At 71.6% G+C, this 54,256-nt stretch carries 58 protein-coding genes, 4 tRNA genes and 1 pseudogene (1 of these 63 running past the window's edge); 34 read left to right on the top strand and 29 right to left on the bottom strand.

Translation table 11 applies throughout. The annotated features are described in order from the left end of the window. Positions 1–275, bottom strand: partial view of a sensor histidine kinase gene (locus tag ACGF5U_RS10960; protein WP_392716021.1) — the 5' end (the start) only. It extends 940 nt beyond the left edge of the window; the window shows 275 of its 1,215 coding nt (coding positions 1–275); its start codon is at positions 273–275; its stop codon lies off the left edge, out of view. A 188-nt stretch (positions 276–463) separates the two neighbouring features. On the opposite strand from ACGF5U_RS10960, the gene ACGF5U_RS10955 reads away from it, so the two are divergent. The 13 genes from ACGF5U_RS10955 (at position 464) to ACGF5U_RS10895 (ending at position 12,012) form a co-directional block, all read left to right on the top strand. After that, positions 464–865, top strand: a complete 402-nt coding sequence (locus tag ACGF5U_RS10955) for an NADH-quinone oxidoreductase subunit A (RefSeq protein ID WP_392716255.1) — start codon at positions 464–466, stop codon at positions 863–865. Then, complete coding sequence (locus tag ACGF5U_RS10950; RefSeq protein ID WP_392716019.1) at positions 856–1,470, top strand: NADH-quinone oxidoreductase subunit B; 615 nt, start codon at positions 856–858, stop codon at positions 1,468–1,470. The genes ACGF5U_RS10955 and ACGF5U_RS10950 overlap by 10 nt, the downstream gene beginning before the upstream one ends. Further along, a complete protein-coding gene (locus ACGF5U_RS10945; RefSeq protein WP_392716017.1) occupies positions 1,467–2,447 on the top strand; it encodes an NADH-quinone oxidoreductase subunit C in 981 nt (326 codons plus the stop codon). Before ACGF5U_RS10950 ends, ACGF5U_RS10945 begins: the two co-directional genes overlap by 4 nt. After that, complete coding sequence (locus ACGF5U_RS10940; RefSeq protein ID WP_392716015.1) at positions 2,444–3,409, top strand: NADH-quinone oxidoreductase subunit H; 966 nt, start codon at positions 2,444–2,446, stop codon at positions 3,407–3,409. The genes ACGF5U_RS10945 and ACGF5U_RS10940 overlap by 4 nt, the downstream gene beginning before the upstream one ends. A gap of 3 nt (positions 3,410–3,412) precedes the next feature. Beyond that, entirely contained in the window at positions 3,413–3,994 is a 582-nt protein-coding gene (locus tag ACGF5U_RS10935; protein WP_392716013.1) for a NuoI/complex I 23 kDa subunit family protein, read from the top strand. Continuing rightward, the gene (locus tag ACGF5U_RS10930; RefSeq protein ID WP_392716011.1) at positions 3,991–4,560 is read left to right on the top strand and encodes an NADH-quinone oxidoreductase subunit J; all 570 of its coding nucleotides are present in this window, start codon (positions 3,991–3,993) and stop codon (positions 4,558–4,560) included. Before ACGF5U_RS10935 ends, ACGF5U_RS10930 begins: the two co-directional genes overlap by 4 nt. Next, on the top strand, positions 4,560–4,931 hold the full coding sequence (nuoK, locus tag ACGF5U_RS10925) for an NADH-quinone oxidoreductase subunit NuoK (protein WP_392716009.1): 372 nt from the start codon (positions 4,560–4,562) through the stop codon (positions 4,929–4,931). Before ACGF5U_RS10930 ends, nuoK begins: the two co-directional genes overlap by 1 nt. Continuing rightward, entirely contained in the window at positions 4,928–6,928 is a 2,001-nt protein-coding gene (locus ACGF5U_RS10920; protein ID WP_392716007.1) for an NADH-quinone oxidoreductase subunit L, read from the top strand. Before nuoK ends, ACGF5U_RS10920 begins: the two co-directional genes overlap by 4 nt. A 27-nt stretch (positions 6,929–6,955) precedes the next feature. Beyond that, complete coding sequence (locus tag ACGF5U_RS10915) at positions 6,956–8,509, top strand: NADH-quinone oxidoreductase subunit M (protein WP_392716253.1); 1,554 nt, start codon at positions 6,956–6,958, stop codon at positions 8,507–8,509. Positions 8,510–8,556: 47 nt separating this feature from the next. Continuing rightward, positions 8,557–10,137 carry an NADH-quinone oxidoreductase subunit N gene (locus tag ACGF5U_RS10910; protein WP_392716251.1) on the top strand — a complete coding sequence of 527 codons (1,581 nt, stop codon included), beginning with the start codon at positions 8,557–8,559 and terminating at the stop codon, positions 10,135–10,137. 21 nt (positions 10,138–10,158) lie between these two features. Next, entirely contained in the window at positions 10,159–10,614 is a 456-nt protein-coding gene (locus ACGF5U_RS10905) for an MscL family protein (RefSeq protein WP_392716005.1), read from the top strand. A gap of 145 nt (positions 10,615–10,759) precedes the next feature. Further along, on the top strand, positions 10,760–11,623 hold the full coding sequence (gene htpX / locus ACGF5U_RS10900; protein WP_392716003.1) for a zinc metalloprotease HtpX: 864 nt from the start codon (positions 10,760–10,762) through the stop codon (positions 11,621–11,623). Further along, on the top strand, positions 11,620–12,012 hold the full coding sequence (locus ACGF5U_RS10895; protein WP_392716000.1) for a YccF domain-containing protein: 393 nt from the start codon (positions 11,620–11,622) through the stop codon (positions 12,010–12,012). The genes htpX and ACGF5U_RS10895 overlap by 4 nt, the downstream gene beginning before the upstream one ends. 109 nt (positions 12,013–12,121) lie before the next feature. Here the strand turns inward: ACGF5U_RS10895 and ACGF5U_RS10890 are convergent, their stop codons facing one another. Continuing rightward, positions 12,122–13,354, bottom strand: coding sequence for an APC family permease (locus tag ACGF5U_RS10890; RefSeq protein WP_392715998.1), 1,233 nt, complete (start codon positions 13,352–13,354; stop codon positions 12,122–12,124). Between the two features lie 96 nt (positions 13,355–13,450). Here ACGF5U_RS10890 and ACGF5U_RS10885 point away from each other — a divergent pair, with 96 nt between their 5' ends. Further along, positions 13,451–13,720, top strand: a complete 270-nt coding sequence (locus ACGF5U_RS10885) for a GlsB/YeaQ/YmgE family stress response membrane protein (RefSeq protein WP_392715996.1) — start codon at positions 13,451–13,453, stop codon at positions 13,718–13,720. A 7-nt stretch (positions 13,721–13,727) separates the two neighbouring features. Here the strand turns inward: ACGF5U_RS10885 and ACGF5U_RS10880 are convergent, their stop codons facing one another. From ACGF5U_RS10880 to ACGF5U_RS10870, 3 genes are all read right to left on the bottom strand, one after another. Next, positions 13,728–14,423: an alpha-ketoglutarate-dependent dioxygenase AlkB family protein gene (locus ACGF5U_RS10880; protein ID WP_392716249.1), complete on the bottom strand. Its 696-nt coding sequence runs from the start codon at positions 14,421–14,423 to the stop codon at positions 13,728–13,730. Between the two features lie 146 nt (positions 14,424–14,569). Continuing rightward, a complete protein-coding gene (locus ACGF5U_RS10875) occupies positions 14,570–15,076 on the bottom strand; it encodes a methylated-DNA--[protein]-cysteine S-methyltransferase (protein WP_392715994.1) in 507 nt (168 codons plus the stop codon). A gap of 154 nt (positions 15,077–15,230) precedes the next feature. Next, positions 15,231–15,719: a YajQ family cyclic di-GMP-binding protein gene (locus ACGF5U_RS10870; protein ID WP_392715992.1), complete on the bottom strand. Its 489-nt coding sequence runs from the start codon at positions 15,717–15,719 to the stop codon at positions 15,231–15,233. Positions 15,720–15,910: 191 nt separating this feature from the next. On the opposite strand from ACGF5U_RS10870, the gene ACGF5U_RS10865 reads away from it, so the two are divergent. Continuing rightward, positions 15,911–15,992, top strand: a tRNA-Tyr gene (locus ACGF5U_RS10865). 175 nt (positions 15,993–16,167) lie between these two features. Here ACGF5U_RS10865 and ACGF5U_RS10860 read toward each other — a convergent pair. Genes ACGF5U_RS10860 through ACGF5U_RS10850 form a run of 3 tightly spaced genes read right to left on the bottom strand, consistent with a single transcriptional unit; the run spans position 16,168 to position 18,941 of the window. Next, positions 16,168–16,941, bottom strand: a complete 774-nt coding sequence (locus tag ACGF5U_RS10860) for a hypothetical protein (protein ID WP_392818361.1) — start codon at positions 16,939–16,941, stop codon at positions 16,168–16,170. A gap of 52 nt (positions 16,942–16,993) precedes the next feature. Beyond that, the gene (locus tag ACGF5U_RS10855; RefSeq protein WP_392715988.1) at positions 16,994–17,650 is read right to left on the bottom strand and encodes an SDR family oxidoreductase; all 657 of its coding nucleotides are present in this window, start codon (positions 17,648–17,650) and stop codon (positions 16,994–16,996) included. 34 nt (positions 17,651–17,684) lie between these two features. Further along, entirely contained in the window at positions 17,685–18,941 is a 1,257-nt protein-coding gene (locus ACGF5U_RS10850) for an amidohydrolase family protein (protein ID WP_392715986.1), read from the bottom strand. A gap of 345 nt (positions 18,942–19,286) precedes the next feature. On the opposite strand from ACGF5U_RS10850, the gene ACGF5U_RS10845 reads away from it, so the two are divergent. The 6 genes from ACGF5U_RS10845 (at position 19,287) to ACGF5U_RS10820 (ending at position 21,956) form a co-directional block, all read left to right on the top strand. Continuing rightward, positions 19,287–19,359 (top strand) — tRNA-Thr (locus ACGF5U_RS10845). A gap of 47 nt (positions 19,360–19,406) precedes the next feature. Next, positions 19,407–19,479 (top strand) — tRNA-Met (locus tag ACGF5U_RS10840). 88 nt (positions 19,480–19,567) lie between these two features. Next, positions 19,568–19,732: a 50S ribosomal protein L33 gene (rpmG, locus tag ACGF5U_RS10835; RefSeq protein WP_003956487.1), complete on the top strand. Its 165-nt coding sequence runs from the start codon at positions 19,568–19,570 to the stop codon at positions 19,730–19,732. Positions 19,733–19,834: 102 nt separating this feature from the next. Then, positions 19,835–20,287 (top strand): MaoC family dehydratase N-terminal domain-containing protein, encoded by a 453-nt coding sequence (locus tag ACGF5U_RS10830; protein WP_392715984.1) that lies wholly within the window; start codon positions 19,835–19,837, stop codon positions 20,285–20,287. Positions 20,288–20,292: 5 nt separating this feature from the next. Continuing rightward, complete coding sequence (locus ACGF5U_RS10825) at positions 20,293–20,721, top strand: MaoC family dehydratase (RefSeq protein WP_392715982.1); 429 nt, start codon at positions 20,293–20,295, stop codon at positions 20,719–20,721. 179 nt (positions 20,722–20,900) lie between these two features. After that, positions 20,901–21,956: a UDP-N-acetylmuramate dehydrogenase gene (locus tag ACGF5U_RS10820; RefSeq protein ID WP_392715980.1), complete on the top strand. Its 1,056-nt coding sequence runs from the start codon at positions 20,901–20,903 to the stop codon at positions 21,954–21,956. 56 nt (positions 21,957–22,012) lie between these two features. Here ACGF5U_RS10820 and ACGF5U_RS10815 read toward each other — a convergent pair whose 3' ends face one another. Further along, positions 22,013–23,056: an adenosine deaminase gene (locus tag ACGF5U_RS10815; RefSeq protein ID WP_392715978.1), complete on the bottom strand. Its 1,044-nt coding sequence runs from the start codon at positions 23,054–23,056 to the stop codon at positions 22,013–22,015. A gap of 141 nt (positions 23,057–23,197) precedes the next feature. Next, the gene (locus tag ACGF5U_RS10810; RefSeq protein ID WP_392715976.1) at positions 23,198–24,424 is read right to left on the bottom strand and encodes a pyridoxal phosphate-dependent aminotransferase; all 1,227 of its coding nucleotides are present in this window, start codon (positions 24,422–24,424) and stop codon (positions 23,198–23,200) included. Between the two features lie 237 nt (positions 24,425–24,661). On the opposite strand from ACGF5U_RS10810, the gene ACGF5U_RS10805 reads away from it, so the two are divergent. From ACGF5U_RS10805 to ACGF5U_RS10765, 9 genes are all read left to right on the top strand, one after another. After that, positions 24,662–24,734, top strand: a tRNA-Trp gene (locus ACGF5U_RS10805). 102 nt (positions 24,735–24,836) lie between these two features. Beyond that, the gene (gene secE / locus ACGF5U_RS10800; RefSeq protein ID WP_392715974.1) at positions 24,837–25,124 is read left to right on the top strand and encodes a preprotein translocase subunit SecE; all 288 of its coding nucleotides are present in this window, start codon (positions 24,837–24,839) and stop codon (positions 25,122–25,124) included. A 78-nt stretch (positions 25,125–25,202) separates the two neighbouring features. After that, positions 25,203–26,075, top strand: a complete 873-nt coding sequence (nusG, locus tag ACGF5U_RS10795; RefSeq protein WP_392715972.1) for a transcription termination/antitermination protein NusG — start codon at positions 25,203–25,205, stop codon at positions 26,073–26,075. A gap of 177 nt (positions 26,076–26,252) precedes the next feature. After that, the gene (gene rplK, locus ACGF5U_RS10790; RefSeq protein WP_392715970.1) at positions 26,253–26,687 is read left to right on the top strand and encodes a 50S ribosomal protein L11; all 435 of its coding nucleotides are present in this window, start codon (positions 26,253–26,255) and stop codon (positions 26,685–26,687) included. A 78-nt stretch (positions 26,688–26,765) separates the two neighbouring features. Then, the gene (gene rplA, locus ACGF5U_RS10785; protein WP_168439436.1) at positions 26,766–27,488 is read left to right on the top strand and encodes a 50S ribosomal protein L1; all 723 of its coding nucleotides are present in this window, start codon (positions 26,766–26,768) and stop codon (positions 27,486–27,488) included. Between the two features lie 604 nt (positions 27,489–28,092). Beyond that, complete coding sequence (rplJ, locus tag ACGF5U_RS10780) at positions 28,093–28,623, top strand: 50S ribosomal protein L10 (RefSeq protein ID WP_392715968.1); 531 nt, start codon at positions 28,093–28,095, stop codon at positions 28,621–28,623. 114 nt (positions 28,624–28,737) lie between these two features. After that, a complete protein-coding gene (rplL, locus tag ACGF5U_RS10775) occupies positions 28,738–29,118 on the top strand; it encodes a 50S ribosomal protein L7/L12 (protein ID WP_392715966.1) in 381 nt (126 codons plus the stop codon). Between the two features lie 533 nt (positions 29,119–29,651). Continuing rightward, positions 29,652–33,137: a DNA-directed RNA polymerase subunit beta gene (gene rpoB, locus ACGF5U_RS10770; protein ID WP_392715964.1), complete on the top strand. Its 3,486-nt coding sequence runs from the start codon at positions 29,652–29,654 to the stop codon at positions 33,135–33,137. A 104-nt stretch (positions 33,138–33,241) separates the two neighbouring features. After that, positions 33,242–37,144: a DNA-directed RNA polymerase subunit beta' gene (locus ACGF5U_RS10765; RefSeq protein WP_392715961.1), complete on the top strand. Its 3,903-nt coding sequence runs from the start codon at positions 33,242–33,244 to the stop codon at positions 37,142–37,144. Between the two features lie 88 nt (positions 37,145–37,232). On the opposite strand, the gene ACGF5U_RS10760 is transcribed toward ACGF5U_RS10765, so the two are convergent. The 12 genes from ACGF5U_RS10760 to ACGF5U_RS10705 all read right to left on the bottom strand — a co-directional run bounded on the left by ACGF5U_RS10760 (position 37,233) and on the right by ACGF5U_RS10705 (position 48,272). Further along, positions 37,233–37,499 carry a hypothetical protein gene (locus ACGF5U_RS10760; protein WP_392715959.1) on the bottom strand — a complete coding sequence of 89 codons (267 nt, stop codon included), beginning with the start codon at positions 37,497–37,499 and terminating at the stop codon, positions 37,233–37,235. A gap of 142 nt (positions 37,500–37,641) precedes the next feature. Then, positions 37,642–37,905: a hypothetical protein gene (locus ACGF5U_RS10755; protein ID WP_392715957.1), complete on the bottom strand. Its 264-nt coding sequence runs from the start codon at positions 37,903–37,905 to the stop codon at positions 37,642–37,644. Further along, the gene (locus ACGF5U_RS10750; RefSeq protein ID WP_392715955.1) at positions 37,892–38,128 is read right to left on the bottom strand and encodes a hypothetical protein; all 237 of its coding nucleotides are present in this window, start codon (positions 38,126–38,128) and stop codon (positions 37,892–37,894) included. Before ACGF5U_RS10750 ends, ACGF5U_RS10755 begins: the two co-directional genes overlap by 14 nt. 74 nt (positions 38,129–38,202) lie before the next feature. Next, on the bottom strand, positions 38,203–39,156 hold the full coding sequence (locus ACGF5U_RS10745) for a peptidoglycan-binding protein (RefSeq protein ID WP_392715952.1): 954 nt from the start codon (positions 39,154–39,156) through the stop codon (positions 38,203–38,205). Positions 39,157–39,262: 106 nt separating this feature from the next. Then, positions 39,263–40,717: a phage tail protein gene (locus tag ACGF5U_RS10740; RefSeq protein ID WP_392715950.1), complete on the bottom strand. Its 1,455-nt coding sequence runs from the start codon at positions 40,715–40,717 to the stop codon at positions 39,263–39,265. Positions 40,718–41,016: 299 nt separating this feature from the next. Next, positions 41,017–41,733, bottom strand: a complete 717-nt coding sequence (locus tag ACGF5U_RS10735; protein ID WP_392715948.1) for a hypothetical protein — start codon at positions 41,731–41,733, stop codon at positions 41,017–41,019. Positions 41,734–41,736: 3 nt separating this feature from the next. Continuing rightward, a complete protein-coding gene (locus tag ACGF5U_RS10730) occupies positions 41,737–42,843 on the bottom strand; it encodes a hypothetical protein (protein ID WP_392715946.1) in 1,107 nt (368 codons plus the stop codon). Positions 42,844–42,853: 10 nt separating this feature from the next. After that, positions 42,854–44,053 (bottom strand): hypothetical protein, encoded by a 1,200-nt coding sequence (locus tag ACGF5U_RS10725; protein WP_392715944.1) that lies wholly within the window; start codon positions 44,051–44,053, stop codon positions 42,854–42,856. Between the two features lie 102 nt (positions 44,054–44,155). Then, positions 44,156–45,091, bottom strand: a complete 936-nt coding sequence (locus ACGF5U_RS10720; protein WP_392715942.1) for a phage distal tail protein — start codon at positions 45,089–45,091, stop codon at positions 44,156–44,158. Positions 45,092–45,153: 62 nt separating this feature from the next. After that, positions 45,154–46,437 (bottom strand): tape-measure protein, encoded by a 1,284-nt coding sequence (locus ACGF5U_RS10715; protein ID WP_392715940.1) that lies wholly within the window; start codon positions 46,435–46,437, stop codon positions 45,154–45,156. Continuing rightward, positions 46,434–47,636 (bottom strand): phage tail protein, encoded by a 1,203-nt coding sequence (locus tag ACGF5U_RS10710; protein WP_392715938.1) that lies wholly within the window; start codon positions 47,634–47,636, stop codon positions 46,434–46,436. Before ACGF5U_RS10710 ends, ACGF5U_RS10715 begins: the two co-directional genes overlap by 4 nt. A 27-nt stretch (positions 47,637–47,663) precedes the next feature. Continuing rightward, positions 47,664–48,272: a hypothetical protein gene (locus ACGF5U_RS10705; RefSeq protein WP_392715936.1), complete on the bottom strand. Its 609-nt coding sequence runs from the start codon at positions 48,270–48,272 to the stop codon at positions 47,664–47,666. Between the two features lie 40 nt (positions 48,273–48,312). Between ACGF5U_RS10705 and ACGF5U_RS10700 the strand changes: the two genes are divergently transcribed. Next, positions 48,313–48,723, top strand: a complete 411-nt coding sequence (locus ACGF5U_RS10700; RefSeq protein WP_392715934.1) for a DUF3592 domain-containing protein — start codon at positions 48,313–48,315, stop codon at positions 48,721–48,723. Between the two features lie 34 nt (positions 48,724–48,757). Here the strand turns inward: ACGF5U_RS10700 and ACGF5U_RS10695 are convergent, their stop codons facing one another. From ACGF5U_RS10695 to ACGF5U_RS10680, 4 genes are all read right to left on the bottom strand, one after another. Next, positions 48,758–49,135, bottom strand: a complete 378-nt coding sequence (locus ACGF5U_RS10695) for a hypothetical protein (RefSeq protein ID WP_392716247.1) — start codon at positions 49,133–49,135, stop codon at positions 48,758–48,760. A gap of 65 nt (positions 49,136–49,200) precedes the next feature. Beyond that, entirely contained in the window at positions 49,201–49,491 is a 291-nt protein-coding gene (locus ACGF5U_RS10690; protein WP_392715932.1) for a hypothetical protein, read from the bottom strand. Between the two features lie 99 nt (positions 49,492–49,590). Continuing rightward, a complete protein-coding gene (locus ACGF5U_RS10685) occupies positions 49,591–50,202 on the bottom strand; it encodes a phage tail protein (RefSeq protein ID WP_392715930.1) in 612 nt (203 codons plus the stop codon). Positions 50,203–50,395: 193 nt separating this feature from the next. Beyond that, a complete protein-coding gene (locus tag ACGF5U_RS10680; RefSeq protein ID WP_392715928.1) occupies positions 50,396–50,803 on the bottom strand; it encodes a hypothetical protein in 408 nt (135 codons plus the stop codon). 235 nt (positions 50,804–51,038) lie between these two features. Here ACGF5U_RS10680 and ACGF5U_RS10675 point away from each other — a divergent pair, with 235 nt between their 5' ends. Next, positions 51,039–51,353 (top strand): hypothetical protein, encoded by a 315-nt coding sequence (locus tag ACGF5U_RS10675; RefSeq protein ID WP_392715926.1) that lies wholly within the window; start codon positions 51,039–51,041, stop codon positions 51,351–51,353. Between the two features lie 172 nt (positions 51,354–51,525). On the opposite strand, the gene ACGF5U_RS10670 is transcribed toward ACGF5U_RS10675, so the two are convergent. Genes ACGF5U_RS10670 through ACGF5U_RS10660 form a run of 3 tightly spaced genes read right to left on the bottom strand, consistent with a single transcriptional unit; the run spans position 51,526 to position 52,849 of the window. Continuing rightward, positions 51,526–51,729 carry a hypothetical protein gene (locus ACGF5U_RS10670; RefSeq protein ID WP_392715924.1) on the bottom strand — a complete coding sequence of 68 codons (204 nt, stop codon included), beginning with the start codon at positions 51,727–51,729 and terminating at the stop codon, positions 51,526–51,528. Further along, positions 51,726–52,433 (bottom strand): hypothetical protein, encoded by a 708-nt coding sequence (locus ACGF5U_RS10665; RefSeq protein ID WP_392715922.1) that lies wholly within the window; start codon positions 52,431–52,433, stop codon positions 51,726–51,728. The genes ACGF5U_RS10670 and ACGF5U_RS10665 overlap by 4 nt, the downstream gene beginning before the upstream one ends. Continuing rightward, positions 52,430–52,849, bottom strand: coding sequence for a WhiB family transcriptional regulator (locus tag ACGF5U_RS10660; protein ID WP_392715920.1), 420 nt, complete (start codon positions 52,847–52,849; stop codon positions 52,430–52,432). Before ACGF5U_RS10660 ends, ACGF5U_RS10665 begins: the two co-directional genes overlap by 4 nt. Positions 52,850–53,065: 216 nt before the next feature. Between ACGF5U_RS10660 and ACGF5U_RS10655 the strand changes: the two genes are divergently transcribed. Both ACGF5U_RS10655 and ACGF5U_RS10650 read left to right on the top strand, forming a co-directional pair. Further along, positions 53,066–53,512, top strand: a complete 447-nt coding sequence (locus ACGF5U_RS10655) for a helix-turn-helix domain-containing protein (protein ID WP_392715918.1) — start codon at positions 53,066–53,068, stop codon at positions 53,510–53,512. Positions 53,513–53,709: 197 nt separating this feature from the next. Next, positions 53,710–54,256: pseudogene (locus ACGF5U_RS10650) on the top strand (hypothetical protein); the annotation flags it as partial.

Raw genomic sequence — 54,256 nt, 5'->3', positions numbered from 1 at the left:
CGCGCCCGCGCCCGCTCCGCCCGGCCGAGCAGCCGTGCCCCGGCCAGCCCAGCGCCGAGCAGCGGCAGCCCGATCACGGTCACCGACAGCCCCGTACCGACGGCGGTCGCCGCGACGACGTAGACGAACCCGACGAGGGCGACCGGCAGGCTGGACAGCAGATACGCGACCTCCTTCCAGGCCGGCCTGCCGAACGCGATACGGGCGGGGGCGGGGCCGTGGCCGGGGCCTCCGTCGTGCGGCCGGGGGTCGGTGGTGTCGATGCTCGCGGTCATACGGGCCAGCCTGCCGGGCGGAAGACGCGCACGCCATGGGGTTCGTGGGTGAGGGACAGTAGGGGTAACCCCACCTGAAGTGCGGCACGGCTGATTACCGGGCCTTTGCCAGGGCCTAGACTCCCGTGCGTACAGATCGCCGAATCGGCGCCCGAGGGGGCAGGAAGCGAGGGACGGACGTGACGGACGTGACCGACGTGCCGGAACCGACCTGGCTCGCGGCCGGTTACTTCCAGAGCTACTCGGTCGTCGGCCTGCTGGCCGTCGTCGGCGTGCTCTTCGTCGCGGTCGCGTTCGCGGCGGGGCGCCTGCTGCGGCCCGTCGTACCGACGCCGGAGAAGCTCCTGACGTACGAGTGCGGGGTCGACCCCGTGGGGGAGGGCTGGGCGCACACCCAGGTCCGCTACTACGTGTACGCCTTCCTCTATGTGATCTTCGCGGTCGACTCGATCTTCCTCTTCCCGTGGGCGACCGTCTTCGCGGCCGCCGGATACGGCGCCACGACGCTGGTCGAGATGTTCATCTTCCTCGGCTTCCTCGCCGTGGGCCTGCTCTACGCGTACAAGAAGGGCGTCCTGACATGGACGTGACTCCAGGCACCACTCACGAGCCGGTTCCGCTGCCCGAGCCGAAGAGACTCGGTGTGCTGTCCCGGCTGGCGCCCGAGCCCATGAAGGTGGTCCTGAACTGGGGCCGCCGCTACAGCCTCTGGGTCTTCAACTTCGGTCTCGCCTGCTGCGCCATCGAGTTCATCGCGGCCTCCATGGCCCGGCACGACTTCATCCGGCTCGGCGTGATCCCGTTCGCGCCCGGACCGCGCCAGGCCGACCTGATGATCGTCTCCGGCACGGTCACCGACAAGATGGCGCCCGCCGTGAAGCGGCTGTACGAGCAGATGCCCGAGCCGAAGTACGTCATCTCCTTCGGCGCCTGCTCCAACTGCGGCGGCCCGTACTGGGACTCGTACTCGGTCACCAAGGGCGTCGACCAGATCATCCCCGTCGACGTGTACGTACCGGGCTGCCCGCCCCGCCCCGAGGCGCTGCTGCAGGGCATCCTCAAGCTCCAGGAGAAGATCGCCCGCGAGTCGCTCGGCGAGCGCTACGGGCACGGCCGCCGCACCCCGGCCGCCGCGCTGAGCAGCCCGCTCGTCGCCCCGCCGGCGCCGCCCGCCGGAGGAGGCGCCGCCGAATGAACGCCTACGACTCCCTGCCCGACGCCGTCACCGCCGTCTTCGGCGACGAGGCCACCGCCGAGCGGACGTACGACCTGCTGACCGTCGACGTCCCCGCCGGCTCGTGGATCCCCGCGCTGGAAACCGCCCGCGAAAAGCTCGGCTGCACCTACTTCGACTGGCTGAGCGCCGTCGACGAGCCCGGCACCGGCTTCCACGTCTGCGCCCATGTCGTCGCCCTGGAGGGCGGCCGGGTCCGCCGTCTGCTCGTGCGGACGACCGTCCCGCACAGCGCCCCCGTGCTCCCCACGGCCGTCCCCGTCTACGCGGGCGCCGCCTGGCACGAGCGCGAGACGCACGAGATGTTCGGCGTGGACTTCCGGGACCACCCGCACCTGGTCCCGCTGCTCCTCCCCGACACCTTCGAGGGCCACCCGCTGCGCAAGGACTTCGTCCTCGCCTCCCGCGTCGCCAAGGCGTGGCCCGGCGCCAAGGAACCTGGCGAGTCCGACCACGGCGGCCCGAAGCGGCGCCAGATGCTGCCGCCCGGCGTACCCGACCCCAACGAGTGGGGCCCGCTCAAGGGCCAGCTCCCGCCCGCCCCGGCCCGCACTCCCCGAGCCGCCGGCGACCGCCCCGCCCGTACGCCCCGCGCCGCCGGCGACCGCCCGGTCCGCCGCACGCGCACCGCGAGCGAGGGCTCGGCAAGCCAGGCGCCCGACACCCCGGCGGCGACCCCGCCGAGCCGCCCGCGCGGCACGGACGCGCCCTGGAACAACCCGCGCCCGGCCTTCGAAGAGCCCCCGGCCCCCGCGCCGGACACGACCCCGGCCCCCGCCCCGAAGCCGGACGCGACCCCCGCGCCTGAGCCCGAGCCGACCCCGGCCCCGGCTCCCGCACCGGACGCGACCACCGCCCCGACCCCCGAGCCGGAGGCGACCCCCGCCCCTGAGGCCGAGCCCGGGGACACCGACCGACGCCCTGAAGGAGACGCGTGAACGACGCACTCGACGTCGCCCTCCGCCTGGTCGTCGTCTTCGCCGTGTTCCTGACCTTCCCGCTACTGATCGGCCAGACCGAGCACAAGGTGATGGCCCATATGCAGGGCCGCCTCGGCCCCATGTACGCCGGAGGCTTCCACGGCTGGGCGCAGCTCGTCGCCGACGGGGTGAAGTTCGCGCAGAAGGAGGACGTGGTCCCGGCCAACGCCGACCGCCGCATCTTCCAGCTCGCGCCCGCCATAGCGCTGCTGCCGTACCTCCTCGTCCTCGTCGCCATCCCGATCGGCCCGAGCGAGGGCGCGGTCGGCGTGGTGGTCGACGCGGGCATCTTCTTCGTCCTCGCCGTCATGGGCGTCGGCGTGCTCGGCTCGCTCATGGCGGGCTGGGCGTCCGCCAACAAGTTCTCCCTCCTCGGCGGTCTGCGGACCGCCGCGCAGCTGCTGGCCTACGAGCTGCCCATGCTGCTGGCCGCCGCGTCCGTCGCGATGGCGGCCGGCACGGTGTCCCTCCCCGGCATCCTGAACGCCTTCGAGTGGTGGTGGCTGCCGTGGCAGATCGTCGGCGCCCTGGTGTTCTTCGTGGCCGGCCTCGCGGAGCTCCAGCGACCGCCCTTCGACATGCCGGTCGCCGACTCGGAGATCATCTTCGGTGCGTACACCGAGTACACCGGCCTGCGGTTCGCGCTGTTCCTGCTCGCCGAGTACGCGGGCATCGTCGTGCTGTGCGGTCTGACCACCGTCCTGTTCCTGGGCGGCTGGCACGGCCCGTTCGGGGCCGACGGCCTCGGCTGGGTGTGGACCCTGCTCAAGACGGCCGTGCTCGCCTTCATCGTGATCTGGCTGCGCGTCAGCTTCCCGCGACTGCGTGAGGACCAGCTCCAGAAGCTGGCCTGGACCACGCTTGTCCCGCTCGCCCTCGCCCAGATCGCCCTCACCGGCATCGTCAAGGTGGTGATCTAACAGATGTCGCCCATCCCCGGATCCGGCCTTGCCAAGGGCCTCGCCGTCACCCTGCGCACGATGACGAAGCGGTCCCACACCGCGCAGTACCCGGACGTCCAGCCCGAACTCCCGCCGCGCACCCGCGGCGTGATCGGTCTGTTCGAGGAGAACTGCACGGTCTGCATGCTGTGCGCCCGCGAGTGCCCCGACTGGTGCATCTACATCGACTCCCACAAGGAGACGGTGCCCGCCGCCACGCCGGGCGGCCGCGAGCGCAGCCGTAACGTCCTCGACCGGTTCGCCATCGACTTCGCGCTCTGCATGTACTGCGGTATCTGCATCGAGGTGTGTCCTTTCGACGCGCTGTTCTGGTCGCCCGAGTTCGAGTACGCGGAGACCGACATCCACGACCTCACCCACGAGCGGGACAAGCTCCGCGAGTGGATGTGGACGGTGCCGGAACCGCCCGCCCTGGACCCCGGCGCGGAGGAGCCGAAGGAGGTCGCGGCGGCGCGCAAGGCCGCCGAGAAGCAGGCCGCGGCCCAACAGGAGGCCACCGCCCAGCACGACGCTCCCACCGACACAGAGGGAGGCACCGCGTGACGCTCGCCGCCGCCGCCAACGGCTTCCTGTCGCCGACGGGCGTGGAGATCGCCTTCGTCCTCGTCGGCCTCGTCACCCTCGGCGCGGCCGTCGTCGCCGTCACCAGCCGGCAGCTCGTGCACGCCGCCCTGTGGCTGGTCGCGGCGCTCGGCGGGCTCGCCGTCGAGTACCTCCTCCTCACCGCCGAGTTCATCGCCTGGGTACAGGTGCTGATCTACGTGGGGTCCGTCGTCGTCCTCCTCCTCTTCGGGCTGATGCTCACCAAGGCGCCCATCGGCCGCTCCCCTGACGCCGACTCGGGCAACCGCCCCGCCGCGCTCGTCGTGGCGGGCGCCGCCGCGGCCGCCCTCCTCTGGGTCGTCCTGGACGCGTTCCGCACCACCTGGATCGACCTGGACGGGCCCGCCCAGGGCTCCACCAGGGTCACCGGCGAGATGCTCTTCCGGCACTGGGTGCTGCCGTTCGAGGCGCTCTCCGTGCTGCTCCTCGCGGCGCTCGTCGGCGCGATCGTCATCTCCCGCAGGAACGCCGCGGCGACGGCCACCGACCAGGAGGGCACGCGCTGATGCACCTCGCCTACCCCGCCGTCCTCGCCGTCCTGCTGTTCTGCACCGGCCTGTACGGAGTGCTCGCCCGCCGCAACGCGATCCTGGTCCTGATGTCCGTCGAGCTGATGCTCAACGCCGTCAACCTCAACCTGGTCGCGTTCGACGTCTGGCTCCGCGACACCCTGCACGCCGGCCAGGCGCTGACCCTGTTCATCATCGCCATCGCCGCCGCCGAGATCGGCATCGGTCTGGCGATCGTCCTGATGGTGTACCGCAACGGGGGCACCTCGGACATCGACAAGCTCCGCGACACCGCCGAGACCACCGAGACCGCCGAGCACGCGGACTCCGACGTACCGGCCGGCGAGAAGGCTGAGGCCACCGCGTGACCACCACGACCCTCGCCGTCCTCGTCCCCCTCCTTCCGTTCCTCGGCGCCGCCGCCGGTCTCCTGCTGGGCCGTACCGCGCCCGGTTTCGTCCGCCCCCTGGCGGTCCTGCCGACGCTCGCCGCGTTCGCCCTGGCCGTACTGGTCGCCGTCCGCCAAGGCGGCGGCGCGGCGGTCGACGCCGCCACCCGGCTCACCCCGACCGGCTCGGTCCCCGTCGAACTCGCCCTGCACCTCGACGGCTTCGCGGCGCTGACGGCCGTCCTCGTCTGCCTCGTCGCGTCCTGCGTGCAGATCTACTCGACCGGCTACCTGCGCGACGACCCGCGCTACCCCTCGTACGCCGCGCTCGTCTCCCTCTTCACCTCCGCGATGCTGCTCGTCGTCTACTCGGGCGACCTGATGGTGCTGCTGGTCGGCTGGGAGATCATGGGCATCTGCTCGTACTTCCTGGTCGGCCACTACTGGGAGACCCCCGAGGCACGGGCCGCCTCCCTCAAGGCGTTCCTGGTCACCAAGCTCGGCGACGTCCCCTTTCTGATCGGCCTGTTCGCGCTGGCCACCGACGCCGGCACGTTCCGGATCACCGGGATCCTCGGCGCGGTCGGCGCCGGAGCCATCGACCACCCCACGCTGGTGGCGCTGCTGCTCCTCGCCGGTGTCGCGGGCAAGTCGGCGCAGTTCCCGCTGCACACCTGGCTCCCCGACGCGATGGCCGGTCCCACGCCGGTCTCCGCGCTGATCCACGCCGCGACGATGGTCGCCGCCGGTATCTACTTCATCGCCCGTCTCCTCCCGGTGTTCGCGGCATCCGCGGCCGCCATGACCGTGCTCGCCGTGATGGCCGCGATCACGATGGTCGGCTCGGCCCTCGCCGCGCTCGCCCAGGACGACATCAAGCGCGTCCTCGCCTACTCGACCATCGGCCAGCTCGGCTACATGTCGGGTGCCCTGGCCGTCGGCGACCGGGGCGCCGCCGTCTTCCACCTCCTGTCGCACGGCGCGTTCAAGGCCCTGCTGTTCCTCGCCGCCGGCGTGATCATCCACGCCGCCGGCACCAACTCGCTCGCCGCCATGTCCCGTATGGGGGGCCTGGCCAAGCGCATCCCCGACGCGTACTGGACGATGACGGTCGCCCTGCTCGCGCTCGCCGCGATCCCGCCGTTCGCCGGCTTCTTCTCGAAGGAAGCCGTTCTCGTCGCCGCCGAGCACACCGCCATCGGCGACCGGGACATCGCCCCGGCCGGGGCCGGCTGGACCGTGCTGGTCGCCGGTCTGCTGACCGCCCTCCTCACCGCCGCGTACGCGACGCGCCTGTGGCTGCTCGCCTTCCGGGGCCGCGGGGCCGAGGCCCCCGAGCACGGCCGGCAGCCCGCCGTCATGACCACCGTCCTGTGGGTGCTGGCCCTGCCCTCCCTCGCGTTCGGCCTCGCGGCCCTCGTCCTGGACGACTGGTTCGACGGCAACGCCCTCACCCCGACCGTCACCACCGCGGTCCTCGGCACGGGCGTCGCCCTCGTCGGCGGTCTGATCACCTACGGCGCCTGGCGGCACACCACGGCCGCCGCCGCCCGTGTCCCCATGGGCGCCGTGGCGGCCCACCCCGATGCCGAGCCCGCCGTCTCCGAGGCCGAGGCCATCGCCACGCACACCCCCGCGTACGGCTCCATCGCCTCGGCGCCCGACCCCGCCGACCCGGGGCGGCTGCTGCTCGGCCCGCTGCACCGGCACGCGGCCGCCGGCTTCCACCTCGACGCCGTCTACACCGCTCTGTTCGTACGCCCCGTCCAGGGAGCGGCCTCACTGGTCCGCTTCCTCGACCGGGAGGTCGTCGAGACGTACGTACGCGGCGCGGGCACCGCCACCGGTCTGCTCGGCGCTGCCGTCCGCCGCGCGCAGACCGGCAATGTGCAGACCTACCTCAGCGTCCTGCTCGCCGGCTCCGTCGTCCTGGCGATCGCCGCCGTCGCCCTTGCCACCGTCAACGCGGGATCGTGAGCCGTGATCGATATCAGCGCATCCGTGATGCAGTTCCTTCTCGCGTTCATCGTCGCCGGCCCGCTCATCGGCGCCGCCGCCGCTCTCCTGCCGGCCCCGCCCGGGCTGAGGGGGACGTCACCGGACCAGGCAGTGCTGCGCCACGGCGTGACCGTCACCGGCGCGGTCCTCGCCGCCGCGATCGTCCTCACCCTCGGCTTCGACCACGACCAGCCGTCGCGGATGCAGGCCACGACGGACATCAGCTGGATCAAGGCACTCGATGTGCGGATCCACCTCGGTGTCGACGGCATCTCCCTCCCCCTTCTGGTCCTGACCGCGCTGCTGACCTTCCTCTGCGCGCTGTACAGCTACTTCAAGATGCCGTCCGGCGGGTCGCCGAAGGGCTTCGTCGCGCTGCTCCTCGTCCTCGAGTCCGGCACGCTCGCGACCTTCGCCGTCCTCGATCTGCTGCTGTTCTTCCTGGCGTTCGAGATGGTCCTCATCCCGATGTACTTCCTCATCGCCCGCTGGGGCGGCGAGGGGCGGCAGCCCGCCGCCTGGCGGTTCATCCTCTACACGCTGCTCGGCTCGGTCGTCATGCTGCTCGGCCTCCTGCTCGTCGGGCTGAAGGCCGGCACCTTCGACATGGTGGCACTCGCCACTGACAACGGCCGGGGCATCAGCACATCCGTGCAGGTCATCGCCGTTCTCGCGATCGGTGTCGGTCTCGCGGTCAAGACTCCGATGTGGCCGCTGCACAGCTGGCTGCCGGACGCCCACACCGCCGCCCCGACCGTCGGCTCGGTCCTCCTCGCCGGTGTCCTGCTGAAGATGGGCACGTACGGTTTCGTCCGCATCCTCCTGCCGATCGCACCCGACGGCATGCGCGTCTTCGCGCCCTACCTCGCCGCGTTCGCCGTCGCCGGCATCATCTACGGGTCACTCGCCTGCCTCGCCCTCGCCCGGCCGGGCACCAAGGGCGACCTGAAGCGGCTCATCGCGTACTCGTCCGTCGGCCACATGGGCTTCGTCCTCCTCGGTATCGCCACCATGACGCCCACCGGCGTCAACGGCGCGCTCTTCGCGAACATCGCCCACGGCCTCATCACCGGCCTGCTGTTCTTCCTCGTCGGAGCCATCAAGGACCGGTACGGCACCGCCGACCTCGACGCGCTCGCCGGAGCCACCGGCGCCGCCCTCTACGGCCGCGCCCCCCGCCTCGGCGGCCTCCTCGCCTTCGGCGCCGTCGCCTCCCTCGGGCTGCCGGGCCTCGCCGGTTTCTGGGGCGAGATGCTCGCCCTGTTCGGCGCGTTCCGGCCCGCCGAAGGACTCAGCCGACCCGCGTTCCTCACGTTCATGGCCATCGCCGCCGTCGGCACGCTGCTCACCGCCGCGTACCTCCTCGTCGTGGTCCGCCGCGTCTGCATGGGCGCGAAGCCCGCGGACGACCAGCCGCGGCCGGCCGACGTCCAGCCGTACGAGTTCGCCGCCTGGACGCCGCTGGCCGCCCTCACCGTCCTCGCCGGCCTCTGGCCCGCGGTCCTCCTCGGCCTGACCGATCCGGCCGTGCAGAAGCTCCTCGCAGGAGGCAAGTCGTGACCGTCGCCGCCACGAGCGCAGCCCACCTCGCCCGGTCCGCCGAACCCGTGCGGACGGCCGAGCTGGTCCAGACCGTCGACTGGGCCGTCATCGCGCCGCCCACCATCGTCGCCGTCGTCGCCCTGGCCGTGCTCGTCGCCGACCTGTTCGTGCCGGCGGCGCGCAAGCCGTTCCTCGGCTGGACCGCGATCGCCGGACTCGTCGCCGCGCTCGCCGCCCTCGTACCGCTGCGCGCGGGCGACCGCGCCACCTTCTGTCTGACCACCGACACCGCCGTCTGCAGCTACACCGCCGACCGCTTCACCCTGGTCATCCAGTTCCTGGTGCTCGGCGGGGCCCTCCTGACGGCGCTGCTGTCGCTGACCGAGACCAGGGAGAAGCTGCCCGCCGGGGAGTTCTGGTTCCTGCTGCTGTCCTCGGCGGCGGGCGCCGCCCTGCTGCCCGCCTCCCGGGACCTGGCGACCCTCGTCGTCGCCCTGGAGGTCGCGTCGCTGCCCGCCTTCGCGCTCGTCGGCCTCAAGCGCGGTGACCGGATGTCCGGTGAGGCGGCGCTCAAGTTCTTCCTCTCCTCGGTCACCGCGACCGCCGTGACCCTGCTCGGCGTCAGCTTCCTGTACGCCTCCACCGGCACCCTGCACCTCACGGAGATCGCCCAGCGCCTGGACGACGTCCCCGTCCAGCTGGCCACCCTCGCCAAGGCCGGCGCCGCCCTCACCCTCGTGGGCTTCGCCTTCAAGACGGCCGCCGCGCCGTTCCACTTCTGGGTCCCCGACACCTACGTCGGCGCGCCGCTGCCCGTCGCGGCCTACCTGTCCGTCGTCGGCAAGGCGGTCGGCTTCACCGGGCTCATCCTGGTGACGGTCGTCGCCTTCCCGTCGTACGCGGACGTATGGGGTCCCGCGCTGGCCGTGCTGGCCGCGCTGACCATGACCGTCGGGAACGTCGCCGCCCTCCGGCAGGTCTCCACGCGCGCGTGGAGCGCCGTCAGGCTGCTGGCGTGGTCGTCGGTGGGCCAGGCCGGCTACCTCCTGGTGCCGATCGCGGCCGCCGCGTACTCCAGCGACGACCAGATCGGCGCCACCGTCGCGTACGCCCTGATGTACGCCGTCGTGAACCTCGGCGCCTTCGCCGTCGCCGCGCTGGTCGCCCGCAGCCACCCCGCCAACCGGCTCGCCGACTACCGGGGCCTGTACGCCGAGCGGCCGGTGACCGCGCTGGTCATGGCGTTCTTCCTGCTCTGCCTGGCCGGCCTGCCGCCGGGCATCATCGGACTCTTCGCCAAGGTGGTCGTCTTCTCGGCGGCCGTCGACGCGGGCCTCGGCTGGCTGGCCGTGATCATGGGTGTCAACGTGGTCGTCGCCCTCTACTACTACCTGCGGTGGACGGCGGTGCTGTTCCGCGCGCCGGAGCCCGCGCCCGCACCGGAGGAAGCCGCGCCCGTACGCGCGGAGGCCGCACGCGCGGAGGCCGCGCCCGCCGGAGCCGTGGCCGTCGCCGCGGCCGTACCGCAGCGGGAGGCGACCCCCGTGCCGCTCACCCTCGCCATCGCCCTGACGGCGGTCGCCGGTGTGCTGCTGTCCGGCTACCCCCAGACGGTGCTGCGCTTCGCCGCCACCAGCCTCTTCTGACCCGCTATAGGAGCAACACCCGTGCTGAACGGCTTCAAGGACTTCATACTCCGCGGAAACGTCATCTCCATGGCCATCGGTCTGGCCGTCGGATCCGCCTTCACCGCCGTCGTCACCGGCTTCAGCAACGCGTTCATCGCGCCCCTCATCGGCCTGGCCACCGGCTCGGTCGGCGACTTCGGCAAGGCGCACTTCTCCATCGGCAGGACGGACTTCCCGTACGGCCTCTTCATCAGCGCCGCCCTCGCCTTCGTGATCACCGCGGCGGTGCTCTACTTCCTCGTCGTCGTCCCGATGATGAAGGTCCAGAACCGTTTCAAGCGGGACGAGCCGTTCGACATCAAGGCCCGGTTGCGCGACTGCCCCCGCTGCTACTCCTCCGTCCCGGCCGTCGCCAGCCGTTGCGCCCACTGCACCAGCGAGATCGAGCCGGTGCACGAGGCGCTGGAGAAGGCGGGACTGCCCGCGCAGCGCTGAACCACCCGTACGGAGCAGCCCGCCGCCCCTGTGCGCCGGGGAACCAGCCACTCCCGCCTGGCGTTGACCAGTACGGGAGGGTCCACTGAAGAGTGGAGCAGCATCAGCGAAGGGTTCCCCTGCCGCACCACTTGGAGGGCGTACCGTGCACCGCCGGCACAACGGGCTCAGGACGGCCGTACTCCTCGGAGGACTGTCCGCGCTCATCATCCTGATCGGCAGCTTCTTCGGGCGTACGGGCCTGCTCGTCGCGGTCGTCGTCGCCCTCGGCACGAACGCGTACGCCTACTGGAACAGCGACAAGCTGGCGCTGCGGGCCATGCGCGCCCGCCCGGTCAGCGAGTTCCAGGCCCCGCAGCTGTACCGCATGGTGCGCGAACTCTCCACGCAGGCCCGGCAGCCGATGCCGAGGCTGTACATCTCACCGACCCAGGCGCCCAACGCCTTCGCGACCGGCCGCAACCCGCGCAACGCTGCGGTCTGCTGCACCGAGGGCATCCTGCGGCTCCTGGACGAGCGGGAGTTGCGCGGCGTCATCGGCCATGAGCTCAGCCATGTCTACAACCGGGACATCCTGATCTCCTCGGTCGCCGGCGCCCTCGCGTCGGTGATCGTTTTCCTGGTGAACTTCGCCTGGCTCATCCCGATAGGCCGCTCGGACGACGAGGAGGGGCCGGGTCTGCTGGGCATGCTGCTGATCATGATCCTGGGTCCGCTCGCCGCGTCCGTCATCCAGCTCGCGGTCAGCCGCTCCCGGGAGTACGAGGCGGACGCGTCCGGCGCGCGGCTCACCGGCGATCCGCTGGCCCTGGCGAGCGCCCTGCGCAAGCTGGACGCGGGGACGAGACAGCTCCCGCTGCCGCCCGAGCCCCGGCTGGAGACCGCGAGCCATCTGATGATCGCGAACCCGTTCCGGCCGGGCCAGGGAATGTCCCGCCTGTTCTCGACCCACCCGCCCATGGCAGAACGCATCACCCGACTCGAGCAGATGGCAGGTCGCCGCCCGTGAAGACGATCCTCAACCTCATATGGCTGGTCCTGAGCGGCTTCTGGCTGTTCCTCGGCTACGTGGCAGCGGGTCTCCTGCTGTGCGTCACGATCATCGGCATCCCGTTCGGCGTCGCCGCGTTCCGTATCGGCGTCTACGCGCTCTGGCCGTTCGGGCAGACGGTGGTGGACCGCCGGGACGCGGGAGCGGCGTCCTGCGCGGGCAACGTGCTGTGGCTGCTGCTGGCCGGCTGGTGGCTCGCGCTCGGCCACATCGTCACCGGCATCGCCCTCTGCGTCACGATCATCGGTATCCCGCTGGGCATCGCGAACTTCAAGCTGATCCCGGTCTCGCTGCTCCCGCTGGGCAAGGAGATCGTCCCCTCGGACCAGCCGTTCGCGGCCCGCTGACCAGTCCGCCGACCCGCTCGCCGGGAACCTGCCCGCCGACCCGCCCCCTGGCCGCCCGCCGACCCGCCCGCACCGGGGCACGACGCGCGAGCGCGGGTCGGCGGCCCCGTCAGCCCCGGCCCCGGCGGACCGCGTACAGGACGGCGCCCGCCGCCAGGACGGCCGTGCCCGCCATGACCGACGTGGGCGGCAGCGCGAAGGCGAGCAGCAGGCAGCCCGCGAGACCGCCCGCCGCCAGGATCCGTACCGACCAGCGGCGCGGATCCAGCGTCCACGCCGACGCGTTGGCGATCGCGTAGTACACCAGCACACCGAACGACGAGAAGCCGATCGCCCCGCGTACGTCGGCGGTCGCCGCCACCACCGCGACGACCGCGCCCACCGCCAGCTCCGCGTGGTGCGGCACCTGGCGGCGGGGGTGCACGGCGGCGAGCGCTCGCGGCAGGTGGCCGTCGCGGGCCATCGCCAGCGTCGTACGGGACACGCCGAGGATCAGCGCGAGCAGCGAGCCCAGCGCGGCCACCGTGGCACCGACCCGCACCACGGGGCCCAGCCACCCCGCCCCCGCCGCGTGCGCCGCGTCCGCGAGCGGTGCCACCGACTCGCCCAACTCCTCCGCGCCCAGCACCGACAGGACCGAGACCGCCACGCACGCGTACACGACGAGCGCGATGCCGAGGGCCAGCGGGACGGCCCTCGGAATCGTCCGCTCCGGGTCTCTGACCTCCTCGCCGAGCGTGGCGATCCTGGCGTACCCGGCGAACGCGAAGAACAGCAGCCCCGCCGCCTGCAGCACCCCGCCCGCCGACGCGTCGGAGCCGAGCGCCAGCCGTCCGGAGTCCGCCGTCCCGGAGCCGAGGAGCGAGACGACGACCGCCGCGAGGACCGCCAGCACCACCGCCACGATCGCGCGGGTCATGAGCGCCGACTTCTGGACGCCCCCGTAGTTCACGGCGGTCAGCGCTACCACCGCCGCCACCGCGACCGCGTGCGCTTGCTCCGGCCACGCGTACGCGCCGACGGTCAGCGCCATCGCCGCGCACGAGGCGGTCTTGCCGACCACGAAGCTCCAGCCCGCCAGGTACCCCCAGAAGGAGCCGAGCCGCTCACGCCCGTACACATACGTTCCGCCTGACGCCGGGTACCGGGCGGCCAGCCGCGCCGACGCCATCGCGTTGCAGTACGCGACGGCCGCGGCGAGCGCCAGCCCGAGCAGCAGCCCGCTCCCGGCGGCACCGGCGGCGGGCCCGAGCGCGACGAAGATCCCGGCCCCCACCATCGAACCCAGCCCGATGACGACCGCGTCGAAGAGGCCGAGCGACCGGCGCAGTTCCTGTGTCATGCGCCGCACCTTACTGACCTGCGCAACCGTCCCCGGCGGCGGAGGCGTCCTTCCCGGCGACACCGCGTGGAACCGTGGGAAAGGCAGGTGCGGGGTATGAGCGTGATCAGCTGGATCGTCCTGGGGCTCGTCGCCGGAGTCATCGCCAAGGTCCTGCTGCCCGGACGCGATCCGGGCGGGCTGATCGGCACCACGCTCATCGGTGTCGCGGGTGCCTTCACCGGCGGCTGGCTGTCGGCCCGGTTCCTCGACAGGCCGGTCGTCAACGACTTCTACGATGGCGCCACCTGGCTCGCGGCGATCGGCGGTTCGCTGGTGCTGCTCATCGCGTACCGGATCCTGTTCGGCCACTCGCGCTCGCGCTGAGCGGGCGTCAGTCCACCGCCGCAAGCCCTGTCACGCGCAGGGTGATGTTCAGCCGGCCCCCGCGCATCCCGGTCGCGGGGTCGCCCGTCCCCGGGTACACCTTCGGCACGCCGTGGTACGCGAACCGCGACGGCCCGCCGAACACGAACAGGTCACCCGACGCGAGCTCCACGTCCGTGTACGGCCGCCCCCGGCCCGCGGTGTTCCCGAACCGGAAGACACAGCTGTCGCCGATGCTCAGCGACACCACCGGGGCCCCGGACCGTTCCTCCCTGTCCTGGTGCATGCCCATCCGGGCGGCGGAGTCGTAGAAGTTGATCAGCGCCGCGTCTGGCGCGTACGCGTCGCCCCGCCCCTCCCCGTACGCCTCGGTCACCGCCGCCCGGCCGAGCCGGGCCAGCCGGTCCGGGAAGGGAGCGACCCGGGCGCCGTTCACGTCACCGGCGGTGCGGGTGTAGCGGTACGGCTGCCAGTGCCAGCCCAGACACACCGTCCGTACGGACATCACCCCGCCGCCCGGCAGCACGGTGTGCCGGAGCGGTACGGGCCCGCGCGCCCATCCCCGGCACGCCTCGACCAACTCGCGCTGGACCTCCACCGGCAGCCACCCCGGCACATGCACGGCGCCGGGCGCGACCTCGGTCCGCCCACCCGGCAGCCGGAACAGCGCACCGCCCGCACCCGCACTGCCCGCGCCGCCCATTCCCGCGCCCGCGCCGCCCGCACCCGCACCGCCCACTCCCGCGCCCGCGCCGCCCACTCCCGCGCCCGCGCCGCCCACTTCCGCACTGCCCGCGCCCGCGCCGCCCGCGCCCGCGCCCGCACCGCCCACTCCGGTGGCCGTGCCGCTCACGCCGGTGGCCGGACGAGCGCGCCTTCCAGGCCGAGCAGCCGCTCCTTGCGGTCGAGGCCGCCCGCGTAGCCCCGCAGCGCCCCGTCCGCCCCGATGACCCGATGGCAGGGCCGCACCACGAGCAGCGGATTCCGCCCGATCGCGGTGCCCACGGCCCGTACCGCCGGCCCGCCCGAGCCGACGCGCGCGGCGATCTCCCCGTACGTCACCGTCGAGCCGTACGGGATCTCCTCCACCGCCCGCCACACCCGCCGCTGGAAGTCCGTGCCGGCATCGGCGTACGGGATGGCGAAGCGGGTCAGCCGCCCGGCGAAGTAGGCCCGCAGCTGCGCGGCGATGTCCTCGAACGCCTCCGGCGCGTGGCGCCAGCCGTCCAGGACCTCGGCCCCGCCCCGCTGCCCCGGCAGGGACAGCGAGGCGAGCGCGGTCGTCCCGTCCGCGGCCTCCTCGCCGACCAGCAGCATGGTGCCCAGCGGCCCGTCGACGTCGGCGTACACGGTCATGACTCGTCCCTCACGGCTGGTGGTCCTGTCCCGTCAGTCTGACCCCCGGACGGCCGCCCGCGCTGGCGGAAATCCGACACGAGCCTGCCCGGACACAGGGCGGGGCGGTCCGGCACCCTGGCCGTACCGCCCCACGTACCCGCTTACCGCCCGCTCAGCGGTAGTTCACGAACTGCAGCGCGAAGTCGAAGTCCTTGCCCTTCAGCAGGGCGATGACCGCCTGGAGGTCGTCGCGGCTCTTCGAGCTGACCCGCAGCTCGTCGCCCTGGACCTGCGCCTTGACGCCCTTGGGACCCTCATCCCGGATGATCTTCGCCACCTTCTTGGCGTTGTCCTGGGAGATGCCCTCCTCGATCGTGGCGAAGATCTTGTACTCCTTGCCGGACAGCTGCGGCTCGCCGGCGTCCAGCGCCTTCAGCGAGATACCGCGCTTGATCAGCTTGGACTGGAAGACGTCGAGGATCGCCGTGACCCGCTCCTCGGAGTTCGCCTGCATCAGGATCTTCTCGCCGGACCAGGCGATGGAGGCCCCGACGTTCTTGAAGTCGTAACGCTGCGAGATCTCCTTCGCCGCCTGGTTGAGGGCGTTGTCGACCTCCTGCCGCTCGACCTTCGAGACGATGTCGAAACTGGAGTCGGCCATGTCCTGTGGCTCCTTGTATCGGGGTGCTTGACGTACGCCCGGGCTCGCCCGGCGCCACCGCAAAGCCTAGCCACCCGCAACCGCCCGGAGCGCTGATCAATCCGGTGGCGGAGCACCCCCGAGCATCAGGTATCGTTTACGTCGTTGCCACGGAGCACCGCGGGAAAGCGGGCGCCGGAGCGACATCCCATGGCGGTGTGCCCGAGTGGCCAATGGGAGCGGACTGTAAATCCGTCGGCTTAGCCTACCCAGGTTCGAATCCTGGCGCCGCCACGCGGAAAACGGCCCCTGATCAGCGGAAACGTTGATCAGGGGCCGTTCTGCTGCGCACGGGGCCCGAGCCGGGGCCCGCACGCGTGGGTGATCCTGCGGCGGTGGCCGCCTTCGCGGTCCCGGCGACCGCCGGACCCCGCACGCGTGGTGATCCCTCCGCGCTCCCCGCACGGCGCTAGAACAGCTGGGCGAGAAGGTAGGACACGGCGGCCGCGGCGCCGAGGCAGCCGAGGACGAAGAGCGCGCGCCAGCCGATCGCGGGCCGCGACCGGAGGACGCTTCCGGCGCCGGGCCGGGAATCGGCGGGGAAGACCGGGGGCCGCGTCGGGCGGCCCGGGGGCCGCTCGGCCTGTCCGAGCGAGGGCCGGTCGGTGTGCCTGACGGTCGGCGGCCCCTCGGGCGGCCCGGTGGGCGGGGGAGCGGGCGGGGGCTGGAAGCGCTCGATCAGCGGCGGCATGGAGGGACCCCACGCGGGCGGGCCGTCCGGCGCCGACACCCGCTCCTGGAGGTAGCCCAGGGCGCTGCGCCGCCAGGTGCGCCCGGTGACGTCGGTGAACACCACGAAGAGGTTCCTCTCGGCGACGGCGCGGCCGGCCTCGTCGGTGGGCGCGGGAACCGTCACCGCGCGACCGGGGAGCAGCAACTGCCCGTCGTCGGGGGAGAGGAGCGGGCCGCCGACAGCCCCCACCCGGACGTCGGTGATCGGCTGACTGCTGCCGTTGTGGACGGTGTACCTGCGGCCGCCGGCCTCGGCGTACGCCTGGATCCAGCTGGCCTGACGCCTGCGCTCCACCCGCGCGGCCTCCTCGGCGCGCCGCCCGCGCTCCTCCCGCTCGCGCTCGTCGCGAAGCCGCTGCGCCTCTTCGACGCGACGCCCGTGGCGGTAGCCGGCGATCGCCGTCGCCACGGAGACGAGCAGGCCGAGGACTGCGATGACGCTCCCCATCATGGCTCCACGACGCACCCTTCTGACGGGCACTCAACCCGACGCGACCCGCAGGTCAGTTGCCCGCGACCGCCTTCACGGCGACCGCCACCGGGACGGAGCCGGAGACGAGTTCCAGGGTCAGGCCCGCGGTCGCCGGGGTCTCCACCAGTTCGGCGAGGACGGCGGCGACGTCGTCGCGCGGGACCGACGCCCGGCCCGTCGACGCCTGCAGGCGGACCAGGCCCGTGCCCCGGTCGTCCGTCAGGGTTCCGGGGCGCAGGATCGTCCAGTCGAGGCCGCTCCGGGACCGTACGTACGCGTCGGCCTCGCCCTTCGCGCGCAGGTACGCGTCGAAGACCTCGTCGCCCCGGTGGTCCGGGTCGGCGCCCATCGACGACACGACGATGTACCGCCGTACGTGTGCCCGTTCCGCCGCGTCGGCGAACAGGACCGCCGCCGCCCGGTCGACGGTGTCCTTGCGGGCCGCGCCGCTGCCGGGACCCGCGCCCGCCGCGAAGACCGCGACGTCGGCGCCCTGCAGCACGGCCGCGACCATCTCCACGGACGCCGACTCCAGGTCCAGCAGAACCGGTTCGGCCCCGGCCTCCCGCACGGCGGGCGCCTGCTCCAGGTTGCGGATGACGCCCGCGGCCTCGTGCCCGGCCGCCGCCAGCAGCCGCTCCAGTCGCAGGGCGATCCGCCCGTGTCCTCCAGCGATGACGATGCGCATGCTCACGACCGTACGGCGCGAACGCGCAAAGCGCTCACGGGCCGGGATCCGGGCGGCCCTGCCGGGGCAGTTCGAGCGCCGCCGCCGAGTCGCAGTACTCGCGTACCGCGCTGGTCCGCGCCACGACCCGCCCCCGGTGCACCACGATCCGGCTGTACGCCAGAGAGAGCACACCCGACAGCCGTTCCCCGCGCACCGCGAGCAGCTCCGCCGGGAACCCCGCCTCCACCCGTACCGCCGCCAGGCCCATCGCCTCCCGCGCCCCCGCGCTCACCGCCCCGTACGCCTCGCGCGGCGGCAGGCCGTACTGCGAGGCCAGCAGGTACGCCGCCTCCAGCGGATCGCCCCGCCCCACCGGGTTGGCCACGTCCCGCAGCGCCCCGCTGCCCGCCGCGAGGCGCACGCCCGCCGAGCGCAGCACCCGCACCGGCGCCACGCCCCGTGTCCCCGTACCGCCGCAGCCGCCCTGCGGCAGGCACATCACCGTCACGCCGGCCGCCGCGAGCTGGTCCGCCACCCGCGCCTGCGCGTCCCCGGGGAGCCGCCCCAGCGCCCCGCACGGCCCGATGGCCACGCCCGGCCGCAGCCCGCCCGCCATGGCCGCGAGGCGGGCCAGCCGCGCCGGATCGTCACCGTCGGTGTGCAGGTCGACGGGGCAGCCGTGCTCGGCGGCCAGCTCCAGCACCGCCTCCGCGTACCCCGTCGGGTCCGGGTCCAGGTCGGGGCACCCGCCGACCACCCCGGCGCCCATCTTCAGCGCGTCCCGCAGAATCGCCAGTCCGTCCGCCCCCGCGACCCCGGTGAGCAGCCGGGGCACCGCGACCGCCGCCAGGTCGGCCAGGCCGCGCAGCGAGCGCCGCGCCTGGAGCACCGCCTCCAGCGAGCGCAGCCCCTGTACGTCGCCGATGCGGACGTGGGTGCGCAGGGCGGTCGCGCCGTGCCCGAGCTGGAGCAGCGCGGCCTCCGTGGCGCGGCGCTGCACGTCGTCGGCGGCGTATGAGACGGGGCCGGGCGAGTCGGCGCTGAGCGCGGTGTCGGCGTGGGCGTGGGGCTCGGCCGGCGCGGGCAGCAGCAGATAGCCGGCCAGGTCGACGCGGGCCCCGTGCGCGGCGAGGCTGCCGGTGGTGCCGACCGCCTCGATGCGCCCGCCGCCGAGCCGGACGTCGACGGTCCGGCCGTCGGTGAGGCGGGCGCCGCACAGGAGCAGCGTGCCGCTGTCGGTGAGGGCGCCCTCGGGCCGGTGGGGCCTCGGCCGCGGCTGCTGGTCGTCGGAGAACCTGTCGGAGGACATCGGGCTCCTGGCGGGGGCTCGGGCGTGACGGGGCGGGGAAGGCACGTCCGTACGCCGGGGCCGTCCGTACGTGCAAGATCACGCAACGTGAGCCGAGCCTAGGGGCGGACCGTCCGGGCTTCGAGGAGGAGCGCAATAGTCGTACCGGCGTGGGGCACGTGTGGCGTACGGGGCCGTGTGGGGCGGGCTGTACGCCCCCCGCGATCCCGCACGGGGGGCGGCCGTGATCCCGCACCCGGGGCGCCGCGATCCCGCACGTGCGGCGCGAGCTCGGGCGGCCCTCGTGGAGGGGCGGGAAACGGATTTGGGCGAACGGCGGACGACCGTGTAATGTCTTCATCGCTCGCCCCAATAGCTCAGTCGGCAGAGCGTCTCCATGGTAAGGAGAAGGTCTACGGTTCGATTCCGTATTGGGGCTCTGGTGTTCGGTGATCCTCACCTTCGGGTGAGGAGATCCAGCATCACAGCGGTGTAGCTCAGTCGGTAGAGCAAGCGGCTCATAATCGCTGTGTCACCGGTTCAAGTCCGGTCACCGCTACACACAGTAGCCGATTGTGGGGTCGGTCCTTCGATCGGCTACTCTTTTCTGCGTTCATCCGTCAACCGTCCGTCCAAGGAGCACTCACGTGGCTGCCACCGACGTCCGCCCGAAGATCACGCTGGCCTGCGTGGAGTGCAAGGAGCGGAACTACATCACCAAGAAGAACCGGCGTAACAACCCGGACCGTCTTGAGATGAAGAAGCACTGCCCGCGCTGCAACTCGCACACCGCGCACCGCGAGACGCGCTGAATCAGGCTCGTACACGAGGCCGTCCCCACTGGGGGCGGCCTCGCGTCGTTTGTACCGCAGTACGACAGCAGGTCATCCGAACCGTCAGGAGGTATCGAGCCCATGGCGCTCGACCAGTCCTTCGTGGGGCGTACCTATCCGCCCACCGCGCCGTACGAAGTCGGCCGGGAAAAGATCCGGGAGTTCGCGGAGGCCGTCGGCGACGGGAATCCCGCGTACACGGACGCGGAGACCGCGAAAGCGCTCGGTCACCCTGATGTGATCGCCCCGCCGACCTTTGTGTTCGCGATCACATTCAAGGCCGCGGGAGCGGTGATCTCCGACCCGCAGCTCGGCCTGGACTACAGCCGCGTCGTGCACGGCGACCAGAAGTTCGCGTACACCCGGCCCGTACGCGCGGGGGACCGGCTCACGGTCACCTCCACCATCGAGGCCATCAAGTCCATGGCGGGCAACGACATCCTCGACATCCGGGGCGAGGTGCACGACGCGACCGGCGACCATGTGGTGACCGCCTGGACCAAGCTCGTGGCCCGAGCGGCAGAGGAGGCGTGAGACGGATGACCGCGAAGATCGCATTCGACGACGTCGAGGTCGGTACGGAACTCCCGGCGGCCGACTTCCCCGTGACGCGCGCCACACTCGTGCGGTACGCGGGCGCTTCCGGCGACTTCAACCCGATCCACTGGAACGAGAAGTTCGCCGTCGAGGTCGGCCTGCCGGACGTCATCGCGCACGGCATGTTCACCATGGCCGAGGCCGTCCGGGTCGTCACCGACTGGGTGGGCGACCCGGCCGCCGTGGTCGAGTACGGGGTCCGCTTCACGAAGCCGGTCGTCGTCCCCAACGACGACAAGGGCGCGCTGATCGAGGTCACCGCCAAGGTCGCCGCGAAGCTGGAGGACAAGCGCGTCCGGGTCGACCTCACCGCCATGAGCGCGGGCCAGAAGGTCCTGGGCATGTCCCGCGCGGTGGTCCAGCTCGCCTGAGGCGAGGACGCGCGGTACGGCGCGCGGTACGGGCGGGGGCGGCTCCAGTCGGCGCCGCCCCCGCCCCGCGTCCCGCCCGCCCCGCGCGGAGGGCGTTCAGCGCTCTCCCCCGCCCGCGCGGAGGGCGTCCCGGGGGCGACGCGCGGGCGCTGTCGTAGCCGCCCCGTACTCTTGAGCCCGTGCAGGAACTCCACGACGCCCCCCTCGCCCCCTTGACGACCTTCCGGCTCGGCGGGCCGGCGAACCGCCTCCTCACGGCCACGACCGATGACGAGGTCATCGCGGCCGTAAGGGACGCGGACGCCACCGGCACGCCGCTGCTGCTCGTCGGCGGCGGCTCCAACCTCGTCATCGGCGACAAGGGCTTCGACGGCACCGCCCTGCGCATCGCGACGAGGGGCCTCACCCTCGACGGCACGCGCCTGGAGCTCGCGGCGGGCGAGGTCTGGTCGGACGCCGTCGCGCGCACGATCGAGGCGGGTCTCGCCGGCATCGAGTGCCTGGCCGGGATTCCGGGCTCCGCCGGGGCCACCCCGATCCAGAACGTCGGGGCGTACGGCCAGGAGGTCTCCACCACCATCACGGAGGTCGTGGCCTACGACCGGCGGGCCGAGCGCACGGTGACGATCCCGAACGCCGACTGCGCCTTCTCGTACCGCCACAGCCGCTTCAAGGCCGACCCGGACCGCTATGTCGTCCTGCGGGTCCGGTTCGAGCTGGAGGACGCCCACGGCATGAGCGCCCCGGTCAGGTACGCGGAGACCGCGCGCGTCCTGGGCGTCGCGGTCGGCGAGCGCGTCCCGGTCGCGGCCGCCCGCGAGACGGTGCTCGCGCTGCGCGCGGGCAAGGGCATGGTCCTGGACCCGGAGGACCACGACACCTGGTCGGCCGGCTCCTTCTTCACCAACCCGATCCTCACCGAGACCGCGTACGAGACGTTCCTCACGCGCGTCCACGACCGTCTCGGCCCCGACGCCGCCCCGCCCGCCTACCCGGCGGGGGAGGGGCACATCAAGACGTCGGCCGCCTGGCTGATCGACAAGGCGGGCTTCACCAAGGGATACGGCTCCGGGCCCGCCCGTATCTCCACCAAGCACACCCTCGCCCTCACCAATCGCGGCGAGGCCACCACGGAGGACCTGCTCGCCCTCGCCCGCGAGGTCGTGGCAGGCGTACGCGACGCCTTCGGCATCACCCTGGTCAACGAGCCGGTCACGGTCGGCGTGTCCCTGTAACCGCCCCGGCCACCCGGCTGCCGCCCGGGAGACCCCGGCGCACGGGCTCGCCCGGCTCAGCGCGCTGTGACGGCCGGTTCGGCGGCCAGCCAGCCGTCTACGCCGGACAGCAGCTTCTCCTTGACGTGCTCCGGCGCCACCGAGCCGCGCACCGACTGCCGGGCCAGCTCCGCCAGCTCGGCGTCGGTGAAGCCGTGGTGCAGGCGGGCGAGCTCGTACTGGTCCGCCAGGCGCGCGCCGAACAGCAGCGGGTCGTCCGCGCCCAGCGCCATCGGCACGCCCGCCTCGAAGAACGTCCGCAGCGGCACGTGCTCGGGCTTCTCGTACACACCGAGCGCCACGTTCGACGCCGGGCACACCTCGCACGTCACCCCCCGCTCGGCCAGCCGCCGCAGCAGCCGCGGGTCCTCCGCCGCCCGCACCCCGTGCCCGATGCGCCCCGCCCGCAGGTCGTCCAGGCAGTCCCGTACGGAGGCCGGACCCGTCAGCTCGCCGCCGTGCGGCGCCGCCAGCAGGCCGCCCTCCCGGGCGATCGCGAAGGCCCGGTCGAAGTCCCGCGCCATGCCCCTGCGCTCGTCGTTGGAGAGCCCGAAGCCCACCACGCCCCGGTCCGCGTACCGCACGGCCAGCCGAGCCAGCGTGCGGGCGTCCAGCGGGTGCTTCATCCGGTTGGCCGCGACCAGCACCCGCATGCCCAGGCCGGTCTGCCGCGAGGCGTCATCCACCGCGTCCAGGATGATCTCCAGCGCGGGGATGAGCCCACCCAGCCGGGGCGCGTACGAGGTGGGGTCGACCTGGATCTCCAGCCACCCCGACCCGTCCCGCACGTCCTCCTCGGCCGCCTCCCGCACCAGCCGCCGGATGTCCTCGGGCGCCCGCAGGCAGGACCGGGCGATGTCGTACAGCCGCTGGAACCGGAACCAGCCCCGCTCGTCGGTGGCGCGCAGCTTCGGCGGCTCACCGCCGGTCAGCGCCTCGGGCAGGTGTACGCCGTACTTGTCGGCGAGCTCCAGCAGGGTGCCGGGCCGCATCGACCCCGTGAAGTGCAGATGCAGATGGGCCTTCGGCAGCAGTTTCAGATCCCGGACGGCGTGCTCCATCCCCGGATCTTGCCGCAGACACCCGCCGTACGGCAGCCCCTTTCCCCGAACGGGTGTGAGCGGGAACGAAAGAGCGGGCCCCGGCCGAAGGGATCGACCGGGGCCCTGCCCACCCACACACGAGTCGGGTACGAAGCACTCCTAGTCGCGCGCCTCCGCGAGGAGCTTCTGCAGCCGGGACACGCCCTCGACCAGGTCCTCGTCGCCCAGCGCGTAGGAGAGCCGCAGGTAGCCCGGCGTGCCGAACGCCTCGCCCGGGACGACCGCGACCTCGACCTCGTCGAGGATCAGCGCGGCCAGCTCCATGGACGTCTGCGGGCGCTTGCCGCGGATCTCCTTGCCCAGGAGCCCCTTCACGGACGGGTACGCGTAGAAGGCGCCCTCCGGGGTGGGGCAGACGACGCCGTCGATCTCGTTGAGCATCCGCACGATGGTCTGGCGGCGGCGGTCGAACGCCGTCCGCATATCGGCGACCGCGTCCAGGTCGCCGGAGACGGCGGCCAGCGCGGCGACCTGCGCGACGTTCGAGACGTTGGACGTGGCGTGCGACTGGAGGTTCGTCGCGGCCTTGACCACGTCCTTCGGGCCGACGATCCACCCCACGCGCCAGCCGGTCATGGCGTACGTCTTCGCGACACCGTTCACGACCACGCACTTCTCGCGCAGCTCGGGCACGAGCGCGGGCAGCGACGTGAAGACCGCGTCGCCGTACACCAGGTGCTCGTAGATCTCGTCCGTCAGCACCCACAGGCCGTGCTCCACGGCCCAGCGGCCGATCGCCTCGGCGTCCTCACGGGAGTACACCGCGCCGGTCGGGTTCGACGGGGACACGAACAGGACCACCTTGGTCCGCTCCGTACGCGCCGCCTCCAGCTGCTCCACCGACACCCGGTAGCCGGTGGTCTCGTCGGCGACGACCTCGACCGGGACGCCGCCCGCGAGCCGGATCGACTCCGGGTACGTCGTCCAGTACGGGGCCGGGACGATGACCTCGTCGCCCGGGTCCAGGATCGCGGCGAACGCCTCGTAGATCGCCTGCTTGCCGCCGTTGGTCACGAGGACGTTGGACGGGTCGATCTCGTAGCCGGAGTCGCGCAGCGTCTTGGCGACGATGGCGGCCTTCAGCTCGGGCAGGCCGCCGGCCGGCGTGTAGCGGTGGTACTTCGGGTCGCGGCAGGCCTCGACGGCGGCCTCGACGATGTAGCCGGGCGTCGGGAAGTCGGGCTCGCCGGCACCGAAGCCGATCACCGGACGCCCGGCGGCCTTGAGGGCCTTGGCCTTGGCGTCGACGGCGAGGGTCGCGGACTCGGAGATCGCGCCGATGCGGGCGGAGACCCGGCGCTCGGTGGGAGGAGTTGCAGCGCTCATGCGGCCATCGTCGCAGACCCCGAACGGGCCGGACACACAGGTTTCGCGGTACGGACACCGCCGTGGACACCGCCGGGGGACGGCCGGGGGACGGCCGCGTCGGAGCGGCGTGCGGAGGTCTCCTGAAGACGTCCCGGGCTTTCTGTTCGACGCAGGGCCCCTGACCACGTACACTCTCTGCTCGTTGGCCCTCACCGACCACCTCCACGGATGCGGTAGGTTGGGGGAGAACCACATAGGGTCGTAGCTCAATTGGTAGAGCACCGGTCTCCAAAACCGAAGGTTGGGGGTTCAAGTCCCTCCGGCCCTGCTACACACACCGCCAGGTTGTGTGCGCAGGTATGTATGTCATTGCACCGCCGTGCGGCTCCACCCGGGCGCGGCACGGCCGACCCGGAATCAGGTGAGAGAAGTGACGGACGCCGTAGGCTCCATCGACATGCCTGATGCCGAGGACGCAACACCTGAGTCGAAGAAGAAGGGCCGCAAGGGCGGCAAGCGCGGAAAGAAGGGCCCGCTGGGCCGTCTCGCGCTCTTCTACCGTCAGATCGTGGCGGAGCTGCGGAAGGTCGTCTGGCCGACTCGGAGCCAGCTGACCACGTACACCACGGTTGTGATCATCTTCGTTGTCATCATGATTGGTCTTGTGACCGTCATCGATCTCGGCTTCCAGGAAGCAGTCAAGTACGTCTTCGGCTGATTCCCGCGGAGGGCGCCCACCCCGGCGCCCCTTTTCGCATGTTCCACCCCAATCTGTATCCAGGAAGAAGCAGCCACCGTGTCTGACCCGAACCTGAACGAGTCCGCCCAGGACGAGCTCGACGTCGTCGAGGCGGCCGACGAGGACCAGGCGGAAGCTGCGGACGCCGCTGTCGGCGAGTCGGCCGAGGACACCGTGCTCGACGTCGAGGACGTCGAGGACGCGGACGAGGCCGCTGAGGACGAGGGCGACGCCGAGGCGGAGGCCGTTGCCGAGGCCGCCGAGGCCGAGGCCGACGAGACCTCAGAGGCCGAGGAGGAGCCGGCCGCGCCGGTCGACCCGGTCGCCGCGCTCCGCGACGAGCTGCGCGCCCTGCCCGGCGAGTGGTACGTCATCCACACCTACGCGGGCTACGAGAAGCGCGTGAAGGCGAACCTGGAGCAGCGTGCCGTCTCGCTGAACGTCGAGGACTTCATCTACCAGGCCGAGGTCCCCGAGGAAGAGATCGTCCAGATCAAGGGCGGCGAGCGCAAGAACGTCAAGCAGAACAAGCTGCCCGGCTACGTGCTCGTCCGTATGGACCTGACAAACGAGTCCTGGGGTGTCGTCCGCAACACGCCCGGTGTCACCGGCTTCGTCGGCAACGCCTACGACCCGTACCCGCTGACCCTGGACGAGATCGTCAAGATGCTCGCCCCGGAGGCCGAGGAGAAGGCCGCCCGCGAGGCCGCCGAGGCCGAGGGCAAGCCGGCGCCCGCCCGCAAGGTCGAGGTGCAGGTGCTGGACTTCGAGGTCGGCGACTCGGTCACCGTCACCGACGGCCCGTTCGCGACGCTCCAGGCCACCATCAACGAGATCAACGCCGACTCGAAGAAGGTCAAGGGCCTCGTCGAGATCTTCGGCCGCGAGACCCCGGTCGAGCTCAGCTTCGACCAGATCCAGAAGAACTAGCCCGACCGGCGCCTTCTGGAACACACGCCTCCGACCAGGTCAGACCCGCTCTCGCAGCCGGTCTGACCTGCTCGGTTTTTAGCCGCACGGTGATACCCGTTATCGTGGTGCGGTATGCCTCCATCCGGATGATCGGGTCGGAGGCTGGAAAACTCTCACTAGGACCCGGAGAGAGCAATGCCTCCCAAGAAGAAGAAGGTCACGGGGCTTATCAAGCTCCAGATCCAGGCCGGCGCGGCCAACCCGGCTCCGCCGGTCGGCCCCGCGCTGGGTCAGCACGGCGTCAACATCATGGAGTTCTGCAAGGCCTACAACGCCGCGACCGAGTCGCAGCGTGGCATGGTCGTGCCGGTGGAGATCACGGTCTACGAGGACCGTTCCTTCACCTTCGTCACCAAGACTCCGCCGGCCGCCAAGCTGATCCTCAAGGCCGCGGGTGTGGACAAGGGCTCCGGCGAGCCGCACAAGACCAAGGTCGCCAAGCTGACGAGCGCCCAGGTCCGCGAGATCGCCACGGTCAAGATGCCCGACCTGAACGCCAACGACCTGGACGCCGCCGAGAAGATCATCGCCGGCACCGCCCGTTCCATGGGCATCACGGTCGAGGGCTGATCAGCCCCGTCACCCCCTCGTGGTAGGGCCATGCGCCGGCCCGCACCACAACTCCGTACCTGAACAGCAGGAGAAGAAGTGAAGCGCAGCAAGGCTCTCCGCGGCGCGGACGCCAAGGTCGACCGGGAGCGGAACTACGCCCCCCTCGAGGCCGTCCGTCTCGCCAAGGACACCGCCACCACCAAGTTCGACGGCACCGTCGAGGTCGCCTTCCGCCTGGGTGTCGACCCGCGCAAGGCCGACCAGATGGTCCGTGGCACCGTGAACCTTCCGCACGGCACCGGTAAGACCGCCCGGGTCCTGGTCTTCGCGACCGGTGACCGTGCTGCGGCCGCGGAGGCCGCGGGCGCCGACATCGTCGGCTCCGACGAACTGATCGACGAGGTCGCGAAGGGGCGTCTGGACTTCGACGCCGTCGTCGCCACCCCGGACCTCATGGGCAAGGTCGGCCGCCTCGGCCGCGTGCTCGGTCCGCGTGGTCTGATGCCGAACCCGAAGACCGGCACCGTCACGATGGACGTCGCCAAGGCCGTCACCGACATCAAGGGCGGCAAGATCGAGTTCCGTGTCGACAAGCACGCGAACCTGCACTTCATCATCGGCAAGGTCTCCTTCGACGAGACCAAGCTGGTGGAGAACTACGCCGCGGCGCTGGAGGAGATCCTCCGACTGAAGCCGTCCGCCGCGAAGGGCCGCTACATCAAGAAGGCGACCCTGACCACCACGATGGGCCCCGGCATCCCGCTGGACTCCAACCGCACCCGCAACCTCCTCGTCGAGGAGGACCCGGCGGCGGTCTGACCCGCGGAGCCCGACGGCTCACCCGGTTCGACACCGGCCCCCGCAGCTCCCCGGAGCAGCGGGGGCCGACTCGTTCCCGGCGGGAGGCGGGAGGCGGGAGGCGGGAGGCGGGACGGCCGACGGCAGGGCGGCGCGCGGCGGGAAGGCCGACAGGAGGACGGCGCGCGGCGGGCCGTGCGGGGCCCTGAGGGCCGGGCGGGCGTCCGGCGGGTGCCCGGCGTTCCGCAGGGTGCGACGCGGTGCCTGAGGGGCGCGACGCGGCCTGAGAGGCGGCGCACGGCGGCCGGTCCCCGGAGGGGCGCGAGGACGGCCGTGCTCCGGCGAAGGGGGCGATTTGCCTGACGGAGGACGGTCCCGTACTCTCCTACAGAAGCCAAAGACCGCTGGTCGTTGCCGTGCTCTCGTACAGAGGCGCGGCGGCCGAAGGATCCGCTAGCTGCGGACGACCTGCGCAGGTGACAGTGGATGAACTCCTGGACGCCGTTCCTCGTGAGCGGAACCGGTTGAGTCACGCCCCGTGCGCCTGCGCCGGGGCGTTTCGTTTTGCCCAGTCTCCTTCCTTCAGCCACTGCGGTCCGAATCACCCGGAAGGAGGCCGAGGCTCATGGCGAGGCCCGACAAGTCCGCCGCGGTTGCCGAGCTGACGGACAAGTTCCGCAGCTCGAACGCCGCCGTGCTGACCGAGTACCGCGGTCTCACCGTGGCACAGCTCAAGGAGCTGCGCCGTTCGCTCGGTGAGAACGCCCAGTACGCCGTGGTGAAGAACACGCTGACCAAGATTGCGGCCAACGAGGCCGGGATCACCTCGCTCGACGACCAGTTCTCTGGTCCGACGGCGGTTGCCTTCATCACCGGTGACCCGGTGACGTCGGCGAAGGGTCTTCGTGACTTCGCCAAGGACAACCCGAACCTGATCATCAAGGGCGGTGTCCTTGATGGCAAGGCGCTGTCCGCCGATGAGATCAAGAAGCTTGCGGACCTCGAGTCCCGCGAGGTTCTGCTCGCCAAGCTGGCGGGCGCCATGAAGGGCAAGCAGTCCCAGGCTGCCGCGCTCTTCCAGGCGCTCCCGTCGAAGCTCGTCCGCACCGTGGACGCGCTGCGCGCCAAGCAGGCCGAGCAGGGCGGTGCCGAGTAATTCGGCTCGCACATTGATCGCCGCCTGACACGGGCGACGGTCACAGCGGGCCCAACGTACGCCCGCCACACATGTACATCCGGCACCAGCCGAATTAGTGGAAGGACCGCCATCATGGCGAAGCTGTCTCAGGAAGACCTGCTCGCGCAGTTCGAGGAGATGACCCTCATCGAGCTCGCCGCGTTCGTTTCGGCGTTCGAGGAGAAGTTCGACGTCACCGCCGCCGCTCCGGTCGCCGCCGCCGTCGGCGTCCCGGGTGTCCCGGCCGAGGTCGCTGAGGAGAAGGACGAGTTCGACGTCATCCTCACCGGCGCCGGTGACAAGAAGATCCAGGTCATCAAGGTCGTGCGTGAGCTGACCTCCCTGGGCCTGAAGGAGGCCAAGGACCTCGTCGACGGCACCCCGAAGCCGGTCCTCGAGAAGGTCAACAAGGAGCAGGCCGAGAAGGCCGCCGAGTCCCTCAAGGCCGCCGGCGCGGCTGTCGAGGTCAAGTGACCTCACGGCGGGTCTCCTGACCCGCCATGACGCCCTCTGCGGGCGTCCGCCAAGGGCGATCACCCATACGGGTGATCGCCCTTCGGCGTTCCCGTGACGCCTGTCGTGCACCGCGCCCGGCGGGGAGTATGGTGATCTTCGCCGTGCGCCCGGCTCGCCCGGGGGCCTTGACGAACCGCACGCAGCGCGCAATTCTCAGGACGCGTCGTCACAACGATCCGGATCCGAGGCATGGATCGACGACCGAACGGGCAGTATCGAGGTGCGCCGACAGCGCGAGGTGCCGCGGAGTTGAGAACAACGAGGGTCGCGAATTACTCGCCCTGGACATCAGTGGGCCAAGTGGCTACACTGACCCTTTGCGCTGCCTGTTAGCTGCCCCCTGCCCGTCACCAGGGGCATCCCCTCGCAAGAGCACAGTTGACCGAACGTCCTGACCAGGCCCTTTTGGCTGAATCGGGAATGTCTGTCTCCGTGTCCGGCGAGGGACCGGTACGCGCGTAGTGAGTCCGAGCCCTCGGAAGGACCCCCTCTTGGCCGCCTCGCGCAACGCCTCGACCGCGAATACGAACAACGGCGCAAGCACCGCCCCGCTGCGCATCTCCTTTGCAAAGATCAAGGAGCCCCTCGAGGTTCCGAACCTGCTCGCGCTGCAGACCGAGAGCTTTGACTGGCTGCTCGGCAACGCCGCGTGGAAGGCTCGTGTCGAGGCGGCTCTGGAGTCCGGACAGGACGTCCCCACCAAGTCCGGTCTGGAGGAGATCTTCGAGGAGATCTCTCCGATCGAGGACTTCTCCGGGTCGATGTCGCTGACCTTCCGCGACCACCGCTTCGAGCCCCCGAAGAACTCGATCGACGAGTGCAAGGAGCGCGACTTCACGTACGCCGCGCCGCTCTTCGTCACGGCCGAGTTCACCAACAACGAGACCGGCGAGATCAAGTCGCAGACGGTCTTCATGGGCGACTTCCCGCTCATGACCAACAAGGGCACCTTCGTCATCAACGGCACCGAGCGTGTCGTGGTGTCGCAGCTCGTCCGCTCGCCGGGTGTCTACTTCGACTCCTCCATCGACAAGACGTCCGACAAGGACATCTTCTCCGCCAAGATCATCCCGTCCCGGGGTGCCTGGCTGGAGATGGAGATCGACAAGCGCGACATGGTCGGTGTCCGCATCGACCGCAAGCGCAAGCAGTCCGTGACCGTCCTGCTGAAGGCGCTCGGGTGGACCACCGAGCAGATCCTCCAGGAGTTCGGCGAGTACGAGTCCATGCGCGCCACCCTGGAGAAGGACCACACCCAGGGCCAGGACGACGCGCTGCTCGACATCTACCGCAAGCTGCGTCCGGGCGAGCCGCCGACGCGTGAGGCCGCTCAGACGCTGCTCGAGAACCTCTACTTCAACCCCAAGCGCTACGACCTCGCCAAGGTCGGCCGCTACAAGGTGAACAAGAAGCTCGGCGCCGACGAGCCGCTGGACGCCGGTGTCCTCACCACCGACGACATCATCGCCACGATCAAGTACCTGGTGAAGCTCCACGCGGGCGAGACCGAGACGATCGGCGAGAACGGCACCCAGATCGTCGTCGAGACCGACGACATCGACCACTTCGGCAACCGTCGTCTGCGCAACGTCGGCGAGCTCATCCAGAACCAGGTCCGTACGGGTCTGGCCCGGATGGAGCGCGTCGTGCGCGAGCGCATGACGACCCAGGACGTCGAGGCGATCACGCCGCAGACCCTGATCAACATCCGGCCGGTCGTCGCCTCCATCAAGGAGTTCTTCGGCACCAGCCAGCTGTCCCAGTTCATGGACCAGAACAACCCGCTGTCCGGGCTGACGCACAAGCGTCGTCTGTCCGCGCTCGGCCCGGGTGGTCTGTCCCGTGAGCGGGCCGGCTTCGAGGTCCGTGACGTGCACCCGTCCCACTACGGACGCATGTGCCCGATCGAGACCCCCGAAGGCCCGAACATCGGTCTGATCGGTTCGCTCGCCTCGTACGGCCGCGTCAACGCGTTCGGCTTCGTCGAGACGCCGTACCGCAAGGTCGTCGACGGCCAGGTCACCGACGAGGTGGACTACCTGACCGCCGACGAGGAGGACCGCTTCGTCATCGCCCAGGCCAACGCGCCGCTCACCGACGAGCTCCGGTTCGCCGAGGCCCGCGTGCTGGTCCGCCGCCGTGGCGGCGAGGTCGACTACGTCGCGCCCGACGACGTGAACTACATGGACGTCTCGCCGCGCCAGATGGTGTCGGTCGCGACCGCCATGATCCCGTTCCTCGAGCACGACGACGCCAACCGCGCCCTCATGGGCGCGAACATGATGCGGCAGGCCGTTCCGCTCATCAAGTCGGAGGCCCCGCTCGTCGGCACCGGCATGGAGTACCGCTGCGCCACCGACGCCGGTGACGTCATCAAGGCGGAGAAGGACGGTGTGATCCAGGAGGTCTCGGCCGACTACATCACCGTCGCCAACGACGACGGCACGTACACCACGTACCGCATCGCCAAGTTCTCCCGCTCCAACCAGGGCACCTCCGTCAACCAGAAGGTCGTCGTCTCCGAGGGCGACCGGGTCATCGAGGGCCAGGTCCTGGCCGACGGCCCGGCCACCGAGAACGGTGAGATGGCGCTCGGCAAGAACCTGCTCGTCGCGTTCATGCCGTGGGAGGGCCACAACTACGAGGACGCGATCATCCTGTCGCAGCGCCTCGTGCAGGACGACGTCCTCTCCTCGATCCACATCGAGGAGCACGAGGTCGACGCCCGTGACACCAAGCTCGGCCCCGAGGAGATCACCCGGGACATCCCGAACGTCTCCGAGGAGGTCCTCGCGGACCTGGACGAGCGCGGCATCATCCGTATCGGTGCCGAGGTCGTCGCCGGCGACATCCTCGTCGGCAAGGTCACGCCCAAGGGTGAGACCGAGCTGACGCCGGAGGAGCGCCTGCTCCGCGCGATCTTCGGTGAGAAGGCCCGTGAGGTCCGTGACACCTCGCTGAAGGTGCCGCACGGCGAGACCGGCAAGGTCATCGGCGTCCGCGTCTTCGACCGCGAGGAGGGCGACGAGCTTCCCCCCGGTGTGAACCAGCTCGTGCGCGTGTACGTGGCGCAGAAGCGCAAGATCACCGACGGTGACAAGCTCGCCGGCCGTCACGGCAACAAGGGCGTCATCTCCAAGATCCTGCCGATCGAGGACATGCCGTTCCTGGAGGACGGCACCCCGGTCGACATCATCCTCAACCCGCTCGGCGTCCCGTCCCGAATGAACCCGGGACAGGTCCTGGAGATCCACCTCGGCTGGCTCGCCAGCCAGGGCTGGGACGTCTCCGGCCTCGCCGACGAGTGGGCCGAGCGTCTGCAGAGCATCGGCGCCGACCGCGTCGAGCCCCGCACCAACGTCGCGACCCCGGTCTTCGACGGTGCCCGTGAGGACGAGCTGGCCGGTCTGCTGGAGCACACCATCCCGAACCGCGACGGCGACCGCATGATGCTGCCGTCCGGCAAGGCGCGCCTGTTCGACGGCCGCTCCGGCGAGCCGTTCCCGGACCCGATCTCGGTCGGGTACATGTACATCCTCAAGCTGCACCACCTGGTCGACGACAAGCTGCACGCCCGGTCGACCGGCCCGTACTCGATGATCACCCAGCAGCCGCTGGGTGGTAAGGCTCAGTTCGGTGGCCAGCGCTTCGGTGAGATGGAGGTGTGGGCGCTGGAGGCATACGGCGCCGCCTACGCCCTCCAGGAGCTGCTGACCATCAAGTCCGACGACGTCACCGGCCGCGTGAAGGTCTACGAGGCCATCGTCAAGGGCGAGAACATCCCCGAGCCCGGCATCCCCGAGTCCTTCAAGGTGCTCATCAAGGAGATGCAGTCCCTGTGCCTCAACGTGGAGGTGCTGTCATCGGACGGCATGTCCATCGAGATGCGCGACACCGACGAGGACGTCTTCCGCGCTGCGGAGGAGCTCGGCATCGACCTGTCCCGGCGCGAGCCGAGCAGCGTCGAAGAGGTCTGACGGGTCGGCCGGCCGGATACCCGGCGACGAGTATCCGGCCGGCCTCGCCCAGCGACCCGTACAGACCATTGATTGACACGAACCCTGAGAGGGATTGACGCATAGTGCTCGACGTCAACTTCTTCGACGAGCTGCGGATCGGCCTGGCCACCGCGGACGACATCCGGCAGTGGTCCCACGGCGAGGTTAAGAAGCCGGAGACCATCAACTACCGCACCCTGAAGCCCGAGAAGGACGGCCTCTTCTGCGAGAAGATCTTCGGCCCGACCCGGGACTGGGAGTGCTACTGCGGCAAGTACAAGCGCGTCCGCTTCAAGGGCATCATCTGTGAGCGGTGTGGCGTCGAGGTCACCCGCGCCAAGGTGCGCCGTGAGCGGATGGGCCACATCGAGCTCGCCGCCCCCGTCACGCACATCTGGTACTTCAAGGGCGTCCCGTCCCGCCTGGGCTACCTGCTCGACCTCGCCCCGAAGGACCTCGAGAAGGTCATCTACTTCGCCGCGTACATGATCACGTACGTGGACGACGAGCGCCGTACGCGCGACCTGCCGTCGCTGGAGGCCCACGTCTCCGTCGAGCGCCAGCAGATCGAGAACCGGCGTGACGCCGACCTCGAGGCCCGCGCCAAGAAGCTCGAGACCGACCTGGCCGAGCTGGAGGCCGAGGGCGCCAAGGCCGACGTGCGCCGCAAGGTGCGCGAGGGCGCCGAGCGTGAGATGAAGCAGCTGCGCGACCGTGCGCAGCGCGAGATCGACCGCCTCGACGAGGTCTGGACCCGCTTCAAGAACCTCAAGGTCCAGGACCTGGAGGGCGACGAGCTCCTCTACCGCGAGCTGCGTGACCGCTTCGGCACGTACTTCGACGGTTCGATGGGTGCCGCGGCGCTGCAGAAGCGCCTGGAGTCCTTCGACCTGGACGAGGAGGCCGAGCGCCTCCGCGAGATCATCCGTACCGGCAAGGGCCAGAAGAAGACCCGTGCGCTCAAGCGCCTCAAGGTCGTCTCCGCGTTCCTGCAGACCAGCAACAGCCCCAAGGGCATGGTGCTGGACTGCGTCCCGGTGATCCCGCCGGACCTGCGTCCGATGGTGCAGCTGGACGGTGGCCGCTTCGCGACCTCCGACCTGAACGACCTGTACCGCCGCGTCATCAACCGCAACAACCGCCTGAAGCGGCTTCTCGACCTCGGCGCGCCCGAGATCATCGTGAACAACGAGAAGCGCATGCTCCAGGAGGCGGTCGACGCCCTCTTCGACAACGGCCGTCGCGGCCGCCCGGTCACGGGCCCCGGCAACCGTCCCCTGAAGTCCCTCAGCGACATGCTGAAGGGCAAGCAGGGCCGCTTCCGTCAGAACCTGCTCGGCAAGCGAGTCGACTACTCGGCGCGTTCCGTCATCGTCGTCGGCCCGCAGCTGAAGCTGCACCAGTGCGGTCTGCCCAAGGCCATGGCGCTGGAGCTCTTCAAGCCGTTCGTGATGAAGCGCCTGGTCGACCTGAACCACGCGCAGAACATCAAGAGCGCCAAGCGCATGGTCGAGCGCGGCCGCACGGTCGTGTACGACGTGCTGGAAGAGGTCATCGCGGAGCACCCGGTTCTGCTGAACCGTGCGCCCACGCTGCACCGCCTCGGCATCCAGGCCTTCGAGCCGCAGCTGGTCGAGGGCAAGGCCATCCAGATCCACCCGCTCGTCTGCACCGCGTTCAACGCGGACTTCGACGGTGACCAGATGGCCGTCCACCTGCCGCTCTCCGCGGAGGCGCAGGCCGAGGCCCGCATCTTGATGCTGTCCTCGAACAACATCCTCAAGCCGGCCGACGGCCGTCCGGTCACCATGCCGACCCAGGACATGGTGCTCGGTCTGTTCTTCCTCACCACCGACGAGGAGGAGCGGGAGGTCAAGGGCGAGGGCCGGGCGTTCAACTCCACCGCCGAGGCGATCATGGCCTTCGACGCCCGGGAGCTCTCGCTCCAGGCGAAGGTCGACATCCGCTTCCCGGTCGGCTCCGTCCCGCCCCGCGGCTGGACGCCGCCCGTCGCGGACGAGGAGGGCGAGCCCGCGTGGCAGCAGGGTGACAGCTTCCGCCTGCGGACGACCCTGGGCCGCGCGCTCTTCAACGAGCTGCTGCCCGAGGACTACCCGTTCGTCGACTACTCCGTCGGCAAGAAGCAGCTCTCCGAGATCGTCAACGACCTCGCCGAGCGCTACCCCAAGGTCATCGTGGCGGCGACGCTCGACAACCTGAAGGCGGCCGGCTTCTACTGGGCGACCCGTTCCGGTGTCACCGTGGCCATCTCCGACGTCGTCGTTCCCGAGGCGAAGAAGGAGATCGTCAAGGGCTACGAGGCCCAGGACGAGAAGATCCAGAAGCAGTACGAGCGCGGTCTGATCACCAAGGACGAGCGCACGCAGGAGCTCATCGCGATCTGGACCAAGGCGACCAACGAGGTCGCCGAGGCCATGAACGAGAACTTCCCGAAGACCAACCCCATCTTCATGATGGTCAACTCGGGTGCTCGTGGAAACATGATGCAGATGCGTCAGATCGCCGGTATGCGTGGTCTGGTGTCGAACGCCAAGAACGAGACCATCCCGCGTCCGATCAAGGCGTCCTTCCGCGAGGGCCTGTCCGTGCTGGAGTACTTCATCTCCACGCACGGTGCCCGTAAGGGTCTCGCCGACACCGCCCTGCGTACCGCCGACTCGGGTTACCTGACCCGTCGTCTGGTGGACGTCTCGCAGGACGTGATCATCCGCGAGGAGGACTGCGGCACCGACCGCGGTCTGAAGCTGCGGATCGCCTCGAAGGGCGCCGACGGTGTCCTGCGCAAGGCGGAGGACGTCGAGACCTCCGTGTACGCGCGGATGCTCGCCGAGGACGTCGTCGTGGACGGCAAGGTCATCGCGCCGGCCAACGTCGACCTCGGTGACGTGCTGATCGACGCGCTGGTCGCCGCGGGTGTCGAGGAGGTCAAGACCCGCTCGGTCCTGACCTGTGAGTCGGCGGTCGGCACGTGTGCGTACTGCTACGGCCGTTCGCTCGCCACCGGCAAGCTGGTCGACATCGGTGAGGCGGTCGGCATCATCGCCGCCCAGTCCATCGGTGAGCCCGGTACCCAGCTGACGATGCGTACCTTCCACACCGGTGGTGTGGCCGGTGACGACATCACCCAGGGTCTGCCCCGTGTCGTCGAGCTCTTCGAGGCTCGTACGCCCAAGGGTGTCGCCCCGATCTCGGAGGCCTCCGGCCGTATCCGGATCGAGGAGACCGAGAAGACCAAGAAGATCGTCGTCACCCCGGACGACGGCAGCGACGAGACGGCCTACCCGATCTCGAAGCGTGCCAAGGTCCTGGTGCACGAGGGCGACCACGTCGAGGTGGGCCAGAAGCTCACCGCGGGTACCGAGAACCCGCACGACGTGCTGCGCATCCTCGGCCAGCGGGCCGTCCAGGTCCACCTGGTCGGCGAGGTCCAGAAGGTCTACAACTCGCAGGGCGTGTCGATCCACGACAAGCACATCGAGATCATCATCCGGCAGATGCTGCGCCGTGTGACGATCATCGAGTCCGGCGACGCGGAGCTGCTGCCGGGCGAGCTCGTGGAGCGCTCGAAGTTCGAGACCGAGAACCGTCGTGTGGTCACCGAGGGCGGTCACCCCGCCTCCGGCCGTCCGCAGCTGATGGGTATCACCAAGGCCTCGCTCGCCACCGAGTCGTGGCTGTCGGCGGCGTCCTTCCAGGAGACGACCCGGGTGCTGACCGACGCGGCGATCAACGCCAAGTCGGACTCCCTGATCGGCCTCAAGGAGAACGTCATCATCGGTAAGCTCATCCCGGCCGGTACGGGTCTGTCCCGCTACCGCAACATCCGGGTCGAGCCGACCGAGGAGGCCAAGGCCGCGATGTACTCGGCCGTCGGCTACGACGACATCGACTACTCGCCGTTCGGCACCGGCTCCGGCCAGGCCGTTCCGCTGGAGGACTACGACTACGGTCCGTACAACCAGTAAGGCGTAGCCGAGAAACGACCGAAGGGCGGTCACCCCGTGCGGGGTGACCGCCCTTCGGCGTGCCGGTGGTTCCTCCGCGCCCCTCCGTTCAGGCGCCGAGTGCCAGGTGGACGCGGCGCAGCGCCCGGACGCCGACGGCGAGGACGGCGGGTACGTCGTCGGCGGGGACCCGGCTGGCCAGGGCGAGCGCGTCGACGGCGACCGCGTAGTCGTCCGTCACCGCCCGAGGCGTGTCCGGGGCGGTGGCGGCCCCGGCGTAGTCGGCGAGGACGTCGCCGTACTCGATGACGGCGAGACGTACGTCGACGTCGACGGCGTCCAGGTCGTGGTGGATGTGCTGACGCTCTCGTGCCATGACGTACCCCCGTATGTCGTGAACGGCGTGTGGTGAGCCGCTCCGTATTGTCCGGGAAGCGCGCGGCGGCCGACAGGAGCGCATGGGGGGTGTCCGGGCGTACGGTCGCTGCCGGGGTCCGGCAACGAAGGTGCGCCGGAGGTCAGCGGGTGGTGAGTTCCCAGAGGGCGAGCAGGAAGCCCATGCCAGCGGCGAGCGCGCCGATGCTGGCCAGCGGCCAGCGCGCCCGCTCCAGCGCGTCGAGCCGGTCCTCGTGGTCGGCGAGCTGCCGGTCCGTCTGGTCGCTGCGCTGGACCAGCAGGGCGAGCGAGCCGTCGACCCGGGCGAACCCGGCTTCGAGGGTGCCGCGCAGGCGCTCCAGCTCCAGGGCGACCGCGACCGGGTCGTTCGGGTCAGGTTCGGTCATCGGCGGCTCCTGTGCTCGCGGTGCGCAGCCAGGCCGGCAGCAGGGCCTGGACGGCGGGGACGGCCATCACCCGGGTGAGCGCGCCCGCGACGGCCAGGGATCCGGCGACCCACGGCAGGGTCGCCGGGAGCCCCGCCGCGTCGACGAGCGCCGGGAGGGCGACGGCGAGGCCGGCGGCGGACTGCAGGACCGTGCGGGCCGTGCGCTTGGCGGCTTCCGACATGGGTTTCGCTCCTTCGGTGCGTGCCGGTGCGGGGTCGCCGCGTGCCGGACGGGGGGGCGGGGTGGTCGGCGGGGTCAGGCGGGGGCGGTGTACGGGACCTTCAGGGCGTTCCAGGAGGTGCGGCCGGGCCAGCCGTCGGCGTCGGCGCCGGTGAAGCCGAGCTTGCGCTGCCAGGCGGCGTACGAGCGGCGGTCCGCCTCCGACCAGCGCGGGCCCGGCCCGACGCGGTACGCGGAGCAGCCCTCGGCGACGAGCCGGCGTCCCATCGCGGTGACGATCGGCGAGCTGGGGGCGGCGGTGAAGAAGGCCACGCCCGGGAACGGCTGGTAGCGGGGCCTGGACGCGGTGCCGCCGGGGGCGGTGGAGCCCGGACTGCCGGCGCCCGGTCGGGTCGCGCCCGGTCGCGTCGGGGCCGCGCCGAGCCGGTCGGCTATGCGGGCGCGCATGCCCGGCATGGTGAAGCCGCGCGGGTCGCTCTTCCAGTCCGACCACTCCAGGTGGCCGATCACGCTCTTGGCGGACCAGCCGTGGGCGCGGCAGATCGCGGCGGACGCCCGCTCGATGGCGTCCAGCTGGGCGGCGGGCCACGGATCGGAGCCGTTGCCGAGGTTGACGCACTCGAAGCCGTAGAAGCGGGCGTTGCCGTCGACGGCCCCCGCGCTGCCCTGGTGCTCGTGCGGGGCGGGCGGGCGTTCGTCGTAGTCCTCGGCGACGACCCGTGCGAGGACGGCCGGGTCGCCGCCGCCCGCGTGGTTGGCGCGCCCGCTGCCGACGAGGTGCACGGTGCCGTCCTTGGCGATGACGCCGTGGCAGAGCGGGCCGGGCAGGCCCTCGTACCCGCGGAAGCAGAGGTCGACGGAGGAGGTGGTGCCGGTGCTGACGGTGTGGTGGATCATCACGCCGTTCACCGGGCCCCAGGAGCCGGTGTGGTTGCGGTGGTGGGTGCGCCAGCCGGGGTGTTCGACGACGGTGACGCCTTCGGCGCGCAGCGCGGCGAGCAGCCGGTCGGCGGTCAGCGGGGTGGCCATGGACGGACCTCCTGTGATGCGTGGGCGTAGGGCAGGGAAGGGCAGGGAAGGGCAGGGGGAGGCAGGGAAGAGCAGGGAAGGGGAAGGGGGAGGGGTGGGCCGGCGGTCAGGCCAGTGCGGCCCAGATGGCGTTCGAGTCCGCGATCACCGTCGACGGGTTGAAGGACGTGGGCAGCGACGTCTGGCCCGTGACGCTGAGCCGCCCGTGCCGGATGAAGGCGCCCGGCATGCGCGCGCTGCCGCCGGGGGCCTCGCCCATGCTGGCGCCGCGCATGAAGGCCGGGCCGTTGGAGTTGGGGCTCGGTCCGTTGACGACGAGCCCGACCCAGTACAGGCCGGCGGCCGCGGTGTACGGCGCAGTCAGCGGCAGCACGAAGGTCCTGCCCTCGGTGGCCGTGAGCAGCGTGTTCAGCGGGGCCGTCAGCCCGACCCGGGCGCCCGCGCCGGTGTAGAGACCGGCGTACGAGGAGCCGCTCAGCGTGCCGCCGACATAGCCCGGCACGTAGAACACGACGTTCCTGACGGTGGTGGCCGTGTGCAGGGGGATGCCGATCAGGTACACCCAGCCGCTGATGCAGTACTGGACGGAGTTGGCGGAGCTGGCCGCCGGGTCGAACGCCCACCCGGCGAAGCCGACGGCGCCGGGGGACCAGGTGCCGGCCGCGGACACCGCGTCGACGTAGCCGCGCCGGGCGAGCTGGTCGGCGGTGGCGGGGTTCGCGGTGGTGGCGGGCGGCGTGGCGAACGTCTTCGTACCCGTCACCGTCTGGTTCCCGGCCAGCAGCACGGCGTCGCCCGCCGGGACCGCCGCCACATCGGCCGCGCCCAGCCGCACGGCGCCCGCCTGGCCGTTGACGGAGGTCACGGGCGCCCCGTCGACGGCCAGGTAGCGGGCGTCGCCGGACGCCTGGGTGAGGGCGCCCAGGTCGGCGGCGGTGAGCACGACGTCCCCCGTCCGGCCGTTGACGGAGCCGACCGCGCCGCCGCCCGCCGGGAGCTGGGAGGCCGGGACGAGGCCGTCAGGGCCGAGGGTCGCGACCCCACCGGGCGCGCCCGCCAGGTCGGCGGGGACGGCGGACACGTCGGCGGCGGTCAGCACGATGTCCGGCTCGGTGCGGCCGTTCACCGAGCGCACCCCGCCCGGTTCACCGGCGGGGCCCGCCGGTCCTGGCGGGCCCGCGGGTCCCGGCGGGCCGGGTACGGCCACGTAACGCGGCGCGTCGGGGTCGGCCGGAGCGATGTCGGCCAGGTCGACGGACGGGTTCGCGGCGGGCAGCGCGATCATGTAGACGCGTGACCTGAAGACGCCGGAGAGCCGTTCGGTCACGGTGTACGTCCAGCCCACCGGGTTCCAGCCGGGCGTGTCGGTCGCGGGCAGCCGGACGCTGACGCGGCCCTCCGCGTCCAGGGACGCGCGGATGGGGCCCCCGAGGAAGAGGTCGGCGTCGGCGTGGGTGAGCAGCGCGGGGGGCCGGAACTCGACGGTGCCGCTGAGCGGCCGGCCGTCCGGCGCGAGATAGCGAGCGGTGACGCTCACGGTCGGGATGGTGTCGGGCAGCACTCGGGTGCCTCCTTGCTCGGGCGTTCTGCGGGTGGGGGGTTGCGGGTGGGGGCGGGTGCGCCGGGGGCCGGTCGCCGCTGACGGTGGCGGTCGCCGGTCGCGGTCGCCGTGGCTCGTGTGGCGCGGTGGCCGTGGCTCGCGTGGGGCGGTGGCTCGTGTGGCGCGGTGGCCCGGCTCGTACGGGCCGGGGGCGGGCGGGGGACGGGGCTCGTCCGGGGTGGTGCGCCCGGCCCGGCCGGGCGTACCACCCCGTAGCGGACCCGCCGTACACCGCCGTACACCGCCGTGCGTGGGACAGCTCAGGACTGCACGCCGTACAGCGCCAGCGGGCGGCAGCGGACGGTGCCGCCCGCCGCGGCCACCTTGGCCTGGACCTCGAAGGTCACCGTGGCGCTGTAGGCCGACGCCACCGCCGCCGTGAAGTCGAGCCCCGCGCCCGGCCCGCCGACCGGGCCGACCTGCGTGCCGTCGACGAGCAGCCGCACCTCGGCGCCCGAAGTGCCCTGGACGGCGACCCGGCAGAGCAGCCTCGGGTGCTGCACGATGCCCGGACCCCGGTAGAGCGTCGTCCACGTGGTGGCGCCGGTGGACTCCCAGCGGGCCTGGTCGACCGGCTCGGGCAGCGGATACGGGATGTACGGGCGGGCCAGGCCGCGCTGGGCGGCGTCGTCGGCGACCACGACGTTGCCCCTGCGGTCGAGGATCTGCACCGGCTGCACGGGCAGCGTGTCCGGCGACCCGGTCCACACGGTGAGCGCGAGGGAGCCGTCGTCGCGGCGCACGACCAGGCCCTGCTGCGGGGTGGCCGCGTCCCGGTCGGGCTGGACGCGGCCCAGGTACAGCAGGTCCTCGTCGCCCGCGGTGCGCACCCGCAGCCGGCCGCCGTCGCCGATGACGACCTCGCCGCCCATGATCTGGTTCAGCGCCGGGCTGGTGTTGGCGCTGCCCATCAGCTCCCTCACCTGGCGCTCCAGCGCGCGGATCCGGTCCAGCAGGTCGGTGGGGATGATCGCCACGGGTTACACCCCTTCCAGGTAGAGCGTGGCCGTCTCGGCCTTGGTGCGCTGCGGCGGATCGACCGCCATGCCGACGACCCGGTACTGCGTGTCGAGCCCGTCCGGGTGCCACAGGTCGTGGATCCGCAGCCGGACGCGGGACCCGAGCAGCGCGGGGGTGATCCGGTCCGCCAGCTGGACGGTGATCTCCGGGATGACCTCGGGCCTGCGCTGCCGGGCGAGCTCGGCGAGCGCCAGGGACCGCAGGGTCGCCTCGTCCGTGACGCCGCTGTGGTCGGAGGTGCGTTCCAGGCGGGGCCAGCCGGCGGCCAGGTCGTCCGGTGAGCCGACGCTCACGGTCAGCGGCACGGAGTCCCGCGACTGGTCGGAGTTGGCGGACTCGCCGCGCGCCACCCACACGTTGGCCTGCACCGTCGAGTCCGTGGGGAGGCTGTAGGTCAGCACCGGTCCCGGATGGTCCAGGACGATGTCGGCGTGCCCGGTCTCGATCCTCGGATGGCCGAGCTGGAGCCGTTTGACGCGGCGGCCCTGCGCGTCGCGGTAGCAGTGGATCCGCCACTCGAAGCCGTCGGCGAGCTGCGCCAGCTTGTCCAGCAGCTCCCGTATCCGGGCGAGCGCCGGGTAGCCGTACGCGAAGGCGCGGCGCACGCCGGACAGTTCATGGCCGAGGCTGATGCCGATGTCGCCGCCCGGCTGCTCCTGGGCGTGGCCGACGAGGGCGCGGGCGATGTCGAACTGGTCGGTGCCGGTGCCGACCAGGTCCCCGGACAGGATGCGGTGGTCGAGGTACGAGTCGAACGTGCCGGCCTGGAACTGGGCCTTCATCCGGCCCTGTTCGTCGGCGGACGGGGTGCAGGTCCACAGCACCCCGCCCCACCAGATGTCGCCGTCCCGCTCCAGCCACACCGCCGTGCGGCCCGGCTGCAGCGCGGCCCGCGCCCGTGCGGCGAGCCGGCCCTCCGGGAGCGGGACGGTGGCGGACAGCGACCCCGGCTTGCCGATGTAGTCGTCGAACCTGGCCTCGGTGAGCGGCAGGACGTCCAGCACCTGGTCGGTGCGGAGGTCGCAGAAGAGCGCCCGGTAGACGGGCGTGGTGGCGGAACTCCTCATCGGCGCCACCTCAGACGACCGGGTCGACGCGGATGTAGCGGTTGTCGATCCACGCGGTGGTGTCGGTGACGGAGTGCTGGTACGCCGCCACCGCGCTGTACTGGGTGTGCGGCTTCAGCCCGGTGACGCGGAACATCGCCGAAGCGGACTGCACCACGCCCCCGTTGACGATGGCGGCCCTCACCTCGTCGGCCGCGAGCACCAGGGCACCGGCGAGCCGGATGTTGGCGGACATCCGCACCCACCGGTTGTCGGCCCCGGCCCGGCCCTGGAAGCCCAGCGTCACCATGATCGCGCCGGAGACCGGGGTGGTGAAGTTCGCCGCGATGGAGGGCCGGCCGGTGTCCGTGAGGTTCTCCACGTAGCCGGTGGACTTCACGTAGCCGCCGTCGTTGTTGTAGTCCCAGCCGGTGGTCGGCACGATCGGCCGCCACACCGTGCCGTCCCAGCGCTGGAGGCGTCCGCCCTCGTCCCGGTACTGGCCGACGTACTCGCCGGCGGCCAGCGCGCCCTGCGGGGCGATGCCGCCGATCTGGCGGGGGTAGGACGCCCAGGCGGTGCCGTCCCAGCGCTGGAGCCGCCCGCCGGTGTCGCGGTACTGGCCCGCGTAGCCGCCCGGCACCCCACGGTTCCAGGACTCGGCGAGGATGCCGCCGACCGCGACGGTGCTGTTGCGCAGGTCGTACACCGCGCTGCTCCAGTCGAGGCCGCCGGTGCCGACCGACGCGCCCGCCGGAACGGTGACCCGGGCGAGCGGCAGCGCCGCGTCCGGGGTGGCCGGCACCTCCGGCGTACCGGCCGGGGTGCCCTTGACGATCTCCAGTACGGCCTCGGTACGGCCGCTGGCGTCGTACTGCGTGTCGTACACGCGCAGCACCACCAGGTCGATGCGCGGGTTGCTCGCGTCACCGTCGTCGAACGTGATCGGCTCGTAGTCGGTGAGGACGACCGGGTACGCCCCGGCCGGGCCGTAGCTCTGGATGACGGCGCGGCCGGGGGCGACCGACGCGGTCATCCCGGCGGCGTCGCCGAACACGTACAGGCCGTCCATCAGGTACTTGCCGTCCTTGGACCCGGGGACGACGCCGCTCGCGCTGGTCAGCGGGCCCGCCGGGGCCATGGTTCCGGTGGGCGCGAGCCGGGTGTCGGTCCTGGACTGGCCGGTCGTGGTGTCGGTGCGGTTGATCAGCCATGCGCTGCGCACGGGCATGTTGTCCTCCTGGAACGGGATGGCGGAGAGGGGGGAAGCGGGAGAGCTGGGGGCGCGCGTGGTCGCCGGTCACCGGTGGGCGTCGGTCACCGGCGGGGCCCGTCACCAGTGGGCGTCGCGCCAGCGGACCGTGGCCGAGGCGCGCGGGTCCGGGGTCGTGTCGTCGGAACGGAACGCCAGGGCCGTGCCGCCCGGCTCCAGCTGGAACAGCTGCTCGGGCGCGGACGCGGGCGTGGCGGTGTAGAGACGGGACGCGGTGTCGTTGAGCAGCACGGTGCCCGCCTCGGTGTCGACACGGAGGACGTCCCCGGCGCCGAGCACGATGTCGTACTGGAGCTGGCGGCCGTCCCCGAGCCGGGTCAGCGACGGACGGCGCACCGGCCCGCGGAACTCGATGACCGGATGGGCGGGCGCCCCTCCCTCGTTCAGGGCGGTGACGGTGCCGGCGCCGCCGACGCCACCCCACTCCAGCGGCCAGCTCAGACCCATGCCGGCCTCGTCCTCCCAGACGAGGCCCGGCTCCGGGCGGGGCAGCGTGGCCCGGTCCTCCCGCAGCACGTCGCCGTAGCGGCGCGGGTCGGTCGCCGTCCACTGCAGGCTCGTCTTCGACAGGCCCTGCGACACGAACGACCGGTCCTGGGGGACCACCCGGCGGCTCACCCGGGCCCTGACCGCGAGGGTCTCGCCGTGCAGCCGGACCGCGAGCCAGCGTTCACCGCCGTCGGCGCCGGTCGCCGCGCGGAACGCCGTCGTGACCTCCCGGGCCGACGCCGCGGACGACGGCAGCAGCCAGACGGTCGCGGCGATCTGCCGGGGCTGGGCCCAGCGGGCGCCCGGCCAGGAGCCGTGCTGGTCGGGACGGGGCACGTCACCGGTGTCCAGGTCCGGCAGGTCGTCCCAGCCGGTGATGCCGGTGCGGTCGATCTCGTACGGCGTTCCCGGGCCCATCAGCAGTCCGGCCCACTGGATCTGCCCGTCGCGGGTGATCAGTGAGCCGGGTGCCGTCGTGTCCTTGTAGGTTTCCGTGATGTCGGCCATGGCGGGCCGTCACCTCACTTTCCGGTACGGGGAGTTCATGGAGCTCTTGGCGGTCCGGCCGCTCACGCCGCCGTCCGGTGCAGGAACAGCAGGTCCTCGGCGACGGCCAGGGCGCTGCGGCCCTCGGGTTCGCGGTAGCTGCCGAGCCGACCCCGGTCGGCGGAGACCGCCCCGTACGACGGGGTGTGGCCGCGCTCGGCCGGGCGCAGCCGCTCCAGCGCGGACAGCGGCTGTACGGCCCCGGTGGCGCCGCCCGTGGCCGGCCGGACCAGGCCGCCGTCGGCGAGCTGCGGGATCTTGGGCAGGTCGACGCCGAACTCCTTGCCCAGGAAGCTGAAGCTGAGGCTGTTCAGGCCGTCGATCAGCCGGTTGGCGAAGGCGATCAGGCCGTTGACGGCGCCGGTGATGGCCCCCGTCACGGCCTGGAGCCCGGTGGAGACGAAGTCGCCGATGGCGTGCAGCGTGCGGGACATGGCGTCCTTCACCCGCTGGAACATGTCGGGGATCGTGGTGGTGATCCAGGTGAGGACGGGCTTCACCACGGCCTTGACGCCGTTCCAGGCCCGGCGGATGAGCCCCGTGACGGCCCGGGTGGCCGTCGTGACGGTGGCGCGGGCCCCGTCGAACCCCCTCGACACGACCGCGCCGACGACCTTCAGGACGCCCGTGATGATGGCCCGTACGGCGGTGAAGTAGAGCGAGATCACCGTCAGGTACCCCCGCACGACCGGTCCGATGAACGTCCAGATCCCCCGGAACACCTTCAGGACCTGGTCGAACACCTGCTTGACGATCTTCCGGCCGGTCTCGGAGTTCAGCGCGTAGTCGATCAGCAGCCCGGCCAGTGGGGCGACCAGCCCGATGACGAACCCGAGCGGGTTGGCGCGCATGGCCACGTTCACGGCGGTCATCGCACCGGCCGCGACGGTCAGCGCCCCGCCGAAGAAGCCCATCAGCCTGGACACGGTGCCCGAGCCCTTGCCGAGCACCCCGGCCAGGGCGCCGACCGAGGCCCCTTCGGACGCGATGGACGCCAGGGGCCCGGCCGCCCCGCGCCCCTTGCCGCCGCCGCTCCGCACCTGCGTCGCGGTACGGCCGGCGGTGCGGCCCGCCTTGGTGAGGGACTGCCCCGCGCCCTCGGCCCTGGCCTTGACCTGCCGCAGCGCCGTACCGGCCGACGCGGCGCCGCCCCCGAGCCGGCCGACCGCCGAGCCGGCGCCCCCGACGGCCCGCCGGATGCCCTGGAGGGAACCGGCGGCCGCGCCGAGGCGGGCGCGGAAACCGTTCAGCGCCCCGGCGACCCCCGCGAGCGGGTCCAGGTACGCCGGTGCGGCCGCGGCGCTCATCCGCGGGCCTTGGACAGGAACAGCAGGGCGGAGGCGGTCTCCTGGAGGTCACCGGTGGACGCCTCGTAGTAGTTCTCGATCCGGAACGCGGCCATGCCGCCCGCCCCGCCCCCGAGCGGTCCCCGAGCCCGCCCGCGCCGGGCGGTGTGCCGCAGCAGCCGGTCGAGCTTGGACAGCGGCAGCACGGCCTCCGCCTCGCCGGCCTCGGCGACGATGGCGTGGACGCCGCCGTTGCGCGGCTGGACGACACCGCCCTGCGCGAGCTTCGGAATGGTCGGCAGGCTGACCCCGAAGGTCTTGCCGCCGAGGAGCGGCACCCAGCCGGGGATCGTGACCTTGATGCCGTTGAGCTTGCCGATGGCGGAGTTGATGAGGCCGATGACGGCGTTGATGGGCCCCTTCACGGCACCCTTGATCTTGTCGAACGCCTTCCCCGCGATGTCCTTGAGGCCGCCCCAGATGCTGGACAGCTTCTCCTTGACCTTGCTGAACGCCTGCGGGACGACGTTCCTGATCCAGTTGACGACCGGGGTGATGACGGCCTTGATGCCGTTCCAGACGCTGGACACGACCTTCTTGACGGCGTTCATCACCGTCGTGATGATCTTCTTCCAGAGGTTGACGTAGGTCGTGATGACCTTGGCCACGGCCTTGACGACGACCGTGACGGCCTTCTTGACGCCGTTCCAGACCGACTTGATGAGCGTGCCGGCCTTCTTCATGATCGGCCCGATGACCTTCATGACGGAGCTGATGACCGTCTTGATCGCACCGAACGCCTTCTTGAGGACCTTCTGCATGGTCTTCGAGCGGGTGGCCATCTCGACGACCTTCTCGATGAGCGGGGCGAGAAGGGAGAGCAGGGTGCCGATGATGTTGCCCTTCATCGACGTGTTCAGGCCCTTCATGCCCTTGGACGCCTTGTCGGCGCCGGACTTGAACCTCCCGACCTGCGTCCCGCTCTTCTGCGCGGTCCGCCCGGCCTTGGCCATGGAACGCTCGGCCTTGTCGGCGCCCCGCTGAAGGTTCTGCAGCTCACGGGCGGAGCCCTGGGCGGACGTGCGCAGCCGCTTCAGGCCGCCGTCCGTGGAACCGGCGGCGCGCCCGACGCTCTGCGCGGCTCTCGCGGCGGCGTCCGCCTGGGTCTTGAAGCGTTGCAGCGAACCGGCGGCGCGCCCCGCCGCTGAGGCGAGTGACATGTCGTGCTCCTCTCTCGTGTCGTCCCGTCACCCGGCGAAGGCGCGCGCGACGCCGTCGGCCCTCTCCTCGACGCGTCGCAGCGACTGCTCCAGTCCCCGGAGCTCGGCGGCCCTTCGGCTCGCGTCCGTCGGCCGTCCGGTCAACCGGCTCGTCTGGCGGCGCCGCTCCTGCCTCTGCCGTTCCGGTTCGACCTGGGACGCGGCACGGCCGGCCAGGGCGCGCTGGCCTTCCGCGAGGGTCCGGATACGGGCGTCCTGCTCGCCGACGCGGTCGGCGAGCCGGGTCACGGCGGACCCCTCGCGCTCCTCGCGCCGGGTCTCGTAACCGCCGTCGCGCTCGATCGCGTTGACCCAGGGGTTCCGGAAGATCTCCACGCCCATGAAGTGGAGGCCACGGGCGTCCCAGGTGATCATCTCCGGGGATATGGAGAGCATGCTGGGGTCCCACTTGATGATCTGGTTGCTCGCGTACACCGCTTGGTCCGCAGCGGCGACATCCGCTCCCAGCCGGTCGTTCATATAGGTCTCGAAGGAATCCTTGGATTCCTTCGCCGCGGTTTCTGCTTCCTTCTCCAGATCCTTCTTGAATTGTGCGAGCCGGGCCGTCAGATCTGCGTCGGTGACGAATTCGGTCATGGCGCTCCCTTGGTATTCGGGCGGTTGCTAGGATCACCGCATGTCGGCGACTCTGATCGTGCAGCTGTTCGTGTACGCGGTGATGGCGGCGGCCGGTGCGGCCTACTGGCGGTTCAGCTTCGGGAAGGCGCTGAAGCTGCGCACGCTCCGGCGTGACGGCAGGCCGGCCGAGGCCGAATGTGTCGGCCATGTCCATCCTCGGGGCGGGGTGTGCGCGGTTTTCCGATATGACGTCGGCGACGGTGTCGCCCGCCGACTCGTGGGCCCCGTGGAGAAAAGCACGTCATTCGCGGTCGGCGACCGCGTGGATATCGTCCACGACGCGAAGGACCCGGATAATGCCGACCTGGTGCCGATCGATGCGGCACGGATTCGCCACCATGTGTGGGGCGGTGTCGCGGCCGCCTCGCTGCTCGCGGTGATCGCTTATGCCGCGTCCGGAATCGGCTGAGACGAGCCGGAGACGGCCGGCCGGGGTGGGTCGCTCAGGCGAAGAAGCGGATGAGTTCGGTACGGCTCGGGCCGTCTCCGGCAGCCGGTGCACCCGCCGTCGCCCCCGCCGTAGCCCCCGCCGTCACCCCCGCCTCCTCGACGTCCCCCGCTTCCTCCGCCTCGGGGTCGCCGGGCCGGGGGACCGGGTCCGGGGGGTCCGGGGGGTCGTCGTCGCTGTTCACCGTGGCGAACATCCAGTTGGCGGCCGCCAGGTGGTCCACCGCGGCGGCCAGGAGGTACTCCGAGACGCTCCAGTCCGCGCCCTCACCGGTCACCTCGCGGTTGATCGCGCTGTCCCGTGGCATGTGCTTGATCAGCACCGCGAGCCGGCGGGAGGAGAGCCGGCCGCGGTGCCAGTCGAGCAGGTCCACGCCGTAGTGCCGCAACAGGTCGGCTTCCAGAGCCTCGGCGTGTTCGTCGACGAACGCGTCGAGGCTCAGCCTTCCCCCAGGCCGAGCCCGGTCTCCTTGCCGTACGCCTCCAGGATCGCGGCGATGTCCTGCATCGTGACGTCGTGCCGCTCGAAGCCGGCGAACTGCCGCTCGCCCATGAGCAGCCTGAGCAGCCCGTCCACGTCGTTGTCGTCCAGGTCGCGCAGCGCCTTGGCGGTCGCGCGGGTCAGTTCGGTCGGCAGCTCGAAGGTGTCGCCGTCCAGGGCGAAGGACCAGGTGCGGCCGAGTGCCTCCATGCGCTGGGCGCGGGCGGCGTTCACATCGAATGTGGCCATGCGTCTTCTCCGTTCGTACGTGGGTGAGGGGCGTGTGCGGGAGGCGTGTGCGGGGGCGGGGGCGGGGCCGGGGGGGGCCGGCCCCGCCCCCGCACGGTGTTACGCGGCCGGGGTGGCCGGCGGGATGGCACCGTCGTACGCGGTGTCCCGCATCACGAAGGTGGCCAGCGCCTTGTTGTCACCCGGCGACAGCGCGGTGAAGGTGACGCCGAGCATCGCGGCCGCCTTGCGGGCGAGCTTGATGTCCTCGGTGGCCGTCACCTGGCCGCGCGGGATGACGAACCGGTACGTGACCTCGGAGCCGTCGGTGAACTCCAGGCCCAGGGCCCGCTCGTCGAAGCTCGGGCCGTCCGGGACGTCGAACTCGTAGACGCCCGTGCCCGCGCTGCGGAAGCCCGACTTGTCGCCGCCCAGGAAGAACGGCAGCGTGTCCTCGTTGAACTGGAGCATCGAGAACTTCAGCGTCAGGTCGCGGTCCGCGTACACGAACCGGGCCGGGCTGATCGACTGCCAGGTCTCCACCGGGTCCAGCTTGTCCTTCTTGGAGAAGGTGACGCCGTCGGTGGACGTGTACCCGAGGTCCGTCCAGCCGGTGCCCCAGTCGGTGGCCGGGTTGCTGGAGAAGGTGTTCGGGATCGGGGCGTTGATGTCGGCGACGAGGACGCGGCCGGTACCGGCGACGCGGATCTCGGACGAGTTGTTGCCTGCCATGAAGGGCTCCTTGGGATAGGGCTGGATGGGTCTGGGATCGGGCTGGATCGGGCTGGATCGGGCTGGATCGGCCTGGGATCGGCCTGGGACAGGGATCGGTGCGGTGCCTGGACGGGTACGGCAAAGGCCCCGCCGAGTGGCAGGGCCTTGTCTGTGGGGCGTAGGACATCCGCTCCGCCGGGGCGGGGCCGGGTCAGTCCGTACGCAGGGAGAGGCGCAGCACGCAGAGGTAGCGGTTGGCCGCGGTGTAGACGTAGTCGGGCAGCCAGCGCGGTCCGTCGGCCTCGCTGACGTCGGTGATCGTGGTCGGCCCGTAGACCGCCCCGGTGGCCGCCAGCAGTTCGGCGCGGGCGATGTTGGCCAGCAGGTGCGCGGTCGGCTTGTCGGGGCCGTAGCACTCCAGCTCGATCAGCGGCTGGTCGAGGTGCAGATCGTCGATCCAGGCGCCGCCGCGCCGGGAGACGATCACGGCCTTGGCCGTGCCGTCGAAGCCGGGCGGCGGTGTCTCGTCCACGATCGCGTCCGCCAGTTCCGCGCGGTCGGAGAGGAGGTCCACGACGATGGCCTCCACATCGGGGAAGGTGCTCGGAGGAGAGCTCATGACGGGGCATCACTCCTGTGGTCTCACCGGAAAAGGCGACGGCGGAGCTGTCCCCCGGAGGGAGGTGGGCACAGCTCCGCCGCTGCCTCCATTGTGATCGATGATGTGCGGGCGCGCAACTAACTTGCTCGCGCTCGCAATTCACGCTGTGTCGTCGGGCGGGTGCGTTAGTCTCTGACTATCGAACATGTATTCGAGAAGGTGGCGTGAGCGGGGAACCGAGGACGGGAGCACGATGGTGATCAGCGCCCAGGAGCGGCTGGCGGACGTGGTGGCCGCCGTGGTGGAAGTGGCAGCGGAGGCGGGGGAGTCCGGTACGTACTCCGCCGATCTGGCCAGGACACTCACGGCGGTCGTCGGCAAGGTCGGCGCGCGTATCGCCATCGACGTGGAGACCAGGGGCTTCAGCAGCGGCTGGCGCGAGGCCGTCACCGCCCTCGCCGCCGGGGGGAGGCCGGACGGGGCGCGGGTCTTCCGCATGCCGGACCGGGGGGACGGGGACGGGGCTGGAGACGGGGACGGGGCGGGCGAGCCCGAGGGGCACGGGTGACGCGGGGCGCGGCGGTGTGACGGCATGACGAAAGGGGCCGCCCGGATGGGCAGCCCCTTCTTGTCGTGTGCCGTGTCGTGTGCCGTGTCGTGCGCCTGTCCGCACACGGCGTGCGGTGTCCGATCTTCGGTCCGGGTGTACGGGTCGTGGGGTCGTGTGTTCGGTACTCCGTCTAGGAGCGGTCCTCCCGCGCGGTTCGGCTGCACGGCCTCCTGCGGGTCGCGCGCTCCGCCGCGAAGACGTCCTCCAGCCGGAACAACCGCGTACGGCCCTGGTTCCCGGCCGCCGTGAGATGGCCCAGCTGCACCCACTTGCGAATGGTCGCCGGTGCGACATCCACCTCGCGGGCCGCCAGCGCCCCGGTGATCAGTGTCATCGGCGCTCCTCGTCCGGGGAGTCGGCGTCCAGGTATTCGGCGTCCGGGGAGTCGGGGCCGAGGGCGTCGGCCGCCGCCGCGAACTCCGCCGCGTCGCCGCCCGCCGCCGCCGCGAGCCGCTCCCACTCGCCGTCCGGCCACATGTGCCGGTGCGCCGGATCCGTACGGCAGTCGCACCGTTCGTCGTCGCAGCGGCAGGCCGGGTTGACGCAGAGCACCGCCCGCCTGGCGGGGAACGCCCGCAGCGACACCGAGTCGCACCAGGGGCACCGGCCGCGCACCCGCACCACCGGCTCGGCCTCGCCCAGTGCCCGTGCGCAGCGCCGCGCCATGCGGCGGGCCTCGTCCCGGATGTGCGCGGCGAGCACCGTGTCGTCGGCGGCGCGGTCGATGAGCCCGACGATGCGCAGCAGCCGCCGCGGCACGTCGGCGCGGCGCGGCCGGGGGAGTCGCAGCCGGTCATGGACGGCCTCGTCCAGCTCGACCACCCCGTCGGTGATGTCCCGGACGGCGTCGGAGACGTGCAGGCGGAGTGGCGCGGTTCGTACGGCGCGTGCCCCGCCGCTGCCGCCGCCCTGGCGGTGCGCCGACGGGGCGGAGGGGGAGCGGTGGGCCGGGGCGAGCTCGGTGAGCAGTTCGGGGAACTGGCGGAGCAGGGTCTCGATCCAGAGGGCGGCGTCGTGGGCGGGGTCCTGGGCGGTCATGAACGTTCCTTCCTCCCCTGGCGGCGGGCTGTCGTGCGGGGCCTTCTCGGGGTGACCGGGCGGCCGTTGCGCCAGAGCCGGCCCGCGCTGACGCCGTCGAACCAGCTCTCCGCGGGCGCGACCGTCTCCTCGCAGCGGCGCCGAACCGGGCAGCGCGCGCAGGCCCGCAGGGCGGGGGCCGCGACGGCGGGGCGGCGCGAGAACACCACGTGGGGCGGAAGCCCGGCACAGGCCGCGGCCGCGCGCCAGTCGGCGGCCGCGTCGTGGCCGGCGTCGGCGGCCGGGCGGGAGGCGGGCGGCCGAGGGGCAGGCGGTCGAGGGGCAGGCGGCCGGCGGACGGGCGAGGTGGCGTTCGGTGGTGTGGCGGCGGCACTGGGCAGGGCGGCGGCGCTGCGCCTGGCGGTGGCACTGGGCATGGCGGTACTCCAGACTCCTCGGCCCGTCGGAACAGAGTTAGTTGCGAGCTCGCACACTAAGATGTTGCGGGTGTGCGCGCAACAGCGAATCCCGCCCGTCCCCGGCCCATCCGTACGGATTTCGACTACACAACCCACACATTCAGCCGCCGGAACCGGTAATTCCTTGCGCGCAAGCGCGATATCCTGATGCCGCTTCGGAGGGAGGCGACCACCATGACGACCAGCGATCTGGAGCAGTTCGCGGCCTGGATCGAAGAGCTGATCCGCCGGCGCGGCTTCGACATCGACAGTCCGCGCGGTGGCGGCAAGTCACGGCTCGCCGACGAGGCCGGTGTGCATCGCGCCGCGATCACCCGGCTCCTCCAGCGGCAGAGCATGCCCGACCTGGAGACCACCCGGCGGCTCGCCCATGTCCTCCAGGTCCCGGTGCGCGAGATGCTCATCCGCTCCGGCCGCCTCACCGAGGAGGACCTCCCGCTCCCGACCCCGGCCGACGGCGGTCGTGCGCCCGCCGGGACGCGGCGGCTGACTCTGGAGGAGGCCGCAGCCGGCCTCGGTGTCCCCGCCGAGCAGCGGGAGATGTTCATTCGCGTCGCGGGTCAGTTCCTGCCCGACACCTCGGTCCGTTCGGGTGAACGTACGCCGCTCGCCTCGGACTGACCGGCCCGGCCGCCGCCCACGGGCCGCTCCGGGGCTCCCCAGTAAGCTGTTGTGGCTGATCCCCCACGACAGTGAACCGCTTGTAGGAACCCTTGGCGGCGCCCACCCCGCCGTCCCAGGCCGCCATGACCCCCACCATGTACGGCCGGCGGCGCCGTGCGCGCGGGGGGAGGCGCAGGGACGAGGAAGGGTCGTGGATGGCCGAGCGCGACGAGCGCGTCGGACGCGACCGCGCAGGGGACGGCGAACACGACGACGGCCGGGAAGCGCCGCACGACGGTGAACGCGCAGGTCAGCCGTACGGCGCGTATGACGCGTACGACTCCTGCGACGCGTACGGGACGTACGACCCCTACGAGTCGCCCGAGCCGTACGAGTCGCGCGAGCCGTACGAGGGCGGACATCCGCCGCCGCCCGCACCCGAGGATCTGCCCGGCCTGCTCGCCGCGCTCGGCGAGTACCTAGAACGCCACGCGCCGGACCAGGTCGTGGTGCTCCTGCGCGAAGAGCTCGAACGACGCGAGTTCAGGGCGTACGCCGACGGCTGGCGCGACGCGGCCGCCCGCTATGAGACCGCCCTCCAGGAGGCCAGGGCCGCCGCCGGTGTCCGCGCGCTGCGGCTGGTCGGAAGGACGCCGGGCCAGGCGGCGGTGATCCCGTTCCCCGACCAGACCGACCAGACCGACCAGACCGACCAGACCGACCAGACCGACCAGACCGACCAGACCGACCAGACCGACCAGA

It is taken from the genome of Streptomyces sp. NPDC047886 (assembly GCF_043204435.1).
GTDB lineage: Bacteria > Actinomycetota > Actinomycetes > Streptomycetales > Streptomycetaceae > Streptomyces.
Note: the sequence above shows the minus strand (reverse complement) of the source record. Positions and strands in the feature narration are given on the sequence as shown.

What these genes read in the sequence shown, in the direction of transcription:
- ACGF5U_RS10950 (WP_392716019.1), top strand. Translation starts at nt 856, where the DNA reads ATGGACGTGACTCCAGGCACCACTCACGAGCCGGTTCCGCTGCCCGAG.
- ACGF5U_RS10945 (WP_392716017.1), top strand. Translation starts at nt 1,467, where the DNA reads ATGAACGCCTACGACTCCCTGCCCGACGCCGTCACCGCCGTCTTCGGC.
- ACGF5U_RS10935 (WP_392716013.1), top strand. Translation starts at nt 3,413, where the DNA reads ATGTCGCCCATCCCCGGATCCGGCCTTGCCAAGGGCCTCGCCGTCACC.
- nuoK (WP_392716009.1), top strand. Translation starts at nt 4,560, where the DNA reads ATGCACCTCGCCTACCCCGCCGTCCTCGCCGTCCTGCTGTTCTGCACC.
- ACGF5U_RS10915 (WP_392716253.1), top strand. Translation starts at nt 6,956, where the DNA reads ATGCAGTTCCTTCTCGCGTTCATCGTCGCCGGCCCGCTCATCGGCGCC.
- ACGF5U_RS10890 (WP_392715998.1), bottom strand. Translation starts at nt 13,354, where the DNA reads ATGACACAGGAACTGCGCCGGTCGCTCGGCCTCTTCGACGCGGTCGTC.
- ACGF5U_RS10885 (WP_392715996.1), top strand. Translation starts at nt 13,451, where the DNA reads ATGAGCGTGATCAGCTGGATCGTCCTGGGGCTCGTCGCCGGAGTCATC.
- ACGF5U_RS10880 (WP_392716249.1), bottom strand. Translation starts at nt 14,423, where the DNA reads ATGGGCGGCGCGGGCAGTGCGGGTGCGGGCGGTGCGCTGTTCCGGCTG.
- ACGF5U_RS10875 (WP_392715994.1), bottom strand. Translation starts at nt 15,076, where the DNA reads ATGACCGTGTACGCCGACGTCGACGGGCCGCTGGGCACCATGCTGCTG.
- ACGF5U_RS10870 (WP_392715992.1), bottom strand. Translation starts at nt 15,719, where the DNA reads ATGGCCGACTCCAGTTTCGACATCGTCTCGAAGGTCGAGCGGCAGGAG.
- ACGF5U_RS10860 (WP_392818361.1), bottom strand. Translation starts at nt 16,941, where the DNA reads ATGATGGGGAGCGTCATCGCAGTCCTCGGCCTGCTCGTCTCCGTGGCG.
- ACGF5U_RS10855 (WP_392715988.1), bottom strand. Translation starts at nt 17,650, where the DNA reads ATGCGCATCGTCATCGCTGGAGGACACGGGCGGATCGCCCTGCGACTG.
- ACGF5U_RS10850 (WP_392715986.1), bottom strand. Translation starts at nt 18,941, where the DNA reads ATGTCCTCCGACAGGTTCTCCGACGACCAGCAGCCGCGGCCGAGGCCC.
- ACGF5U_RS10830 (WP_392715984.1), top strand. Translation starts at nt 19,835, where the DNA reads ATGGCGCTCGACCAGTCCTTCGTGGGGCGTACCTATCCGCCCACCGCG.
- ACGF5U_RS10825 (WP_392715982.1), top strand. Translation starts at nt 20,293, where the DNA reads ATGACCGCGAAGATCGCATTCGACGACGTCGAGGTCGGTACGGAACTC.
- ACGF5U_RS10815 (WP_392715978.1), bottom strand. Translation starts at nt 23,056, where the DNA reads ATGGAGCACGCCGTCCGGGATCTGAAACTGCTGCCGAAGGCCCATCTG.
- ACGF5U_RS10810 (WP_392715976.1), bottom strand. Translation starts at nt 24,424, where the DNA reads ATGAGCGCTGCAACTCCTCCCACCGAGCGCCGGGTCTCCGCCCGCATC.
- rplK (WP_392715970.1), top strand. Translation starts at nt 26,253, where the DNA reads ATGCCTCCCAAGAAGAAGAAGGTCACGGGGCTTATCAAGCTCCAGATC.
- rplJ (WP_392715968.1), top strand. Translation starts at nt 28,093, where the DNA reads ATGGCGAGGCCCGACAAGTCCGCCGCGGTTGCCGAGCTGACGGACAAG.
- rplL (WP_392715966.1), top strand. Translation starts at nt 28,738, where the DNA reads ATGGCGAAGCTGTCTCAGGAAGACCTGCTCGCGCAGTTCGAGGAGATG.
- ACGF5U_RS10760 (WP_392715959.1), bottom strand. Translation starts at nt 37,499, where the DNA reads ATGGCACGAGAGCGTCAGCACATCCACCACGACCTGGACGCCGTCGAC.
- ACGF5U_RS10755 (WP_392715957.1), bottom strand. Translation starts at nt 37,905, where the DNA reads ATGACCGAACCTGACCCGAACGACCCGGTCGCGGTCGCCCTGGAGCTG.
- ACGF5U_RS10750 (WP_392715955.1), bottom strand. Translation starts at nt 38,128, where the DNA reads ATGTCGGAAGCCGCCAAGCGCACGGCCCGCACGGTCCTGCAGTCCGCC.
- ACGF5U_RS10745 (WP_392715952.1), bottom strand. Translation starts at nt 39,156, where the DNA reads ATGGCCACCCCGCTGACCGCCGACCGGCTGCTCGCCGCGCTGCGCGCC.
- ACGF5U_RS10730 (WP_392715946.1), bottom strand. Translation starts at nt 42,843, where the DNA reads ATGAGGAGTTCCGCCACCACGCCCGTCTACCGGGCGCTCTTCTGCGAC.
- ACGF5U_RS10725 (WP_392715944.1), bottom strand. Translation starts at nt 44,053, where the DNA reads ATGCCCGTGCGCAGCGCATGGCTGATCAACCGCACCGACACCACGACC.
- ACGF5U_RS10720 (WP_392715942.1), bottom strand. Translation starts at nt 45,091, where the DNA reads ATGGCCGACATCACGGAAACCTACAAGGACACGACGGCACCCGGCTCA.
- ACGF5U_RS10715 (WP_392715940.1), bottom strand. Translation starts at nt 46,437, where the DNA reads ATGAGCGCCGCGGCCGCACCGGCGTACCTGGACCCGCTCGCGGGGGTC.
- ACGF5U_RS10710 (WP_392715938.1), bottom strand. Translation starts at nt 47,636, where the DNA reads ATGTCACTCGCCTCAGCGGCGGGGCGCGCCGCCGGTTCGCTGCAACGC.
- ACGF5U_RS10705 (WP_392715936.1), bottom strand. Translation starts at nt 48,272, where the DNA reads ATGACCGAATTCGTCACCGACGCAGATCTGACGGCCCGGCTCGCACAA.
- ACGF5U_RS10700 (WP_392715934.1), top strand. Translation starts at nt 48,313, where the DNA reads ATGTCGGCGACTCTGATCGTGCAGCTGTTCGTGTACGCGGTGATGGCG.
- ACGF5U_RS10690 (WP_392715932.1), bottom strand. Translation starts at nt 49,491, where the DNA reads ATGGCCACATTCGATGTGAACGCCGCCCGCGCCCAGCGCATGGAGGCA.
- ACGF5U_RS10685 (WP_392715930.1), bottom strand. Translation starts at nt 50,202, where the DNA reads ATGGCAGGCAACAACTCGTCCGAGATCCGCGTCGCCGGTACCGGCCGC.
- ACGF5U_RS10680 (WP_392715928.1), bottom strand. Translation starts at nt 50,803, where the DNA reads ATGAGCTCTCCTCCGAGCACCTTCCCCGATGTGGAGGCCATCGTCGTG.
- ACGF5U_RS10675 (WP_392715926.1), top strand. Translation starts at nt 51,039, where the DNA reads ATGGTGATCAGCGCCCAGGAGCGGCTGGCGGACGTGGTGGCCGCCGTG.
- ACGF5U_RS10670 (WP_392715924.1), bottom strand. Translation starts at nt 51,729, where the DNA reads ATGACACTGATCACCGGGGCGCTGGCGGCCCGCGAGGTGGATGTCGCA.
- ACGF5U_RS10665 (WP_392715922.1), bottom strand. Translation starts at nt 52,433, where the DNA reads ATGACCGCCCAGGACCCCGCCCACGACGCCGCCCTCTGGATCGAGACC.
- ACGF5U_RS10660 (WP_392715920.1), bottom strand. Translation starts at nt 52,849, where the DNA reads ATGCCCAGTGCCACCGCCAGGCGCAGCGCCGCCGCCCTGCCCAGTGCC.
- ACGF5U_RS10655 (WP_392715918.1), top strand. Translation starts at nt 53,066, where the DNA reads ATGACGACCAGCGATCTGGAGCAGTTCGCGGCCTGGATCGAAGAGCTG.